Here is a 55,456-nt window from a genome sequence, read left to right on the forward strand (position 1 = left end):
TGGGGTTATATGGTCAAGTGAAGAAGCGCATACGGTGGATGCCTTGGCAGTCAGAGGCGATGAAAGACGTGGTAGCCTGCGAAAAGCTTCGGGGAGTCGGCAAACAGACTTTGATCCGGAGATGTCTGAATGGGGGAACCCAGCCATCATAAGATGGTTATCTTGTACTGAATACATAGGTGCAAGAGGCGAACCAGGGGAACTGAAACATCTAAGTACCCTGAGGAAAAGAAATCAACCGAGATTCCCTTAGTAGTGGCGAGCGAACGGGGACTAGCCCTTAAGTGGCTTTGAGATTAGCGGAACGCTCTGGAAAGTGCGGCCATAGTGGGTGATAGCCCTGTACGCGAAAATCTCTTAGTCATGAAATCGAGTAGGACGGAGCACGAGAAACTTTGTCTGAATATGGGGGGACCATCCTCCAAGGCTAAATACTACTGACTGACCGATAGTGAACTAGTACCGTGAGGGAAAGGCGAAAAGAACCCCGGAGAGGGGAGTGAAATAGATCCTGAAACCGTATGCGTACAAGCAGTGGGAGCAGACTTTGTTCTGTGACTGCGTACCTTTTGTATAATGGGTCAGCGACTTATTTTCAGTGGCGAGCTTAACCGAATAGGGGAGGCGTAGCGAAAGCGAGTCTTAATAGGGCGTCTAGTCGCTGGGAATAGACCCGAAACCGGGCGATCTATCCATGGGCAGGTTGAAGGTTGGGTAACACTAACTGGAGGACCGAACCGACTACCGTTGAAAAGTTAGCGGATGACCTGTGGATCGGAGTGAAAGGCTAATCAAGCTCGGAGATAGCTGGTTCTCCTCGAAAGCTATTTAGGTAGCGCCTCATGTATCACTGTAGGGGGTAGAGCACTGTTTCGGCTAGGGGGTCATCCCGACTTACCAAACCGATGCAAACTCCGAATACCTACAAGTGCCGAGCATGGGAGACACACGGCGGGTGCTAACGTCCGTCGTGAAAAGGGAAACAACCCAGACCGTCAGCTAAGGTCCCAAAGTTATGGTTAAGTGGGAAACGATGTGGGAAGGCTTAGACAGCTAGGAGGTTGGCTTAGAAGCAGCCACCCTTTAAAGAAAGCGTAATAGCTCACTAGTCGAGTCGGCCTGCGCGGAAGATGTAACGGGGCTCAAACCATACACCGAAGCTACGGGTATCATCTTCGGATGATGCGGTAGAGGAGCGTTCTGTAAGCCTGTGAAGGTGAGTTGAGAAGCTTGCTGGAGGTATCAGAAGTGCGAATGCTGACATGAGTAACGACAATGGGTGTGAAAAACACCCACGCCGAAAGACCAAGGTTTCCTGCGCAACGTTAATCGACGCAGGGTTAGTCGGTCCCTAAGGCGAGGCTGAAAAGCGTAGTCGATGGAAAACAGGTTAATATTCCTGTACTTCTGGTTATTGCGATGGAGGGACGGAGAAGGCTAGGCCAGCTTGGCGTTGGTTGTCCAAGTTTAAGGTGGTAGGCTGAGATCTTAGGTAAATCCGGGATCTTAAGGCCGAGAGCTGATGACGAGTGTTCTTTTAGAACACGAAGTGGTTGATGCCATGCTTCCAAGAAAAGCTTCTAAGCTTCAGGTAACCAGGAACCGTACCCCAAACCGACACAGGTGGTTGGGTAGAGAATACCAAGGCGCTTGAGAGAACTCGGGTGAAGGAACTAGGCAAAATGGCACCGTAACTTCGGGAGAAGGTGCGCCGGTGAGGGTGAAGGACTTGCTCCGTAAGCTCATGCCGGTCGAAGATACCAGGCCGCTGCGACTGTTTATTAAAAACACAGCACTCTGCAAACACGAAAGTGGACGTATAGGGTGTGACGCCTGCCCGGTGCCGGAAGGTTAATTGATGGGGTTAGCTAACGCGAAGCTCTTGATCGAAGCCCCGGTAAACGGCGGCCGTAACTATAACGGTCCTAAGGTAGCGAAATTCCTTGTCGGGTAAGTTCCGACCTGCACGAATGGCGTAACGATGGCGGCGCTGTCTCCACCCGAGACTCAGTGAAATTGAAATCGCTGTGAAGATGCAGTGTATCCGCGGCTAGACGGAAAGACCCCGTGAACCTTTACTATAGCTTTGCACTGGACTTTGAATTTGCTTGTGTAGGATAGGTGGGAGGCTTTGAAGCGTGGACGCCAGTTCGCGTGGAGCCAACCTTGAAATACCACCCTGGCAACTTTGAGGTTCTAACTCAGGTCCGTTATCCGGATCGAGGACAGTGTATGGTGGGTAGTTTGACTGGGGCGGTCTCCTCCTAAAGAGTAACGGAGGAGTACGAAGGTGCGCTCAGACCGGTCGGAAATCGGTCGTAGAGTATAAAGGCAAAAGCGCGCTTGACTGCGAGACAGACACGTCGAGCAGGTACGAAAGTAGGTCTTAGTGATCCGGTGGTTCTGTATGGAAGGGCCATCGCTCAACGGATAAAAGGTACTCCGGGGATAACAGGCTGATACCGCCCAAGAGTTCATATCGACGGCGGTGTTTGGCACCTCGATGTCGGCTCATCACATCCTGGGGCTGAAGCCGGTCCCAAGGGTATGGCTGTTCGCCATTTAAAGTGGTACGCGAGCTGGGTTTAGAACGTCGTGAGACAGTTCGGTCCCTATCTGCCGTGGACGTTTGAGATTTGAGAGGGGCTGCTCCTAGTACGAGAGGACCGGAGTGGACGAACCTCTGGTGTTCCGGTTGTCACGCCAGTGGCATTGCCGGGTAGCTATGTTCGGAATAGATAACCGCTGAAAGCATCTAAGCGGGAAACTAGCCTCAAGATGAGATCTCACTGGAACCTTGAGTTCCCTGAAGGGCCGTCGAAGACTACGACGTTGATAGGTTGGGTGTGTAAGCGCTGTGAGGCGTTGAGCTAACCAATACTAATTGCCCGTGAGGCTTGACCATATAACACCCAAGCAATTTGCTTGCTTCGAAGCTGAAAAGCGAAAGAGCACCAGATTGCGGTGTGTGAAGACGAAACGAACCGAAAGTTCGATGTTCACAAACACCGAAAGCTGTCACATACCCAATTTGCTGAAGCGAGGCCACCTGGTCACGACTCAGTACCCGAATTTCTTGACGACCATAGAGCGTTGGAACCACCTGATCCCATCCCGAACTCAGCAGTGAAACGATGCATCGCCGATGGTAGTGTGGGGTTTCCCCATGTGAGAGTAGGTCATCGTCAAGATTAAATTCCGAAACCCCAATTGCGAAAGCAGTTGGGGTTTTGTTTTGCCCGCAGGAAATGCATGTGCTTGATTTCTATGCAACGGCCCGGGGCATAGCTATTATTCGGGCCTCATTGTGAGGCGAGACCTGCATGTTGACGTTGTTGAACCTTCTGAAGGATGGGCGATTCCATTCTGGTCAGGATCTGGGGGCGGCCCTGGGGATTAGTCGAAGTGCAGTATGGAAACAGCTTCAGCATCTTGAGGCTGAGCTCGGGCTGTCCATCCATAAAGTTCGCGGGCGCGGGTATCAATTGGCGACGCCTCTGATGTTGCTTGATCCTCTCAAAATAGCGGAAATGGCGCCAGGCTGGCCGGTTGCAGTATTCGACTCCATTGACTCGACAAATGCCGAGGGATTGCGCGCGATCGGTCAGGGCCGATCGGCGCCTTTTCTCGTGCTTGCTGAACGGCAGGTGTCTGGGCGCGGACGGAGAGGGCGCAAATGGGTGAGTCCATTTGCTGACAACCTTTATTACAGTCTCGTGCTGCGCATAGATGGCGGAATGCGGCAGTTGGAAGGTTTGAGCCTTGTCGTGGGTCTAGCTGTCATGCACACCTTGCGAAAAGTCGGTGTCGCCGGGGCGGGATTGAAGTGGCCGAACGATGTTCTGGTCGGTAATAAGAAAATCGCCGGTATCTTGCTTGAGCTCGTCGGGGATCCCGCGGACGTCTGTCACGTGGTCTTGGGCATAGGTATCAACGTTAATATGCTGGCCGCTGAGGAAGTCGATCAGCAATGGACATCCGTGCGACTCGAGTGTGGTCAGGTCTGCGATCGCAACGCGTTAGCTGTTCAGTTGAGCGAGCAGTTGCAGGCATATATCCAGCGTCACCAGGATAGAGGCTTCTCGGCTCTACAAGCTGAGTGGCAGGGCGGTCATTTGTGGCAGGGGCGATCTGTTTCATTGATCGCCGGCACTAACCAGATCGATGGTGTTGTGCTCGGAATTGATAATCAAGGTGCGCTGCGATTGCAGGTGGATGGTGTGGAAAAACTCTTTAGTGGTGGTGAGCTCAGCTTGAGGTTGCGTGATGATTCTTGAGCTCGATTGCGGCAATAGCTTCATAAAGTGGCGTGTATTGGACGCCGCGGCTGCGTCTCTCTTTTCTGAGGGGGTGGTCGACTCCGACGCGGCGTTGATCGAAAGTCTGCGCTCACTTGGCAAAATATCTTTGCGTAAATGCCGTTTGGTCAGTGTCAGGACCGCTGAGGAAACCGAAGCGCTCATTAAGCTGCTTGAGCAAGCGTTCGGTGTTTCTGCGGTGTGCGCTCAGCCCGCTCGGGAAATGTCCGGAGTCAAAAACGGCTACGAAGACTATGAGCGGTTGGGGCTTGATCGGTGGCTTGCCATGCTTGGTGGGTATCACCTGGCGTCGGGTGCCTGCCTGGTGCTGGATTTTGGTACGGCAGTTACCGCCGATTTCATCTCGGCAGATGGAGAGCACTTGGGTGGCTTTATCTGTCCGGGCATGCCGTTGATGCGTAATCAGTTGCGAACCCATACACGGAAGATTCGTTATGGAGATGTTGCGGCGGAGCGTGCCTTGACGAGCCTGGCTCCTGGGCGAACCACGGTTGAGGCTGTAGAGCGGGGCTGTTCTTTGATGCTTAAAGGATTTGTACTCACTCAGTTAGATATCGCGCGTGAGTATTGGGGGGAGAGTTTTACAGTGTTTGTCACTGGCGGTGATGCTGACTTGGTTGCCAGTGTTGCTCCTGGTGCTCGTCTCGTCCCGGATTTGGTTTTCGTAGGGTTGGCGATGGCCTGTCCTTTGTCCTGAGGTTTGTATGCGTTGGTTGTTCCTGCTGCTCCTTGTTCTCAATGTGTTCTATTACGTCTGGCACCAGCAGGAAGCTCCTTTGCGTGCCAAGGATGTCACGCCTCTCAGTTTATATAAGGGGTCGCAGCAGGATATTCGGTTGCTAAGTGAGAGCGGCGGCGCCTCCCGCGAGAAATCCGAAACTGCCCAGGGCGAAGAAAAATGCCTTTATGTGGGTGGTTTTGCAGTTCAGGATCCGGCCTTGGCCCTTGAACGGCGCCTTGAGGAAATGAAGGTTCGCTCGCAACCCTTGCAGAAAAACGTCCCGGAGAGTGGTTATTGGCTCCGGATCGCGCCTGAGGGCGAGCGTTTGCTGGGTGATTTACAGCTGCAGAACCTTTCCAAGGAATTCAATGAGTTAAAACATAAAATAATGCTGTGCGAGGGGGTTGCACCTACTGAATAGTTTGCATAGAATGGCGCCCGCTCCACAGCGAAGACCTGAAAAGGTCGCAGCAGTAGAGTGATGTCAATGCAGCTAACCTCAGGTTTTTAAATGAGAAAATGCTTGACAGGGGTTTGGCATAGTATAGAATGCCGGCCTGATTAGGAGGGGTTCCCGAGCGGCCAAAGGGATCAGACTGTAAATCTGACGTCTACGACTTCGAAGGTTCGAATCCTTCTCCCTCCACCAGATTTAAGCGTGAGCTGCAAGCTCCGCGGGTATAGTTTAGTGGTAGAACCTCAGCCTTCCAAGCTGATGATGCGGGTTCGATTCCCGCTACCCGCTCCAAGTTTGCAGGTTGTGCAAAGTGTTTTGCTCTTGTAGCTCAGTTGGTAGAGCACACCCTTGGTAAGGGTGAGGTCAGCGGTTCAAATCCGCTCAAGAGCTCCATATAACAAGGCAGATATGAAAATATCTGCCTTTGTTTTAATGGCTAATGTAGTTTGCTCAATTCTTCTGTTAAGGGTGATATCGATGGCTAAGGAAAAATTTGATCGTTCCCTGCCGCACGTCAACGTTGGGACCATTGGTCACGTTGACCACGGTAAAACCACGCTGACTGCTGCTCTGACTCGCGTTTGCTCCGAAGTGTTCGGTTCGGCAATCGTTGATTTCGACAAGATCGACAGCGCCCCAGAAGAAAAAGCGCGCGGTATCACCATCAACACTGCGCACGTTGAGTACAACTCGAAGATCCGTCACTACGCTCACGTTGACTGCCCGGGTCACGCTGACTATGTGAAGAACATGATCACCGGTGCTGCTCAGATGGATGGCGCTATTCTGGTTTGCTCGGCTGCTGATGGTCCGATGCCACAAACCCGTGAGCACATCCTGCTGTCCCGTCAGGTAGGCGTTCCGTACATCGTGGTTTTCCTGAACAAGGCTGACCTGGTAGACGACGCTGAGCTGCTGGAACTGGTTGAGATGGAAGTTCGCGACCTGCTGTCCACCTACGACTTCCCGGGCGATGACACTCCAATCATCATCGGTTCGGCTCGTATGGCGCTGGAAGGCAAAGACGAAAACGAGATGGGCACCACTGCCGTCAAGAAACTGGTTGAAACTCTGGACAGCTACATCCCAGAACCAGTTCGCGTGACTGACAAGCCGTTCCTGATGCCAATCGAAGACGTATTCTCGATCTCTGGTCGCGGTACTGTTGTGACTGGTCGTATCGAGCGCGGTATCGTTCGCGTTCAGGATCCGCTGGAAATCGTTGGTCTGCGTGACACCACCGTGACTACTTGCACCGGTGTTGAAATGTTCCGCAAGCTGCTCGACGAAGGTCGTGCTGGCGAGAACTGCGGCGTTCTGCTGCGTGGCACCAAGCGTGACGACGTTGAGCGTGGTCAGGTTCTGGTTAAGCCGGGTTCGGTTAAGCCGCACACCAAGTTCACTGCAGAAGTATACGTTCTGAGCAAGGAAGAAGGCGGCCGTCATACTCCGTTCTTCAAAGGCTACCGTCCACAGTTCTACTTCCGTACGACTGACGTGACTGGTAACTGCGAGCTGCCAGAAGGCGTTGAAATGGTAATGCCAGGTGACAACATTCAGATGACTGTTACCCTGATCAAAACCATCGCGATGGAAGACGGTCTGCGTTTCGCTATCCGTGAAGGCGGTCGTACCGTCGGCGCTGGTGTCGTAGCCAAAATCATCGAGTAAATAGTTGTAATGTCTTTTTCGGGCCGGCATAATGGTCGGCCTGATTTTGTTTTAGGTCAGTAGCTCAATTGGCAGAGCGACGGTCTCCAAAACCGTAGGTTGGGGGTTCGATTCCCTCCTGACCTGCCAGATTCACTCAGTGTGTCTGGCTTTCTTTTCACAGGATCTTCATAGATGACTCCTAAGGCTGAAGCTCAAGGCTCTCGCTTCGATCTGCTCAAGTGGCTTGTAGTAGTTGCTTTGGTGGTTGTTGGCGTTGTTGGCAATCAGTATTACTCTGCTTCGCCGATCCTGTACCGCGTGCTGGCATTGCTTGCTCTCGCTGCTGTAGCTGCCTTTGTAGGCTTGCAGACAGCCAAGGGCAAGTCTTTCTTTGTACTGGTTAAGGAAGCTCGCACCGAGATTCGTAAAGTCGTATGGCCAACTCGCCAAGAAACCACGCAGACCACGTTGATCGTAGTGGCTGTTGTTCTGGTTATGGCGTTGCTGTTGTGGGGGCTTGATTCCCTGCTCGGCTGGCTTGTTTCCTTGATTGTCGGCTAAGGGTGTCCCGTGGCTAAGCGTTGGTACGTTGTGCATGCTTACTCGGGTTACGAGAAGCATGTCATGCGCTCTTTGGTAGAGCGTGTAAAGCTGGCTGGCATGGAAGATGGCTTCGGCGAAATTCTGGTTCCCACTGAAGAAGTGGTTGAGATGCGTAATGGCCAGAAACGCAAAAGCGAGCGCAAGTTCTTCCCAGGTTATGTGCTGGTTCAGATGGACATGAATGAGGGTACTTGGCACTTGGTCAAGGATACTCCTCGGGTGATGGGTTTCATCGGCGGTACCGCTGACAAGCCTGCACCAATCACCGATAAAGAGGCAGAAGCAATTCTGCGTCGTGTTGCTGATGGTAGCGACAAGCCTAAGCCGAAGACTCTCTTCGAGCCGGGCGAAACGGTGCGAGTCAACGACGGTCCATTCGCTGATTTCAATGGCGTTGTTGAAGAAGTTAACTACGAAAAGAGCCGGATCCAAGTGGCAGTGCTCATTTTCGGTCGCTCTACTCCGGTAGAGTTGGAGTTCAGTCAGGTCGAAAAGGTCTAACTGAAAAAGCATCCCAACCCCGCAGCCTTAGGCTGTGGGGTTTTGTCGTCACTGGGATAAACGCGCAAGTAACCGGGGAGCCTTTCGAGGCGTTTGAACCCGTAATTGGAGTGCCTCATGGCCAAGAAGATTACCGCTTACATCAAGCTGCAAGTGAAGGCCGCTCAGGCTAACCCAAGCCCACCTGTTGGTCCAGCTCTGGGTCAGCACGGCGTGAACATCATGGAATTCTGCAAGGCTTTCAACGCCCGTACTCAGGGTCTTGAAGCTGGTCTGCCGACTCCAGTGATCATCACTGTCTACAGCGACCGTAGCTTCACTTTCGAAACCAAGTCCACCCCTGCTTCGGTTCTGCTGAAGAAAGCGGCTGGTCTGACTAGCGGTTCCGCTCGTCCGAACACCGTCAAGGTTGGCACCGTTACCCGTGCTCAGCTGGAAGAAATCGCGAAAACCAAAAACGCGGATCTGACTGCAGCTGATATGGATGCGGCCGTGCGTACCATCGCCGGTTCCGCTCGTAGCATGGGCCTTAACGTGGAGGGTGTGTAATGGCTAAGCTGACCAAGCGCCAAAAGGCTATCGCCGGCAAAATCGAAGCAGGCAAAAGCTACAGCTTTGTAGATGCTGCTGCCCTGCTGGCTGAGCTGTCGACTGTCAAGTTCAGCGAGTCGTTCGACATTGCTGTAAACCTGGGTGTAGACCCGCGTAAATCCGACCAGGTTGTTCGTAGCGCTACTGTGCTGCCACACGGCACTGGCAAGACCGTTCGCGTTGCTGTGTTCACCCAAGGCCCAGCTGCTGAAGCCGCTCTGGCTGCCGGCGCTGATCGCGTAGGTATGGACGACCTGGCTGCCGAAATGAAAGGCGGCGACCTGAACTATGACGTAGTGATCGCATCCCCGGATGCAATGCGCGTTGTAGGTCAACTGGGTCAGATCCTCGGCCCACGTGGTCTGATGCCTAACCCTAAGGTTGGTACCGTAACTCCAGACGTAGCGACTGCTGTTAAAAACGCTAAAGCTGGTCAGGTTCGTTATCGCACCGACAAAAACGGCATTATCCACACCTCCGTTGGCAAGATGGGCTTCGACGCCGTCAAGCTGAAGGAAAACGTTGAAGCCCTGATCGCTGATCTGAAGCGTATCAAGCCAGCTTCCTCGAAAGGTATTTACGTTAAGCGCGTTACCCTGAGCACCACTATGGGCCCAGGTCTGGTTATCGACCAGAGCTCGCTGGACGCTTAAGAAAAAAGTTGGCGTGCTTTGCACGTCAATTGAAAGATTGGGGTCCCTGCCTGGCGGGGGCTATCCAAGACCGTAGGCGACGCAAGTCTTAATACACAAGCCTACGCAGATGGTGCTCCCGGTTCCTTACCGAATCAGACACCAAAACGACATTCGGTTTCGATCGAATGAAACGGTAACAAGCAGGAGTTAACCCGTGGCAATTTATCTCGAAGACAAGAAGGCCATCGTCGCTGAAGTCAACGAGGCTGCCAAAGTCGCTCTGTCCGCTGTCGTGGTTGATGCACGTGGCGTAACAGTAGGCGCAATGACCGGACTCCGTAAAGAGGCTCGTGAAGCTGGCGTTTACGTACGTGTTGTACGTAACACCCTGCTCAAGCGCGCTGTTGCTGACACTGAATACAGTGTTCTCAACGACGTGTTCACCGGCCCGACCTTGATCGCATTCTCCAACGAACACCCGGGCGCTGCTGCTCGTCTGTTCAAAGAGTTCGCTAAAGGTCAGGACAAGTTCGAGATCAAGGCAGCTGCGTTCGAGGGCAAGTTCCTCGCAGCTAATCAGATCGACGTACTGGCAAGCCTGCCGACCCGTGACGAAGCAATTTCCCAGCTGATGAGCGTGATTCAAGGCGCTACCAGCAAATTGGCTCGTACTCTGGCGGCACTTCGCGACCAGAAAGAAGCTGCTGCAGCCTAAGGCTGAGCGTTTCCTTTTATCGCGTATTTTTGTTTATTTCGATGGCCTCCAGGCTATCCCCCAATTCAGGAAATAAGTCATGTCTCTGACTAACGAACAAATCATCGACGCAATCGGCGAAAAATCGGTTCTGGAAATCGTTGAGCTGATCAAAGCAATGGAAGAGAAGTTCGGCGTATCCGCTGCCGCTGCTTCTGCTGGTCCAGCTGCTGCTGCCGCTGTTGTTGAAGAGCAAACCGAGTTCAACGTAATCCTGAAAGGCGCTGGCGAGAAGAAAGTCAACGTGATCAAGGCTGTACGTGAACTGACCGGTCTGGGTCTGAAAGAAGCCAAGGAGAAGGTTGACACCGCTCCTCAGGTTATCGCTGAAGGCGTTTCGAAAGAAGCTGCTGAAGACGCGAAGAAGAAGCTGGAAGAAGCAGGCGCTGAAGTCGAAGTTAAGTAACTTTCGACTTTGCACCTCCAGCCCGAGCGTCAAGCGACAGGCTGATGGCTGGTGGCTCTTGCCACCGGCCTTTTTCCGTTATTGGCAGCCGACTGGGTCGGTGCTGATAAAGGCGCTGTAACCACCCAATGCGGTGGCGCAAACCATGGGGTTTGCACGATTTTCTGGCTGCTCCCGTCGGGAGGGGCCAAACAAGCAGGTGACCAAGCTGGGGAACGCTGATGGCTTACTCATATACTGAGAAAAAACGTATCCGCAAGGACTTTAGCAAGTTGCCGGACGTCATGGATGTGCCTTACCTCCTGGCCATCCAGCTGGATTCGTATCGTGAATTCTTGCAAGCGGGAGCGACTAAAGATCAGTTCCGCGACGTGGGCCTGCATGCGGCCTTCAAATCCGTTTTCCCGATCATCAGCTACTCCGGCAATGCTGCGCTGGAGTACGTCGGTTATCGCCTGGGCGAACCGGCATTTGATGTCAAAGAATGCGTATTGCGCGGTGTAACTTTCGCCGTACCTTTGCGGGTAAAAGTGCGCCTGATCATTTTCGACAAAGAATCGTCGAACAAAGCGATCAAGGACATCAAAGAGCAAGAAGTCTACATGGGTGAAATCCCCCTGATGACTGAGAACGGTACCTTCGTAATCAACGGTACCGAGCGTGTAATCGTTTCCCAGCTGCACCGTTCCCCGGGCGTGTTCTTCGACCACGACCGCGGCAAAACGCATAGCTCCGGCAAACTGCTGTACTCCGCGCGCATCATTCCTTACCGCGGTTCGTGGCTGGACTTCGAGTTCGACCCGAAAGACTGCGTATTCGTGCGTATCGACCGTCGTCGCAAGCTGCCGGCATCGGTACTGCTGCGCGCGCTCGGCTATACCACTGAAGAAGTGCTGGACGCTTTCTACACCACCAACGTTTTCCACCTGAGCGGCGAAACCCTCAGCCTGGAACTGATTGCTTCGCGTCTGCGTGGTGAAATTGCGGTTCTGGACATTCAGGACGAGAAGGGCAAGGTCATTGTTGAAGCGGGCCGCCGTATTACCGCGCGCCACATCAACCAGATCGAAAAAGCCGGCATCAAGACCCTGGAAGTACCTCTGGACTACGTCCTGGGCCGTACGACCGCCAAGGTCATCGTGCACCCGGCTACCGGCGAAATCCTGGCAGAGTGCAACACCGAGCTGAACACCGAAGTCCTGGCAAAAATTGCCAAGTCCGGCGTTGTTCGCATCGAAACTCTGTACACCAACGACATCGACTGCGGTCCGTTCGTTTCTGACACGCTGAAGATCGACTCCACCAGCAACCAATTGGAAGCGCTGGTCGAGATCTATCGCATGATGCGTCCAGGCGAGCCGCCAACCAAAGACGCTGCCGAAACCCTGTTCAACAACCTGTTCTTCAGCCCTGAGCGCTATGACCTGTCTGCGGTCGGCCGGATGAAGTTCAACCGTCGTATCGGTCGTACCGAGATCGAAGGTTCGGGCGTGCTGTGCAAGGAAGACATCGTCGCGGTACTGAAGACTCTGGTCGACATCCGTAACGGTAAGGGCATCGTCGATGACATCGACCACCTGGGTAACCGTCGTGTTCGCTGCGTAGGCGAAATGGCCGAGAACCAGTTCCGCGTTGGCCTGGTACGTGTTGAGCGTGCGGTCAAAGAGCGTCTGTCGATGGCTGAAAGCGAAGGCCTGATGCCGCAAGACCTGATCAACGCCAAGCCAGTGGCTGCGGCGGTGAAAGAGTTCTTCGGTTCCAGCCAGCTCTCGCAGTTCATGGACCAGAACAACCCGCTGTCCGAGATCACCCACAAGCGTCGTGTCTCTGCACTCGGCCCTGGCGGTCTGACTCGTGAGCGCGCAGGCTTTGAAGTCCGTGACGTACACCCGACTCACTACGGTCGTGTATGCCCGATTGAAACGCCGGAAGGTCCGAACATCGGTCTGATCAACTCCCTGGCTGCGTACGCTCGCACCAACCAGTACGGCTTCCTGGAAAGCCCGTACCGTGTGGTGAAAGAGGGTGTCGTCACCGACGAGATCGTGTTCCTGTCCGCTATTGAAGAAGCCGATCACGTGATCGCGCAGGCTTCGGCGACCATGAACGACCAGAAAGTCCTGATCGACGAACTGGTAGCCGTACGTCACCTGAACGAATTCACCGTTAAGGCGCCTGAAGAAGTCACCTTGATGGACGTTTCGCCGAAGCAGGTAGTTTCGGTTGCAGCGTCGCTGATTCCGTTCCTCGAGCACGACGACGCCAACCGTGCGTTGATGGGTTCGAACATGCAGCGTCAAGCTGTACCAACCCTGCGCGCTGACAAGCCGCTGGTAGGTACTGGCATGGAGCGTAACGTAGCCCGTGACTCCGGCGTTTGCGTCGTGGCTCGTCGTGGCGGCGTGATCGATTCCGTCGACGCCAGCCGTATCGTGGTTCGTGTTGCTGATGACGAAGTTGAAACCGGCGAAGCTGGTGTCGACATCTACAACCTGACCAAATACACCCGCTCGAACCAGAACACCTGCATCAACCAGCGTCCGCTGGTGCGTAAGGGTGATCGCGTTCAGCGTAGCGACATCATGGCCGACGGCCCGTCCACCGACATGGGTGAACTGGCACTGGGTCAGAACATGCGCATCGCGTTCATGGCATGGAACGGCTTCAACTTCGAAGACTCCATCTGCCTGTCCGAGCGTGTTGTTCAAGAAGACCGTTTCACCACGATCCACATTCAGGAACTGACCTGTGTGGCCCGTGACACCAAGCTTGGGCCTGAAGAGATCACTGCGGACATCCCTAACGTGGGTGAAGCTGCACTGAACAAACTGGACGAAGCCGGTATCGTTTATGTTGGTGCTGAAGTTGGCGCAGGCGACATCCTGGTCGGTAAGGTCACTCCGAAAGGCGAGACCCAACTGACTCCGGAAGAAAAACTGCTGCGTGCAATCTTCGGTGAAAAAGCCAGCGACGTTAAAGACACTTCCCTGCGTGTACCTACTGGTACCAAAGGTACTGTCATCGACGTACAGGTCTTCACCCGCGACGGCGTTGAGCGTGATGCTCGTGCACTGTCGATCGAGAAGACTCAGCTCGACGAGATCCGCAAGGATCTGAACGAAGAGTTCCGTATCGTTGAAGGCGCGACCTTCGAACGTCTGCGTTCCGCTCTGGTAGGCCACAAGGCTGAAGGCGGCGCAGGTCTGAAGAAAGGTCAGGACATCACCGACGAAGTACTCGACGGTCTTGAGCATGGTCAGTGGTTCAAACTGCGCATGGCTGAAGATGCTCTGAACGAGCAGCTCGAGAAGGCTCAGGCCTATATCGTTGATCGCCGCCGTTTGCTGGACGACAAGTTCGAAGACAAGAAGCGCAAACTGCAGCAGGGCGATGACCTGGCTCCAGGCGTGCTGAAAATCGTCAAGGTTTACCTGGCAATCCGTCGTCGCATCCAACCGGGCGACAAGATGGCCGGTCGTCACGGTAACAAAGGTGTGGTCTCCGTGATCATGCCGGTTGAAGACATGCCGCACGATGCCAATGGCACCCCGGTCGACGTCGTCCTCAACCCACTGGGCGTACCTTCGCGTATGAACGTTGGTCAGATCCTTGAAACCCACCTGGGCCTCGCGGCCAAAGGTCTGGGCGAGAAGATCAACCGGATGATCGAAGAGCAGCGTAAAGTCGCTGAACTGCGTACCTTCCTCGACGAGATCTACAACCAGATCGGCGGTCGTAACGAAGATCTGGACAGCTTCTCCGATCAGGAAATCCTGGATCTGGCGAAGAACCTGCGTGGCGGCGTTCCAATGGCCACTCCAGTGTTCGACGGCGCCAAGGAAAGCGAAATCAAGGCCATGCTGAAACTGGCAGACTTGCCGGAAAGCGGCCAGATGCAGCTGACTGACGGCCGTACCGGCAACAAGTTCGAGCGTCCAGTTACCGTTGGCTACATGTACATGCTGAAGCTGAACCACTTGGTAGACGACAAGATGCACGCTCGTTCTACCGGTTCGTACAGCCTGGTTACCCAGCAGCCGCTGGGTGGTAAGGCGCAGTTCGGTGGTCAGCGTTTCGGGGAGATGGAGGTCTGGGCACTGGAAGCATACGGTGCTGCTTACACTCTGCAAGAAATGCTCACAGTGAAGTCGGACGATGTGAACGGCCGTACCAAGATGTACAAAAACATCGTGGATGGCGATCACCGTATGGAGCCGGGCATGCCCGAGTCCTTCAACGTGTTGATCAAGGAAATTCGTTCCCTCGGCATCGATATCGATCTGGAAACCGAATAACACGTGACGCGAATCGAGAGCGGGGCAGGATTGCCCGCTCTCTGCTCCGCCAGGAGGAAAGGCCTTGAAAGACCTACTGAATTTGCTGAAAAACCAGGGTCAAGTCGAAGAGTTCGACGCCATCCGTATCGGATTGGCCTCGCCTGAGATGATCCGTTCGTGGTCGTTCGGTGAAGTTAAAAAGCCGGAAACCATCAACTACCGTACGTTCAAACCTGAGCGTGACGGCCTGTTCTGCGCCAAGATCTTTGGCCCGGTAAAGGATTACGAGTGCCTGTGCGGTAAGTACAAGCGCTTGAAACACCGTGGTGTGATCTGCGAGAAGTGCGGCGTTGAAGTTGCACTGGCCAAGGTTCGTCGTGAGCGCATGGCGCACATCGAACTGGCTTCGCCGGTTGCCCACATCTGGTTCCTGAAATCGCTGCCGTCCCGTATCGGCCTGCTGATGGACATGACCCTGCGTGATATCGAACGCGTTCTCTACTTCGAGAGCTATGTCGTTATCGACCCGGGCATGACCACCCTTGAAAAAGGTCAGCTGCTGAACGACGAGCAGTACTTCGAAGCGCTGGAAGAGTTCGGTGACGACTTCGACGCCCGCATGGGTGCTGAAGCTGTCCGTGAACTGCTGCACGCTATCGACCTGGAACACGAGATTGGCCGTCTGCGTGAAGAAATTCCGCAAACCAACTCCGAAACCAAGATCAAGAAGCTGTCCAAGCGTCTGAAGTTGATGGAAGCCTTCCAGGGTTCCGGCAACCTGCCAGAGTGGATGGTGCTGACCGTTCTGCCGGTTCTGCCGCCAGATCTGCGTCCACTGGTACCACTGGATGGCGGTCGTTTCGCGACTTCCGACCTCAACGATCTGTATCGTCGAGTGATCAACCGTAACAACCGTTTGAAGCGCCTGCTGGATCTGTCCGCTCCGGACATCATCGTGCGCAACGAAAAGCGTATGTTGCAGGAAGCTGTCGATGCTCTGCTCGACAACGGTCGTCGTGGTCGTGCTATCACTGGTTCAAACAAGCGTCCTCTGAAATCCCTGGCTGACATGATCAAGGGTAAGCAAGGTCGTTTCCGTCAGAACTTGCTCGGTAAGCGTGTTGACTACTCCGGTCGTTCGGTAATTACCGTAGGCCCGACCCTGCGTCTGCACCAGTGCGGTCTGCCGAAGAAGATGGCTCTCGAGCTGTTCAAACCGTTCATTTTCGGCAAGCTCGAAATGCGTGGTCTCGCGACCACCATCAAAGCGGCCAAGAAAATGGTCGAGCGCGAACTGCCAGAGGTTTGGGACGTTCTCGCTGAAGTGATTCGCGAACACCCGGTTCTTCTCAACCGTGCACCGACCCTTCACCGTCTGGGTATCCAGGCGTTTGAACCGGTACTGATCGAAGGTAAGGCTATCCAGCTGCACCCTCTGGTCTGTGCCGCGTACAACGCCGACTTCGACGGCGACCAAATGGCCGTGCACGTACCGCTGACACTGGAAGCCCAGTTGGAAGCGCGTGCGTTGATGATGTCGACCAACAACATTCTGTCGCCAGCCAACGGTGAGCCAATCATCGTTCCGTCGCAGGACGTTGTATTGGGTCTGTACTACATGACTCGTGAAGCGATCAACGCCAAGGGCGAAGGTCGTGTATTCGCGGATCTGCAGGAAGTTGACCGTGTGTTCCGTGCCGGCGAAGCCGCACTGCACGCCAAAGTTAAAGTACGTATTAACGAAACCGTTAATGATCGTGACGGTGGCAGCGTCAAGAACACCCGTATCGTCGACACTACCGTTGGCCGTGCGCTGTTGTTCCAGGTTGTTCCGCCAGGTCTGTCGTACGACGTCGTCAACCTGCCAATGAAGAAAAAGGCGATCTCCAAGCTGATCAACCAGTGCTACCGCGTGGTTGGTTTGAAAGAGACCGTGATCTTCGCTGACCAGTTGATGTACACCGGTTTCGCTTACTCGACCATCTCCGGCGTTTCCATCGGTGTTAACGACTTCGTTATCCCGGACGAGAAAGCCCGCATCATCGGTGCAGCTACCGACGAAGTGAAAGAGATCGAGAGCCAGTACGCCTCCGGCCTGGTAACCCAGGGCGAGAAGTACAACAAAGTGATCGACCTTTGGTCGAAAGCGAACGACGAAGTTTCCAAGGCAATGATGGCCAACCTCTCGAAAGAGAAGGTTATCGACCGTCACGGCGTTGAAGTCGATCAAGAGTCTTTCAACTCGATGTACATGATGGCCGACTCGGGTGCGCGGGGTTCCGCAGCACAGATTCGTCAGCTGGCCGGTATGCGTGGTCTGATGGCCAAGCCGGACGGTTCCATCATTGAAACGCCGATTACTGCGAACTTCCGTGAAGGTTTGAGCGTACTTCAGTACTTCATCTCCACTCACGGTGCTCGTAAAGGTCTGGCGGATACCGCGTTGAAAACTGCGAACTCCGGTTACCTGACTCGTCGTCTGGTAGACGTGGCGCAGGATCTGGTTGTAACCGAGATCGATTGCGGCACCGAACACGGTCTGCTGATGACTCCGCACATTGAAGGCGGTGACGTTGTAGAGCCGTTGGGTGAGCGCGTATTGGGTCGTGTTATTGCCCGTGACGTATTCAAGCCTGGTACCGAAGAAGTCATCGTTCCTGCCGGCACGCTGGTAGACGAGAAGTGGGTCGAGTTCATCGAACTCAACAGCATCGACGAAGTGATCGTTCGCTCGCCGATCAGCTGCGAAACCCGCTACGGTATCTGCGCCAAGTGCTACGGCCGCGATCTGGCCCGTGGTCACCAGGTGAACATCGGTGAAGCGGTCGGCGTTATCGCTGCCCAGTCCATCGGTGAGCCGGGTACCCAGCTGACCATGCGTACGTTCCACATCGGTGGTGCGGCAAGCCGGACCTCTGCAGCTGACAGCGTTCAGGTGAAGAATGGCGGTACCGTCCGTCTGCACAACCTGAAACACGTTGAGCGAGTAGATGGTTGCCTGGTAGCTGTGTCCCGTTCCGGTGAGTTGGCAATTGCTGACGAATTCGGTCGCGAACGCGAGCGTTACAAGCTGCCGTACGGTGCTGTGATTTCGGTTAAAGAAGGTGACAAGGTCGACGCTGGCGCAATCGTGGCCAAGTGGGATCCGCACACTCACCCGATCGTTACCGAAATGAAAGGTACCGTGACCTACGTGGGCATGGAAGAAGGCATCACGATCAAGCGTCAGACTGACGAATTGACCGGTATGACCAACATTGAAGTACTCGACGCGAAAGATCGTCCAGCTGCCGGTAAAGACATCCGTCCTGCCGTTAAGATGGTCGATGACAACGGCAAGGATCTGTTGCTGCCAGGCACTGACGTTATCGCTCAGTACTTCCTGCCAGCCAACGCCCTGGTCGGTGTAGCGGATGGTGCGAAGATCGCGATCGGTGATGTTATCGCGCGTATCCCGCAAGAAACTTCGAAGACCCGTGACATCACCGGTGGTCTGCCGCGTGTTGCCGACTTGTTCGAAGCTCGTCGTCCGAAAGAAGCGTCGATTCTGGCTGAAGTCAGCGGCACCATCGCGTTCGGTAAAGAGACCAAAGGCAAGCGCCGCCTGGTCATTACCCCGAACGACGGTAGTGATCCGTATGAAGAGCTGATTCCGAAGTGGCGTCACCTCAACGTCTTCGAAGGCGAACAGGTAAACCGCGGCGAAGTTATCTCCGACGGTCCAAGCGATCCGCACGACATCCTGCGTCTGCTGGGTGTGAGTGCGCTGGCCAAGTACATCGTTAACGAGATCCAGGACGTTTACCGTCTGCAAGGCGTGAAGATCAACGATAAGCACATCGAGACCATCTTGCGTCAGATGCTGCGTAAAGTTGAGATCGCTGAATCCGGCGATTCGAGTTTCATCAAGGGCGACCAGATGGAACTGACTCACGTACTGGTAGAGAACGAGCGTCTGGGCGCGGAAGACAAGTTTGTCTCCAAGTTCACTCGCGTTCTGCTGGGTATCACCAAGGCGTCGTTGTCCACCGAATCGTTCATCTCGGCGGCTTCCTTCCAGGAAACCACTCGTGTACTGACCGAAGCGGCAGTCACCGGCAAGCGCGATTACCTGCGCGGCCTGAAAGAAAACGTAGTCGTGGGTCGTCTGATTCCGGCTGGTACTGGCCTGGCATATCACAGCGAGCGCAAGCGTCGTCGTGAAGCAGACAAGCCGTTGCGCGTAAGCGCCAGTGAAGTGGAAGCTGCACTGACCGAAGCGTTGAACTCGAGCGGTAACTGAGTTCTGCGATAAATGAGAGTAGGGCCCTGATCGCCCCGTTCGTCGAATCGAGACATTTTGTCGAGGTTCGAGGGGCGGGGAGGTCGGGGCCTTGCCTTGACTGGGGACAAGATCCTCTTTAGACTCTTGATCCCCTAAATTTGGCGGGAATTCGTTCCTGCCATTTTGCTTTTCTTGCAAGACAATAGCGTCGCAAGACAACAGTGGAGCTAGTAGATGGCAACTATCAACCAGCTGGTACGTCAGCCGCGTAAGCGTATCGTCGAGAAATCCGACGTACCTGCGCTGCAGAACTGCCCGCAACGTCGTGGCGTGTGCACCCGTGTGTACACCACCACGCCGAAAAAACCTAACTCGGCACTGCGTAAAGTATGCCGTGTGCGCCTGACCAACGGTTTCGAAGTTTCTTCGTACATCGGTGGTGAAGGTCACAACCTGCAAGAGCACAGCGTGGTACTGATCCGCGGCGGTCGTGTAAAAGACCTGCCAGGTGTTCGTTACCACACCGTTCGCGGTTCTTTGGATACTTCCGGCGTTAAAGGTCGTAACCAGGGTCGTTCGAAGTACGGTACCAAGCGTCCGAAGTAATCGGCCGTTTTGCAGATTTTCATTTTATTGAGTCGATAAGAGTAAGGTCGGGCACGCATCCATTGGATCTGTCCCGAGCTAACCTGAAGACCGCTTGAGGGCTTATCATGCCAAGACGTCGCGTAGCAGCAAAGCGTGAGATTCTGGACGATCCGAAATACGGAAGCCAGATCCTCGCCAAATTCATGAACCACGTTATGGAAAGCGGCAAGAAAGCCGTTGCCGAGCGTATCGTTTATGGTGCCCTGGAAACCGTTGCGACCCGTAAGGCTGGCACCGATCCCCTGGAACTCTTCGAAAAAGCACTCGACGCCATCGCTCCGCTGGTCGAAGTGAAGTCGCGCCGCGTTGGTGGTGCTACTTACCAGGTTCCGGTCGAGGTTCGTCCTTCCCGTCGTAACGCTCTGGCAATGCGCTGGTTGGTAGACTTCGCCCGTAAGCGTGGCGAGAAGTCTATGGCTCTGCGTTTGGCTGGCGAACTGCTGGATGCTGCTGAAGGTAAAGGTGCTGCTGTTAAGAAGCGTGAAGACGTGCACCGTATGGCTGAAGCCAACAAAGCTTTCTCGCACTACCGCTTCTAATTTTAGCTTCACTAATTTTGCGAGGGCTTTATGGCTCGTACTACTCCGATTAGTCGCTACCGTAACATCGGTATCGTCGCTCACGTGGATGCTGGTAAAACCACCACCACCGAGCGCGTCCTTTTTTACACCGGCAAAAGTCACAAAATGGGCGAGGTGCATGATGGCGCCGCGACCACAGACTGGATGGTGCAGGAGCAGGAGCGTGGTATTACCATTACTTCTGCTGCCATCACCGCCTTCTGGAAAGGTTCCGAGAAGCAGTACAAAGACGAGCACCGCTTCAACGTAATCGATACCCCGGGCCACGTAGACTTCACCATTGAAGTTGAACGTTCCCTGCGCGTACTCGACGGCGCTGTTGTTGTGTTCTGCGGTACTTCGGGTGTTGAGCCTCAGTCGGAAACCGTATGGCGTCAAGCCAACAAATACGGCGTTCCACGTCTTGTTTACGTAAACAAGATGGACCGTGCTGGTGCCAACTTCCTGCGCGTGATCGGTCAGATCAAGCAGCGTCTGGGTCACACTCCGGTGCCGATCCAGTTGGCTATCGGTTCCGAAGACAACTTCCAGGGTCAGATCGATCTGTTGACCATGGAAGCTGTTTACTGGAACGACGCTGACAAGGGCATGGTTCCTGTTCGCAAGCCTATTCCTGCAGAGCTGCAAGAATTGGCTGACGAGTGGCGCAACAACATGGTTGAGGCTGCTGCCGAAGCCAGCGAAGAGCTGATGAACAAGTACCTCGAAGGTGAAGAACTCACCAACGTGGAAATCAAGGCCGCTCTGCGTCAGCGTACTATCGCTGGTGAGATCGTCTTGGCTGTTTGCGGTTCCTCGTTCAAGAACAAGGGCGTTCCCCTGGTTCTCGATGCTGTGATCGACTACCTGCCGGCACCAGTGGATATTCCTGCCATCAAGGGTACTGACCCTGATGACGAGACTATCGAGCTGGAGCGTCATGCAGACGACGCAGAACCGTTCTCCGCTCTGGCATTTAAAATTGCCACTGACCCATTCGTGGGTACCTTGACCTTCGTCCGCGTTTACTCGGGCGTGTTGAACTCCGGCGACGGCGTGATCAACTCGGTTAAAGGCAAGAAAGAGCGCGTGGGTCGTATGGTGCAAATGCACGCAAACGCCCGTGAAGAGATCAAGGAAGTACGCGCTGGCGACATCGCGGCCCTGATCGGCATGAAGGACGTCACCACTGGTGAAACCCTCTGCAACGCTGACAAGCCAATCATCCTGGTTCGCATGGACTTCCCGGAGCCGGTTATTTCGGTTGCCGTAGAGCCTAAGACCAAGGATGACCAGGAAAAAATGGGTATCGCTCTGGGCAAACTTGCTCAGGAAGACCCGTCTTTCCGCGTTAAAACTGATGAAGAGACTGGTCAAACGATCATCTCCGGCATGGGCGAGCTGCACCTGGACATCCTGGTTGACCGGATGCGCCGTGAGTTCAACGTCGAAGCCAACATCGGCAAGCCTCAGGTTTCGTATCGTGAGCGCATCACGAAGAACTGTGAAATCGAAGGCAAGTTCGTTCGTCAATCCGGTGGTCGTGGTCAGTTCGGCCACTGCTGGATCCGTTTTGCTCCTGCTGACGAAGGTCAGGAAGGTCTGCAATTCGTGAACGAAGTTGTAGGTGGTGTGGTTCCTAAGGAATACATCCCGGCTATCCAGAAGGGTATCGAAGAGCAGATGAAGAACGGCGTTGTTGCCGGCTATCCGCTGATCGGCCTGAAGGCTACCGTGTTCGATGGTTCTTACCACGACGTCGACTCCAACGAGATGGCGTTTAAAGTGGCTGCCTCCATGGCGACCAAGCAACTGGCCCAGAAGGGCGGTGGTGAGTTGCTTGAGCCGATCATGGCTGTAGAGGTTGTTACGCCTGAAGACTATATGGGTGATGTGATGGGCGACCTTAACCGTCGTCGCGGCATGATCCAGGGTATGGAAGACACAGTGTCCGGCAAGGTTATCCGTGCCGAGGTTCCACTGGGTGAGATGTTCGGTTATGCGACCGACGTTCGTTCCATGTCCCAGGGTCGCGCAAGCTACTCTATGGAATTCAAAAAATACGATACGGCTCCGTCGCACATCGTCGAATCCGTAACCAAAAAACAAGGCTGATTCAGCCCCTTTAGGCTAGGAGTTAATTGTCGTGGCTAAAGAAAAATTTGATCGTTCCCTACCGCACGTCAACGTTGGCACCATCGGTCACGTTGACCACGGTAAAACCACTCTGACTGCTGCTCTGACTCGCGTTTGCTCCGAAGTTTTCGGTTCCGCAATCGTTGACTTCGACAAGATCGACAGCGCACCAGAAGAGAAAGCTCGCGGTATCACCATCAACACCGCACACGTTGAGTACAACTCGAAGATCCGTCACTACGCTCACGTTGACTGCCCAGGTCACGCTGACTATGTGAAGAACATGATCACCGGTGCTGCTCAAATGGACGGCGCTATTCTGGTTTGCTCGGCCGCTGATGGTCCGATGCCACAAACCCGTGAGCACATCCTGCTGTCCCGTCAGGTAGGCGTTCCGTACATCGTGGTTTTCCTGAACAAGGCTGACCTGGTAGACGACGCTGAGCTGCTGGAACTGGTTGAGATGGAAGTTCGCGACCTGCTGTCGACTTACGACTTCCCGGGCGATGACACTCCAATCATCATCGGTTCGGCTCGTATGGCGCTGGAAGGCAAAGACGACAACGAGATGGGCACCACTGCCGTCAAGAAACTGGTTGAGACTCTGGACAGCTACATCCCAGAACCAGTTCGTGTGACTGACAAGCCGTTCCTGATGCCAATCGAAGACGTATTCTCGATCTCCGGTCGCGGTACTGTTGTAACTGGTCGTATCGAGCGCGGTATCGTTCGCGTTCAAGATCCGCTGGAAATCGTTGGTCTGCGTGACACCACCGTGACTACTTGCACCGGTGTTGAAATGTTCCGCAAGCTGCTCGACGAAGGTCGTGCTGGCGAGAACTGCGGCGTTCTGCTGCGTGGCACCAAGCGTGACGACGTTGAGCGTGGTCAGGTTCTGGTTAAGCCGGGTTCGGTTAAGCCGCACACCACTTTCACCGCAGAAGTTTACGTTCTGAGCAAGGAAGAAGGCGGTCGTCACACTCCGTTCTTCAAAGGCTACCGTCCACAGTTCTACTTCCGTACTACTGACGTGACTGGTAACTGCGAGCTGCCAGAAGGCGTTGAAATGGTAATGCCAGGTGACAACATTCAGATGACTGTTACCCTGATCAAAACCATCGCAATGGAAGACGGTCTGCGTTTCGCTATCCGTGAAGGCGGTCGTACCGTCGGCGCTGGCGTCGTAGCCAAAATCATCGCGTAATTCTCTTTTATAGAGATTGCTTGATGCTTTGAAAAAGCCCCCGCTCAGCGGGGGCTTTTTTTATTGGGTTGACACCTATATGGGGCGTCTATAGAATTGCGCCTCCTTTTAACGGGCGTATTGCGCTCGGTGGGAATAGCAGCCGGAGTCTGAAATCCAATGCAAAATCAGCAAATCCGTATCAGGTTGAAGGCTTTCGACCATCGCCTGATCGACCAATCAACCCAGGAAATCGTGGAAACCGCGAAACGTACTGGTGCTCAAGTGCGTGGTCCAATTCCACTGCCTACCCGTAAAGAGCGGTTCACCGTTCTGGTTTCTCCGCACGTCAACAAAGACGCGCGCGACCAGTACGAAATCCGCACTCATAAGCGCGTTTTGGACATCGTCCAGCCAACGGATAAAACCGTTGATGCTCTTATGAAGCTTGATCTTGCGGCCGGTGTGGAAGTGCAGATCAGCCTCGGCTAAGACTCGGTCTTAGTCGTGTAACGCTCTGAAATGGGCGGCCATAGCGGGTGAAAGCCCCGTACACTCATGAGGTTTACAACATGACTATTGGTGTAGTCGGTCGTAAATGCGGTATGACCCGTATTTTCACCGAAGAAGGTGTCTCCATTCCGGTCACGGTCATTGAGATCGAACCGAATCGCGTCACCCAGTTCAAAACTGAAGAGACCGATGGCTATCGTGCAGTGCAAGTCACTGTCGGCGAGCGTCGTGCTTCGCGTGTAACAGCAGCTCAGGCTGGCCACTTCGCTAAGGCGAACGTTGCCGCTGGTCGCACCACCATGGAATTCCGTCTTGAAGAAGGCGAGTACCAGGCTGGCGATCTGATCAACGCTGAAATCTTCGCCGCTGGTCAACTGGTTGATGTAACCGGTCAGTCCAAGGGTAAAGGCTTCCAGGGTACGATCAAGCGTTGGAATTTCCGCGGGCAAGATAACACCCACGGTAACTCCGTATCCCACCGCGTCCCAGGCTCTATCGGCCAGTGCCAGACTCCTGGTCGTGTATTCAAGGGCAAAAAAATGTCCGGTCATATGGGCGCTGAGCGCGTGACCGTGCAGTCCCTGGAAGTAGTGCGCGTGGACGCTGAACGCAATCTGTTGTTGGTCAAGGGTGCTGTTCCTGGCGCTACTGGCGGCAACCTGGTTGTACGTCCAGCAGCCAAGGCTCGCGGTTAAGGGGAAGCTGACATGCAATTAAATGTAAATGACGCTCAAGCGATCGAAGTTTCCGAACTGACATTTGGCGGCGAATTCAACGAGACGCTGGTTCACCAAGCAGTCGTGGCCTACATGGCCGGCGGCCGTCAAGGTACCAAGCAGCAAAAGACCCGTTCCGACGTTCGTGGTGGCGGTAAGCGCCCATGGCGTCAGAAAGGTACTGGCCGTGCTCGTGCCGGTACTATCCGTAGCCCAATCTGGCGTGGCGGCGGTACCACTTTTGCAGCACGTCCACAGGATCACTCCCAGAAGCTGAACAAGAAGATGTATCGCGCAGCAATGCGTTCCATCCTTGCTGAGCTGGTGCGTACTGATCGTCTGGTCGTGGTTCAGGATTTCGCTGTTGAAACTCCGAAAACCAAAGATCTGCTGGGCAAGCTGAACAACATGAGCCTGACCGACGTTTTGATCGTGTCGGACGCTGTTGATCAGAACCTGTACCTGGCTGCTCGTAACCTGCCGCACGTAGATGTACGTGACGTTCAAGGTTCCGATCCAGTTAGTCTGATCGCATACGACAAGGTGTTGATCACCGTGTCGGCCGTGAAGAAATTCGAGGAGCTGCTGGGATGAACCAGGAACGCGTATTTAAAGTTCTGCTTGGCCCGCACGTTTCCGAGAAGGCTACGGTTCTGGCAGACAAGAAAGGCCAGTTCGTTTTCAAGGTTGCTACTGACGCAACCAAGCTGGAAATCAAGAAGGCCGTCGAAAGCCTGTTCAGCGTGAAAGTTGAGCGTGTTACTACCCTGAACGTTCTGGGTAAGAGCAAGCGCACAGCTCGCGGTCTGGGCAAGCGTAATGACTGGAAGAAGGCAGTTATCTCCCTTCAGCCAGGCCAAGATCTCGATTTCAGCAGCAGTGCTGAGTAAGGAAGGGGTGCATCATGGCAATCGTTAAATGCAAACCGACTTCCCCTGGCCGCCGTTTTGTGGTCAAGGTGGTCAACCAGGAGCTGCATAAAGGCGCTCCTCACGCACCGCTGCTCGAGAAAAAATCGAAGACTGGTGGTCGTAACAACAATGGCCGTATTACCACGCGTCACATCGGTGGTGGTCATAAGCAGCATTATCGTATGGTCGATTTCCGTCGCAACGACAAAGATGGCATCGTCGCCACTGTCGAGCGTATTGAATACGATCCAAACCGTACTGCTCACATCGCACTGCTCTGCTACGCAGACGGCGAGCGTCGCTACATCATCGCCCCTAAAGGCGTGAGTGCTGGCGACCAGCTGATCGCAGGCGCTCTGGCTCCAATCAAGCCAGGTAACGCTCTGCAACTGCGCAACATTCCAGTGGGTTCTACTGTACACGGCATCGAACTGAAGCCAGGTAAAGGCGCACAGATCGCTCGTTCCGCTGGTGCTTCGGCTCAGCTGATCGCTCGTGAAGGTGTGTACGTGACCCTGCGTCTGCGTTCCGGTGAAATGCGTAAAGTCCTGGCTGAATGCCGTGCGACCCTGGGCGAAGTCTCGAACTCCGAGCACAGCCTGCGTTCGCTGGGTAAAGCTGGTGCCAAACGCTGGCGTGGCGTTCGCCCAACCGTTCGTGGTGTTGCCATGAACCCGGTTGACCACCCACATGGTGGTGGTGAAGGTCGTACCTCTGGTGGTCGTCATCCGGTATCGCCATGGGGCTTCCCGACTAAGGGCGCGAAGACTCGTGGTAATAAGCGTACCGACAAAATGATCGTCCGTCGTCGCAAGTAAATAGAGGGATACGACAGTGCCACGTTCTCTGAAAAAAGGTCCTTTTATTGATCTTCACCTACTGAAGAAGATCGAAGTGGCGGCGGAAAAGAACGATCGCAAACCAATTAAGACTTGGTCGCGTCGTTCGATGATCCTGCCACAGATGGTCGGTTTGACCATCGCCGTACATAACGGTCGTCAGCACGTCCCAGTTCTCGTGAACGAAGACATGGTCGGCCATAAACTGGGCGAGTTCGCCGGTACCCGCACTTATCGTGGGCACGTGGCTGACAAGAAAGCCAAGCGTTAAGGGGTTAGGAAATGGAAGTAGCCGCTAAGTTGTCGGGCGCTCGAATCTCCGCCCAGAAAGCCCGCTTGGTCGCCGACCAGATCCGCGGGAAGAAGGTGGGCGAAGCGCTCAACTTGTTGGCTTTCAGCAGTAAGAAAGCCGCCGAGATCATGAAGAAAGTGCTGGAGTCGGCCGTAGCCAACGCCGAGCATAACGAAGGCGCAGACGTTGATGACCTGAAGGTCAGCACCGTTTTCGTCAACGAAGGGCGTTCGCTGAAGCGCATCATGCCACGTGCCAAAGGCCGTGCTGATCGCATCGTCAAGCGGTCTTGCCATATCACTGTCAAGGTTGCTGACAAGTAACGGAGTCGAAGAGATGGGTCAGAAAGTACATCCCATTGGCATTCGCCTGGGAATCGTCAAGGAGCACACCTCCGTCTGGTACGCAGACGGTCGGACTTATGCGGACTACTTGTTCGCAGATCTGAAAGTGCGTGAGTATCTCCAAGACAAACTAAAAAGCGCGTCCGTAAGCCGTATCGATATCCATCGTCCGGCCCAAACTGCACGTATCACCATCCACACCGCTCGTCCAGGTATCGTTATCGGGAAGAAGGGTGAAGATGTTGAGAAACTGCGTCAGGACCTGACCAAGCAAATGGGTGTGCCTGTGCACATCAATATCGAAGAGATCCGCAAGCCGGAACTCGACGGTATGCTGGTTGCGCAGAGCGTAGCTCAGCAGCTGGAGCGTCGTGTAATGTTCCGTCGCGCTATGAAGCGCGCAGTACAGAACGCCATGCGCATTGGTGCCAAAGGCATCAAAATCCAAGTGAGCGGTCGTCTCGGCGGTGCTGAAATCGCACGTACTGAATGGTATCGCGAAGGTCGTGTGCCATTGCACACCCTGCGTGCCGACATCGACTATGCCAACTACGAAGCTCACACCACTTATGGTGTGATCGGTGTAAAGGTTTGGATCTTCAAAGGCGAAGTAATTGGTGGTCGCCAAGAAGAGCTGAAACCACAAGCACCAGCGCCTCGTAAAAAAGCTGCTAAGTAAGGGGTACGCCAAATGTTGCAACCTAAGCGTACGAAGTTCCGCAAGCAGATGACAGGCCACAACCGTGGTCTGGCTCAGCGCGGTAGCAAAGTCAGCTTCGGCGAGTTCGCGCTGAAGTCTGTAGCTCGTGGTCGTCTCACCGCTCGTCAGATCGAGTCAGCGCGTCGTGCACTGACCCGTCACGTTAAACGTGGCGGCAAGATCTGGATCCGTGTATTCCCGGACAAGCCTATTTCCAAAAAGCCCCTCGAAGTTCGTATGGGTAAAGGTAAGGGTAGTGTGGAGTACTGGGTTGCCCAGATTCAGCCAGGCAAAGTCCTGTATGAAATCGAGGGTGTTTCTGAAGAGCTGGCGCGTGAGGCTTTTGCCCTGGCTGCTGCAAAGCTGCCGCTCGCCACCGCCTTTGTTAAACGGACGGTGATGTGATGAAAGCGAATGAACTTCGTGAAAAATCCGCACAGCAGCTGAATGAGCAACTGCTCGGCTTGCTGCGCGACCAGTTCAATCTGCGTATGCAGAAAGCAACTGGCCAGTTGGGGCAGTCGCATCTGCTCTCGCAAGTTAAGCGTGACATCGCTCGCGTGAAGACTGTGCTCAACCAGCAGGCAGGTAAGTAATCATGGCTGAAGCCGAAAAAACTGTCCGTACGCTGACTGGCCGTGTTGTCAGCGACAAGATGGACAAAACCATCACCGTACTGATCGAGCGTCGCGTTAAGCACCCGATCTACGGTAAATACGTTAAGCGTTCGACTAAGCTGCACGCGCACGACGAAACCAATCAGTGCCACATCGGCGACAAAGTCACTATTCGTGAAACTCGTCCTTTGGCCAAGACCAAGTCTTGGGCGCTGGTTGATGTTCTCGAACGCGCTGTGGAAGTCTAAGGACTAGGGGTCGGAGAAATTATATGATTCAGACTCAATCCATGCTCGATGTGGCCGATAACAGCGGCGCTCGCCGTGTTATGTGCATCAAGGTGCTGGGTGGCTCCCATCGTCGTTACGCTGGTATCGGTGACATCATCAAAGTTACCGTGAAGGAAGCAATTCCTCGCGGTAAAGTGAAAAAAGGCCAAGTGATGACTGCTGTTGTAGTCCGCACTCGTCACGGCGTACGTCGTGCTGATGGCTCCATTATCCGCTTTGATGGCAACGCTGCTGTTCTTCTGAACAACAAGCAAGAGCCGATCGGCACCCGTATCTTTGGGCCAGTGACCCGTGAACTTCGTACTGAGAAGTTCATGAAGATCGTCTCGCTCGCCCCAGAAGTGCTGTAAGGAGATCCGACATGCAAAAGATTCGTCGTGACGACGAGATCATCGTGATCGCCGGCAAAGACAAAGGTAAGCGCGGTAAGGTGCTTAAGGTTCTCGCTAATAACCGTCTGGTTATCAGCGGTCTGAACCTGGTTAAGCGTCATACCAAGCCTAACCCGATGTCGGGCGTGCAAGGCGGTATCGTCGAAAAAGAAGCTCCACTGGATGCTTCTAACGTCGCCATTTTCAACGGCGAAACCAACAAGGCTGACCGCGTTGGTTTCAAAGTAGAAGACGGCAAGAAAATTCGTGTCTTCAAGTCGACCCAAAAAGCGGTTGATGCTTGAACACTGCTAGGTAGAAGACCATGGCACGACTAAAAGAGATTTACTGGAAGGAAATCGCACCGAAGCTTAAGGAAGAACTTAAGCTTTCGAACGTGATGGAAGTTCCACGCGTTACAAAGATCACCCTGAACATGGGTCTGGGCGAAGCTGTTGGTGACAAGAAAGTCATCGAGCATGCTGTTGCTGACCTGGAAAAGATCACCGGCCAAAAAGTCGTTGTGACCTACGCTCGTAAATCCATCGCTGGCTTTAAAGTCCGTGAAGGATGGCCGATCGGCGTCAAAGTGACTCTGCGCCGTGAGCGTATGTACGAGTTCCTGGATCGTCTGCTGTCGATCTCCCTGCCTCGGGTTCGCGACTTCCGCGGCCTGAATGCCAAGTCCTTCGATGGTCGTGGTAACTACAGCATGGGCGTGAAAGAGCAGATCATTTTCCCGGAAATCGACTACGACAAGATCGATGCTCTCCGCGGTCTGGACATTACCCTGACCACCACTGCCAAGAACGATGATGAAGGCCGCGCTCTGCTGCGTGCTTTCAAATTCCCGTTCCGCAACTGATTGGAGTAGGAAAATGGCCAAGAAGAGCATGAAAAACCGTGAGCTGAAGCGTCAGCTCACTGTTGCCAAGTACGCCACCAAGCGTGCAGCGCTGAAAGCTATCATCGTTGATCTGAACGCAAGTCCAGAAGCACGTTGGGAAGCTACCGTAGCTCTGCAGAAGCAACCACGTGACGCAAGCGCTTCGCGCATGCGTAACCGTTGCCGCCTGACTGGTCGTCCGCACGGCGTTTACCGCAAGTTCGGCCTTGGCCGTAACAAGCTGCGTGAAGCTGCAATGCGTGGTGACGTACCAGGTCTGGTTAAAGCCAGCTGGTAATTGCTGTCAAAGTCTCGATGTTCAGGTTCACAAGAACCTGACCATCGGTGGCCTTGAATCTGAATCAAGCCCCTTTTGGGGCTTGATTCATTTCTGGGGTGTGTCTAGAATGACCGGCTCGCCTGAGCCCGTGTTTTTCATGCCCGGAAGTTCTCGGCGACAAGTAGTAGCCGCAAGGCTAATTTTTCTGTATTAGGAGCGTCTAGCCCATGAGTATGCAGGACCCGTTAGCGGACATGCTAACTCGAATCCGTAATGCCCAGATGGCTGAAAAGTCTGTCGTAAGCATGCCGTCTTCCACGTTGAAGGTGGCTGTAGCAAAAGTCCTGAAGGACGAAGGTTACATCGCGGATTTTCAGATCACCACCGACGCTAAGCCGTCGTTGTCCATCGAGCTGAAGTACTTCGAAGGCCGTCCGGTTATCGAAGAAGTGAAGCGCGTTAGTCGTCCAGGCCTGCGTCAGTACAAGTCCGTTGAAGATCTGCCGAAAGTTCGTGGCGGTCTTGGCGTGTCTATCGTCTCCACCAACAAAGGTGTGATGACGGATCGTGCTGCGCGCGCTGCCGGTGTCGGCGGCGAAGTTCTTTGCACTGTGTTCTAAGGGGGGATAAGCATGTCTCGCGTCGCTAAGAACCCCGTTAAGCTGCCAGCCGGTGTCGAAGTAAAATTCGCAGGCCAACAGCTTTCGGTGAAGGGTGCCAAGGGCACTCTCGAACTGAACATCCATTCGTCCGTTGAGATTGTTGAAGAAGCTGGTGAGCTGCGTTTCGCTGCTCGCAATGGCGATCAACAAACTCGCGCAATGGCCGGTACCACGCGTGCGTTGGTAAACAACATGGTCCAAGGCGTAAGCCAAGGCTTCGAGCGTAAGCTCCAGCTGGTCGGTGTTGGTTACAAAGCGCAAGCAAAAGGCACGGTTCTGAACCTTGCCCTTGGCTTCTCGCACCCAGTGGATTACGAACTGCCGGAAGGCATCACCGCTGAGACTCCTAGCCAGACCGATATCCTGATCAAGGGCATCGATAAGCAGCTGGTAGGTCAAGTGGCCGCTGAGATCCGCGACTTCCGTCCACCAGAGCCGTACAAAGGCAAAGGTGTGCGCTACGCGGACGAAGTCGTCCGTCGTAAAGAAGCCAAGAAGAAGTAGGGCATAGCAAATGACCGACAAAAAAGTTACTCGACTGCGTCGCGCTCGCAAAGCACGCCTGAAAATGCACGAACTAGAAGTCGTGCGTCTCTGCGTGTTCCGCTCGTCGCAGCACATCTACGCCCAGGTCATCTCGGCCGACGGCAACAAAGTCCTGGCATCTGCCTCGACTTTGGATAAAGAACTGCGTGATGGCGCCACTGGCAACATCGACGCGGCCACAAAGGTTGGCCAGCTGGTCGCTACGCGTGCTAAGGCCGCTGGCGTCTCGCAAGTGGCTTTCGACCGCTCTGGCTTCAAGTACCACGGCCGCGTTAAAGCGCTGGCTGATGCTGCTCGTGAAGCTGGGCTGGAGTTCTAAGTTATGTCAAATAACGACCAAAAGCGCGACGAAGGCTACATTGAGAAGCTGGTTCAAGTTAACCGCGTAGCCAAAACCGTTAAAGGCGGCCGTATCTTCACTTTCACCGCGTTGACCGTGGTTGGTGATGGTAAAGGGCGTGTTGGCTTCGGCCGTGGCAAGTCACGTGAAGTGCCTGCTGCGATCCAGAAGGCAATGGAAGCTGCTCGCCGCAACATGATCCAAGTTGACCTGAACGGCACCACTCTGCAGTACGCAATGAAGTCCGGTCACGGCGCTTCGAAGGTGTACATGCAGCCTGCTTCTGAAGGTACCGGTATCATCGCTGGCGGCGCTATGCGTGCTGTCCTCGAGGTTGCTGGCGTTCAGAACGTTCTGGCCAAGTGCTACGGCTCGACTAACCCGGTAAACGTGGTTCACGCCACTTTCAAAGGTTTGAAAGCTATGCAATCTCCTGAATCCATTGCCGCCAAGCGTGGCAAAAGCGTCAAGGAGATCTTCTGATCATGGCTACCGTTAAAGTAACGCTGATCAAAAGCATGACCGGCCGCATCCCTAACCACAAACTGTGCGTTAAGGGTCTGGGTCTGCGTCGCATCGGTCACACTGTAGAAGTCCAGGATACTCCCGAGAATCGCGGGATGATCAACAAGGCTTACTACATGCTGCGTGTCGAGGGTTAATCGATGAAACTCAATGATCTGAGTCCAGCGCCGGGTTCCCGTCGCGAAAAGCATCGTCCGGGCCGTGGTATCGGTAGCGGTTTGGGTAAGACTGGTGGCCGTGGCCACAAAGGTCAAACCTCCCGCTCCGGTGGCACTATTGCTCCAGGCTTTGAAGGCGGTCAACAGCCGCTGCATCGTCGTCTGCCGAAGTTCGGTTTCGTTTCCCTGAAGGCCATGGATCGCGCAGAAGTGCGTTTGTCCGAGCTGGCTAAAGTGGAAGGCGACATCGTTACCGTGCAGTCCCTGAAAGATGCCAACGTGATCAACGTCAACGTACAGCGTGTGAAAATCATGCTGTCCGGTGAAGTGACTCGCGCTGTCACTATCGGCAAGGGAATCGGCGCCACCAAAGGTGCGCGTTCGGCTATCGAAGCAGCTGGCGGCAAGTTCGAGGAATAAATGGCTAAGCAAGGTGCTCTCTCTGCGCTCGGCAAAGGCGGTATGTCTGAACTCTGGGCTCGTCTGCGTTTTCTGTTCCTGGCGATTATCGTCTACCGAATAGGCGCACACATCCCGGTTCCAGGTATTAACCCGGACCGACTCGCAGACCTGTTTCGACAGAATGAGGGGACCATTCTTAGCTTGTTCAACATGTTCTCCGGCGGCGCGCTGGAACGGATGAGCATCTTTGCACTGGGGATCATGCCGTACATTTCGGCATCGATCATCATGCAACTGATGACCGCCGTCAGCCCGCAGCTGGAGCAGTTGAAGAAGGAAGGTGAAGCTGGCCGTCGCAAGATCAGCCAGTACACCCGCTACGGCACCGTCGTCCTCGCTCTGGTTCAGGCTATTGGCATGTCCATAGGTCTGGCGGGGCAGGGCGTTGCGTTCACTGGTGACTTTGGCTTCCATTTCGTCGCGGTATCCACGTTTGTGGCTGGTGCGATGTTCATGATGTGGCTGGGTGAGCAGATTACTGAGCGCGGTGTAGGTAACGGTATCTCGATGTTGATTTTTTCGGGTATCGTCGCCGGTCTTCCGAGAGCAATCGGGCAGTCTTTCGAGTCTGCACGTCAGGGTGATATCAACATCTTCGCCCTGGTTGCCATCGGTTTGCTGGCAGTAGCGATTATCGGTTTCGTGGTGTTCATTGAGCGTGGTCAGCGTCGTATTGCTGTTCACTACGCCAAGCGTCAGCAGGGCCGCAAGGTTTTTGCTGCGCAGACAAGCCACTTGCCGCTGAAAGTGAACATGGCTGGTGTTATTCCAGCTATTTTCGCGAGCAGCATTTTGCTGTTCCCGGCTTCGTTGGGTGCCTGGTTTGGTCAGTCTGAAGGTATGGGCTGGTTGCAGGACATCTCGCAGTCGATCGCTCCTGGTCAGCCGTTGAATATTCTGCTGTTTAGTGCAGGGATTATTTTCTTCTGCTTCTTCTATACGGCGTTGATGTTCAATCCGAAAGACGTAGCGGAAAACCTGAAGAAGTCCGGTGCCTTTATTCCGGGCATCCGTCCAGGTGAGCAGTCTGCGCGCTACATTGATGGCGTTCTGACTCGCTTGACCATGTTCGGTGCTCTTTACATGACGGCCGTGTGCCTGCTTCCCCAGTTCCTGGTGGTCGCAGCAAACGTACCGTTCTACCTTGGCGGGACCTCGTTGCTGATCGTGGTCGTGGTTGTGATGGACTTCATGTCCCAAGTACAATCGCACCTCGTTTCGCACCAGTACGAATCCCTGATGAAGAAAGCCAACCTGAAGGGCTACGGCAGCGGCATGTTGCGCTGAGTACCCCATAAGGTTCGAGGAGTTGGTGATGAAAGTTCGTGCATCGGTGAAAAAGCTGTGCCGTAACTGCAAGATTATTCGCCGCGAAGGTGTTGTTCGAGTAATTTGCAGCGCGGAACCGCGTCACAAACAGCGCCAAGGCTGAGTGTGATCCGCTTGAAGCCCGGCAGCTAGTGCGCTGCCGGGTTGATTATTTGTTATTACAGCGATATTATCTCGCGCCCTATTTCTTGGCTTCCGGGGCGTAGGTAGCTGTCAATTGGAGTCCCACTGAATGGCCCGTATTGCAGGCGTTAACATTCCAGATAACAAGCACACTGTTATCTCGCTGACCTACATCTATGGTGTTGGTCGCACTACTGCGCAGAAAATTTGCGCAGTGACTGGGGTAAACCCAGCCGCAAAGATCAAAGATCTGAGCGATGAGCAGATTGAGCAATTGCGTGGCGAAGTGGCGAAGTTCACCACTGAAGGTGACCTGCGTCGCGAAATCAACATGAAAATCAAGCGTTTGATGGACCTCGGTTGCTACCGTGGTCTGCGTCATCGTCGTGGTCTTCCAGTACGCGGTCAGCGTACCAAGACTAACGCGCGTACCCGTAAAGGTCCGCGTAAGCCGATCCGCAAGTAATCGCCCACGCGAATCGACAGGAAATTAATCATGGCAAAACCTGCTGCTCGTCCTCGTAAAAAAGTTAAAAAGACAGTGGTTGATGGCATCGCCCACATCCATGCTTCTTTTAACAACACAATCGTGACCATCACCGACCGTCAAGGTAACGCGCTTTCTTGGGCTACCTCCGGTGGTTCGGGTTTCCGCGGTTCCCGCAAGTCCACCCCGTTTGCTGCTCAAGTAGCTGCTGAACGTGCTGGTCAAGCTGCGCTGGAATATGGCCTGAAAAACCTCGACGTTAACGTCAAAGGTCCAGGTCCAGGTCGTGAGTCTGCTGTCCGTGCATTGAACGGCTGTGGCTATAAGATCGCCAGCATCACCGACGTGACGCCAATCCCGCACAACGGGTGCCGTCCGCCGAAGAAGCGCCGCGTGTAATCCAGGAGATTGTAAAGAATGGCTCGTTACATTGGTCCAAAATGCAAACTCGCTCGTCGCGAAGGCACCGATCTCTTCCTGAAGAGCGGCGTGCGCGCGATCGAATCGAAGTGCAACATTGAAGCAGCACCTGGTATCCACGGCCAACGCCGCGGTCGCCAGTCCGATTACGGCACCCAACTGCGTGAAAAGCAGAAGGTCCGTCGTATCTACGGCGTTCTCGAGCGTCAATTCAGCGGCTACTACAAAGAAGCTGCTGGCAAGAAAGGTGCAACCGGTGAAAACCTGCTGCAACTGCTCGAATGCCGTCTGGACAACGTTGTATACCGTATGGGCTTTGGTTCGACTCGTGCCGAATCCCGTCAGCTGGTATCGCACAAGTCGATCAGCGTTAACGGTCAGACCGTAAACGTTCCGTCGTATCAGGTTCGTGCTGGTGACGTGGTTGCAGTTCGCGAAAAAGCAAAAAACCAACTTCGCATTGTCCAAGCTCTCGATCTGTGTGCCCAACGTGGCCGCGTAGAATGGGTAGAAGTAGACACTGAGAAGAAGTCGGGCGTTTTCAAGAACGTTCCTGCTCGCAGTGATCTGTCCGCCGACATCAACGAAAGCCTGATTGTCGAGCTCTACTCCAAGTAAGGGCTAGAAAATAGGTGCATCCATGCAGATTTCGGTAAATGAGTTCCTGACACCCCGCCATATTGATGTGCAGGTTGTCAGTCCAACCCGCGCCAAGATCACTCTCGAGCCTCTCGAGCGTGGTTTTGGCCACACCCTGGGCAACGCGCTGCGACGCATCCTGTTGTCCTCAATGCCCGGCTGCGCAGTAGTCGAGGCCGAGATTGACGGTGTACTCCATGAGTACAGCGCCATCGAAGGTGTACAGGAAGACGTAATTGAAATCCTGTTGAACCTTAAAGGTCTGGCTATCAAGCTGCACGGTCGTGACGAAGTTACGCTGACCTTGTCGAAGAAGGGTTCGGGGGTGGTTACCGCTGCCGATATTCAGCTGGATCATGATGTCGAGATCGTTAATCCCGATCACGTAATCGCTAACCTGGCGTCTAACGGCGCCCTGAACATGAAGCTCACCGTAGCTCGTGGTCGTGGTTATGAACCAGCAGACTCGCGTCAGAGCGATGAAGACGAAAGCCGCAGCATCGGTCGCTTGCAGCTTGACTCTTCGTTCAGCCCGGTTCGCCGTATCGCATACGTGGTGGAAAACGCCCGTGTCGAGCAGCGTACTAACCTGGACAAGCTGGTTATTGATCTGGAAACCAACGGTACTCTGGATCCTGAAGAGGCTATTCGCCGCGCTGCAACCATCCTGCAACAGCAGTTGGCTGCGTTCGTCGACCTCAAAGGTGACAGTGAGCCAGTGGTTGTCGAGCAGGAAGACGAGATCGATCCGATCCTGCTTCGCCCGGTTGACGATCTGGAACTGACTGTACGTTCGGCTAACTGCCTTAAGGCGGAAAACATCTACTACATCGGTGACCTGATTCAGCGTACCGAAGTAGAGCTGTTGAAGACTCCGAACCTGGGCAAGAAATCCTTGACTGAAATCAAGGACGTTCTGGCCTCCCGCGGTCTGTCCCTCGGCATGCGCCTCGACAACTGGCCGCCTGCAAGTCTTAAGAAGGACGACAAGGCGACTGCCTGATCGTCGTAATCACCGAACGTAGTGTTTGGTAAGGAATGAACCATGCGTCATCGTAAAAGTGGTCGTCACCTGAGCCGCACCAGCTCGCACCGCAAGGCCATGTTCCAAAACATGGCGGTGTCGCTGTTCGAGCACGAGCTGATCAAAACTACACTGCCGAAAGCCAAAGAACTGCGTCGCGTTGCTGAGCCGCTGATCACTCTGGCCAAGACAGACAGCCTGGCTAACCGCCGTCTGGCATTCGACCGTACTCGTTCGAAAGCCATCGTTGGTAAGCTCTTCAACGACCTGGGCAAGCGTTACGCTACCCGTGAGGGTGGCTACCTGCGCATCCTCAAGTGCGGTTTCCGCACTGGCGACAACGCGCCTATGGCGTACGTCGAGTTGGTTGATCGTGCTACTGCTGGCGAAGCTGTATCCGCCGAGTAAGACGTCAGTCTGAAACAAAGAACCGGGCCTAGTGCCCGGTTTTTTGTGTCTGCAAGAAAAATGCGCTGTTCGTACAAGCTTCTGACACAAGTCAGCTGTCACCATGAACTGGGAATCATAATTAGTAATTATCTATCGATGTGCACGAGTTAATGAATTTGTGGCTCTCACGTCGATGATCAATACTTCCCACCAAGCCGATTAGCCGGCAGTTCCAGGACTGACATAGGAAGAAGACCGTATGAGCCAGATCAAAACGCTTACGACCGCCAGTGGCGCACCTGTCGCTGATAACCAGAATTCTCGCTCCGCCGGCCCACGTGGCCCGCTGCTTCTCGACGATTTCCACCTGCTCGAGAAACTCGCACACTTCAACCGTGAAAATATTCCAGAGCGTCGCGTACACGCCAAAGGCTCGGGCGCTTACGGCACGTTCACTGTCACTCGTGATATCACCGAGTACACCAGCGCCAAACTGTTTGAATCTGTAGGCAAACAAACCCCGACGTTCCTGCGTTTCTCTACCGTGGGTGGCGAACGTGGTTCGGCCGACACCGAGCGAGATCCACGTGGCTTCGCGCTGAAGTTCTATACCGAGGAAGGCAACTGGGACATCGTTGGCAACAACACCCCGGTGTTCTTCATCCGTGATCCGCTGAAATTCCCGGACTTCATTCACACGCAAAAGCGTCTGCCGCAGAGCAACTTGAAAAGCGCGCAGATGATGTGGGACTTCTGGTCGCATTCGCCTGAGGCGCTGCACCAGGTGACCATTCTGTTCTCCGATCGCGGCATTCCTGACGGCTACCGTCACATGCACGGCTTCGGCAGTCACACGTACAGCCTCATCAGCGCGCAAGGCGAGCGTCACTGGGTGAAGTGGCACTACAAGACAAAACAAGGCATCAAGAATCTGGCACCTGCGGATGCTGCCCGTATTGCTGGCACAGATCCGGATTACGCTCAGCGCGATCTGTTCGAAGCGATCGAGCGTGGTGATTTCCCGAAATGGCGCGTGTGCATTCAGATCATGACCGAGGCGCAAGCGGCGGCGCATTACGAGAACCCGTTCGACGTGACCAAAACCTGGTCGCAGAAAGAATTCCCGCTGATCGAAGTGGGCGAGCTGGAACTGAATCGCAACCCGCAGAACTACTTCGCTGAAGTTGAACAAGCCGCGTTCGGCCCAAGCAATATGGTGCCAGGTGTCGGTCTGTCGCCGGATCGCATGCTGCAAGGTCGCGTCTTCGCTTACGCCGATGCGCATCGCTACCGCGTAGGCACCAATCACCAGCAACTGCCGGTGAACGCGCCACGCAGCCCGGTGAATACTTACCAGCGCGACGGTTCGATGGCGTTCGGCAGCAATGGCGGCGCAGCACCGAATTACGAGCCGAACAGCTACATCGAATCGCCGAAACAAGCTCCGCATTACGCCGAGCCTGCGCTGGCTCTGAACGGTGCGGCTGACCGTTACGATCACCGCGAAGACACCGATTACTACAGCCACGCCGGTGCGCTGTTCCGGTTGATGAGCGACGATCAAAGAGCACTGCTGGTCAGCAACATCGCCGGTGCACTGAGTGGTGTTTCTAGTGATGTCGTTGATCGCCAGTTGCAGCATTTCTACAAAGCCGATCCGGCGTATGGAGAAGCAATCGCAAAGCTGCTCAACGTACAGCTTAACGAAGTCTAAACGAGAAGCAGAACCGCCCTCATTTGGGCGGTTTTTGCGTTATTTAGGCTGCTTTTCTCAGAATATCTTCGCTTTTATTGCGCTAAACGGGTGACCTTCCGGTCATGTTGGTTCAAACTACAGACTTTCAAGTAGGGAGATGTAGGGCGATGCAAGGCCACCCAGACGTAATCGATTACCTCAACACGTTGCTGACCGGCGAACTGGCCGCGCGTGATCAATATTTCGTTCATTCGCGGATGTATGAGGACTGGGGGTTCACCAAGCTCTACGAGCGAATCAACCACGAAATGGAAGAAGAAGCGGGTCACGCTGATGCGTTGATGCGCCGCATTCTGATGCTCGAAGGCACACCGCGCATGCGTCCGGATGATCTGGATGTCGGCAGCACTGTGCCGGAGATGCTCGAAGCGGATCTGCGCCTTGAGTACAAAGTTCGTGCCGCGCTGTGCAAAGGCATCGAGCTGTGCGAGCAGCACAAAGACTACGTCAGCCGCGAGATCCTGCGTGTGCAGTTGAACGACACCGAAGAAGATCACACCTACTGGCTGGAAAAGCAGTTGGGCCTGATCAAACTGATCGGTCTCGAGAACTACCTGCAATCGCACACCTCCTGATCGCAGTAGGTACAAAAAAGCCCCTGTCACTGTTGAAGTGACAGGGGCTTTTTCATGCCCGGCGTTTAAGCCCGATCGCGGATCAGCAACGGTTTGAGGTAATGGCCAGTGTGAGACTGTTTCATCTCGGCCACTTGCTCCGGCGTACCCACGGCGATGATCTGCCCACCCTTGGAACCACCCTCTGGCCCGAGATCGACCAGCCAGTCGGCCGTCTTGATCACGTCGAGGTTGTGTTCGATCACCACCACAGTGTTGCCGTGATCGCGCAGGCGGTGCAGCACGTCGAGCAATTGCTGGATATCCGCGAAGTGCAGGCCTGTGGTCGGCTCGTCGAGGATGTACAGAGTTTTGCCGGTGTCACGCTTGGACAGCTCGCGGGACAGCTTGACGCGCTGCGCCTCACCACCAGACAACGTGGTCGCCGACTGCCCGAGCTTGATGTACGACAGGCCGACATCCATCAACGTTTGCAGCTTGCGCGCCAGCGCTGGCACCGCATCGAAGAACACCCGCGCTTCCTCGATGGTCATTTCGAGGGTTTCGTGGATGTTTTTGCCCTTGTATTTGATCTCAAGGGTTTCGCGGTTGTAGCGCTTGCTCTTGCACACGTCGCACGGCACATAGATGTCCGGCAAGAAGTGCATTTCAACCTTGATCAGACCGTCGCCCTGGCACGCCTCGCAGCGACCGCCCTTGACGTTGAACGAGAAACGCCCCGGGCCGTAACCACGGGAGCGCGACTCGGGCACGCCGGCAAACAGTTCGCGGATTGGCGTGAACAGTCCGGTGTACGTCGCCGGGTTGGAGCGCGGCGTACGACCGATCGGGCTTTGGTCGATGTCGACAACTTTATCGAGATGTTCCAGGCCCTTGATGCTGTCATGCGCGGCGGCTTCCAGCGTCGTCGCGCCGTTAAGTGCGGTGGCGCTCAGCGGAAACAGCGTGTTGTTGATCAGCGTCGATTTGCCCGAGCCGGACACGCCAGTCACGCAGGTCAGCAGGCCGATCGGGATTTCCAGATCGACATTGCGCAGGTTGTTACCGCGCGCGCCCTTGAGCGACAGGGTCAGCTTCTTGTTGCGTGGCGTACGTTTGGCCGGCACTTCAATCTTCACCCGGCCCGACAGGTACTTACCGGTCAGGGAATCCGGGTGCGCCATGACTTCGGCCGGCGTACCTTCGGCAACAATCTGCCCTCCGTGCACACCGGCGCCCGGGCCAATATCCACAACATAGTCGGCCAGACGAATCGCATCTTCGTCGTGCTCAACCACGATCACCGTGTTGCCGATGTCACGCAGATGTTTGAGCGTGCCGAGCAGGCGATCGTTGTCGCGTTGGTGCAAACCAATCGACGGTTCATCGAGGATGTACAAAACACCGACGAGGCCGGCACCGATCTGGCTGGCCAGACGGATACGCTGTGCTTCGCCGCCGGACAGGGTGTCGGCGCTGCGATCCAGCGACAGATAGTCCAGACCGACGTTAACGAGGAACTGCAGACGCTCGCGGATTTCCTTGAGAATCTTGTCAGCGATCTCGCCGCGACGCCCGGTCATCTTCAGTTCGCCGAAGTACACGCAGGCATCGCCGATCGGCAGATTGGTCACCGCTGGCAGTGTCTTCTCGCCGACCCACACATGGCGTGCTTCACGCCGTAGACGCGTGCCGCGGCAATCCGGGCAGGACTGGGTGCTGAGGAACTTGGCCAGCTCTTCGCGCACACTCGCCGATTCGGTCTCGCGGTAGCGACGTTCCAGATTCGGCACGATGCCTTCGAACGGGTGTGAACGTTTGACGATGTCGCCACGGTCGTTCAGATACTTGAAGTCGACGTTCTGCGAACCGCTGCCGTGCAGAATCTGTTTCTGCTGTTCGGCGGTCAGTTCGTTGAACGGTTTTTCCAGGCTGAACTTATAGTGCGACGCCAGCGAACCCAGCATCTGGAAGTAATAGACGTTGCGCCGGTCCCAGCCGCGTATCGCGCCTTCGGCCAAGGTCAGCTCGCCGTTGACCAGTCGCTTGATGTCGAAGAACTGCTTCACCCCCAGACCATCGCACGTCGGGCAGGCGCCGGCCGGGTTGTTGAAGGAGAACAGCTTCGGTTCCAGCTCGCTGATCGCGTGGCCGCAGATCGGGCAGGCGAAGCGTGCGGAGAAGATCATCTCTTCGCCTGGCTCGTCGTCCATCGGCGCAACCAGTGCGATGCCGTCTGCCAGTTTCAGCGCGGTTTCGAACGATTCGGCCAGACGCTGTTGCAGATCGGCGCGTACCTTGAAGCGGTCGACGATCACGTCAATCGAGTGCTTCTTCTGTTTATCCAGTTTCGGCAGCTCGTCGAGCTCGCAAATGCGCCCGTTGACGCGCGCGCGGACGAAACCTTGCGCACGCAGCTCTTCGAAAACTGAAAGGTGTTCGCCTTTGCGCTCGCGGATCACCGGCGCCAGCAGCATCAGCTTGCTGCCTTCGGGCTGCGCCAGCACCAGGTCGACCATCTGGCTGACGGTCTGCGCTTCCAGCGGAATATCGTGATCCGGGCAGCGCGGCGTACCCACGCGTGCATAGAGCAGGCGCAGGTAGTCGTAGATTTCGGTGATGGTGCCGACCGTGGATCGCGGGTTATGCGAGGTCGATTTCTGTTCGATGGAAATCGCCGGCGACAGGCCTTCAATGGTGTCGACGTCGGGTTTTTCCATCATCGACAGGAACTGGCGGGCATAGGCCGACAGCGATTCGACATAGCGGCGCTGACCTTCGGCGTACAGTGTGTCGAAAGCCAGGGACGACTTGCCGGATCCGGACAGGCCGGTGATGACGATCAGTTTGTCCCGTGGCAGGGTCAGGTCGATGTTCTTCAGGTTGTGGGTACGGGCCCCACGTATCAGGATCTTGTCCAAAGTGGCCTCGCTCGGCGGGCGTCGAAAGCGTAAGAGTATACGGGCAAATACTGGATGGATGCACACTATCAAGCGTAGCGTTGTTTGCCCTGAATGAAGAGTGTTTCATCTGTACGCGTCAAAGCGTCGCGATCTACCCCGTCTTTCGATGGGACTGGTAGAATCGCCGCCGGTTCACACGAGGTTTATCCATGCACGATCCCCACAGCGAACGCATGAGTGGCAGCGAGACCCGCGCAGCGAGCGGTCTGGCCCTGGTGTTCGCCTTCCGTATGCTTGGCATGTTCATGGTGTTGCCGGTACTGGCAACCTACGGCATGGATTTGGCGGGAGCGACCCCGGCCCTGATCGGGTTGGCCATCGGCGCTTACGGCCTGACCCAGGCGATTTTTCAGATCCCGTTCGGGGTCATTTCCGACCGCATTGGCCGCCGCCCGGTAATTTACCTCGGGCTGATCGTCTTCGCCCTCGGCAGCGTGCTGGCCTCTCAGGCCGATTCGATCTGGGGCGTGATCGCCGGGCGAATCCTGCAAGGCGCCGGGGCGATTTCCGCAGCGGTCATGGCGTTGCTTTCCGACCTGACTCGCGAGCAGCACCGTACCAAAGCGATGGCCATGATCGGCATGACGATTGGTCTGTCGTTCGCCGTGGCCATGGTCGTCGGGCCATTGCTGACCCGTGCGTTTGGCTTGTCCGGACTGTTTCTCGCCACCGGTGGCATGGCGCTGGTGGGCATCGTCATCGTCATGTTCATGGTGCCGAAATCGACCGGGCCGCTGACTCATCGCGAATCCGGTGTGGCGCGACAGGCGTTGATGCCGACGCTCAAACATCCTGATCTGCTGCGCCTCGATCTGGGCATCTTTGTGTTACATGCCATGTTGATGTCGAGCTTCGTCGCGCTGCCTCTGGCACTGGTCGAAAAAGCCGGTTTGCCCAAGGAACAGCACTGGTGGGTCTACCTCACCGCGTTGCTGGTTTCGTTCTTCGCCATGATCCCGTTCATCATCTATGGCGAGAAGAAACGCAAAATGAAACGAGTTTTGCTCGGCGCCGTGACGACGCTGATGCTGACTGAGCTATTCTTCTGGCAGTTCGGTGACAGCTTGCGGGCTCTGGTGATCGGCACGGTGGTGTTTTTCACCGCGTTCAATCTGCTGGAGGCTTCATTGCCGTCGCTGATCAGCAAGGTTTCACCGGCGGGCGGGAAGGGCACGGCCATGGGCGTGTATTCCACCAGTCAGTTCCTTGGTTCGGCACTTGGCGGGATACTCGGCGGCTGGTTGTTTCAGCATGGCGGTCTGTCGGTTGTGTTCCTTGGATGTGCCGGGCTGGCTGCACTTTGGCTGGCCTTTGCTGTTACCATGCGCGAACCTCCCTACGTGACGAGCCTGCGCTTGCCGTTGTCGCCCGAGGCGATCCGCGAAGCGGGTCTGGTCGAGCGCCTCAAGGCCCTCGTAGGGGTAACCGATGCAGTGATAGTTGCTGATGAAGCGGCTGTTTACATCAAACTGGACAAAGAATTAGTGGATCGCGACACCCTCGAACGCCTGGTGAACAACCCGGCCGGGGCTGCTTGCGACGCCTAGGAGAACGTTATGGCCCGTGGGGTTAACAAAGTCATATTGGTCGGCACTTGCGGCCAGGATCCCGAAGTTCGCTACCTGCCTAACGGTAACGCCGTGACCAACCTGAGTCTGGCAACCAGCGAACAGTGGACCGACAAGCAAACCGGTCAGAAGGTCGAAAAGACCGAGTGGCACCGTGTTTCGATGTTCGGCAAAGTCGCCGAAATCGCCGGCGAATACCTGCGCAAGGGTTCGCAGGTTTACATCGAAGGCAAGCTGCAGACCCGTGAGTGGGAAAAAGACGGTATCAAGCGTTACACCACCGAAATCGTGGTCGACATGCAAGGCACCATGCAACTGCTCGGCGGCCGTCCACAACAGGGCGACCAACAAGGCGGTGGCAACAACTATCAGCAGTCCGCTCCGGCACCACGCCAGCAGGCGCCGCGTCCGCAGCAGTCGGCTCCGCAACAGCGTTCGGCCCCGGCTCCTCAGCAGGCCGCACCGCAACCGGCTCCGGATTTCGACAGCTTTGATGACGATATCCCGTTCTGATTTGCCCGCTGAATCACCTTTGATTTAGCCTCGAAGCCCCCGCATTGCGGGGGTTTTGTCGTTCTGGACGGGCCAAAGATGTCGCCTCGTTCAACTCATGACCGATGAGTCGTTTGGTCTGATCACGGAAAGTTTCGCACTGAGTCTTGAAGGCTGCCGCCAGTCGCACCATGATCCGTACCTGCGACTGGATATTCAGGCGCCTTTTTGCAAAAGCAGGATCCCGGGGAGCTGGGCTGCGTCCATCACAAAAACAAGAGAAAACGATGAGCAGTAGCAAGAACAAGGAAATCGAGTATCTGCGCGGCGTGGCCATCCTGATGACGGTGTTGGCCCATAGTTCGTTGTTGTTGCCATTCCATAGCGACTTCATGCAGAAAGTATTCAATGTGTTTTCCCCGTGGTCAGGGGTGGATCTTTTTTTCTGTATTTCCGGTTACGTGGTCAGCAAAGCGTACCTCGATTATTTTGATAAAAATCGTGAGCAGGGCCGATTCGGCCTCGCGGCCACCTCGTTCTGGATCCGGCGGGCCTACCGCCTGCTGCCCACGGCGTGGCTGTGGGTATTGATTCCGCTGGCGTTCTCGATCTTCTTCAACCAGTCGAATGCATTCCAGTCGTGGTTCGATAATTTGCGCAGCTTCACGGCAGTCGCGACCTTTACCGGCAACTTGGCGAACCAGTACGGTGTGCTGCTGGGGCCGAACTCGGTGTACTGGAGCCTGGCGCTGGAGGAGCAGTTTTACTTTATCTTCCCGCTGTTTCTGCTGCTGATCACATCCACCCGTTGGCGAGTAATCGCCCTGCTCGCACTGATTGCCGTGCAGTTCCCGTTCAATCGTTATGCCTTCGGCGGGCCTACGGCGGCCATGCTCTTCTCGTTCCGTCTGGATGCGATGATGTGGGGCATTCTTCTGTGCCTGTTCACGCGCACCTCACTGTACAAAGACATTGAGCCAGTGGCGCTGGGCGCCAGCCTGATCAAGCGGTTCGGGTTGACGCTGTTCCTGCTGTACATGCTCGGGGCCATTGCCGGGCAACTGATCGCCATGCCCATCGCGGTGGGGCTGATCGCATTGAATGCATTGGTTCTGGTCTGGCTCTCCAGTTATCAAAAAGGCTATGTCTACTGCCCGGCGTTCTTGAGTGGAATTGCCCAATGGCTAGGCTCGCGTTCTTACGCTTTGTACGTGATACACATGTTCGCCTACCACTTGAGTACCGAAATCTGGAGTCGAGTGGCCAGCGACAGAGGTGTCGAACTGGGGCCTGAGTTCACCGTGGAAATGTTGCTCACCTCGTTTGCGATCATGTTGGTCTGCAGCGAGTTGAACTACCGTTTTGTCGAAACTCCGCTGCGTCGTCGCGGCGCGGAAATCGCACGGCGCAGAATGGCTGGTGTGAGCACGTCGGAAACCGCCAGGGACAAACTCCCGGCAGATCGTCCGGTACGCTCGACAGAGCTGTCTTGACCGAGGGCGAAAAAAAACCGTAGAGCTCACGCGCTACGGTTTTTTTATGGCTGAAAAGTGGCCTATGGCTCAGTCGAGAATCAGGTGCGGCAGGAAGCGGCTCGAGTCTTTGGTGATCAGGCTGTTGTCTTCGCGCACGCCAATGCCTGCGGCTTGATCGCCTATCACCCACGAACCAATCAGCGTGTAGCTGTCGCCAAACTTCGGCAGTGGCGCAAATTCCTGCAGGATAAACGGCGCATCGGTGTAGGGCCCGTCTTCTTTGACGATCAGACCTTCAGCCGTGTGCAACTCAATGTTCGCGCCTTCACGGGAAAAGTACGGCTTGCGCACCCAACCCTTGGGCACCGCACTGGCCGGGTTTGGATCAAGGTGCGCCGCGAGCAAGTTCGGATGACCCTTGTGCAGTTCCCACAATAAAGGGAGCGCGCCTTTGTTCGACAGAATCGCCTTCCACGCCGGTTCAAAAAACTGCGTATCGCACTCGGCAATCGCCGCGCCAAAAGGTTCGTGGAAGATGAACTCCCAGGCGTGCAGCTTGAACAGGTGCGGGATCCAGCGATCCTGCAGATCGACAAAGCGGCCCTCAGAAGTCAGGCCAATGTCTTCAATGTCGATGTGCCGCGATTCGATGCCGACTTTTTCTGCGATCAGCCGCAGGTAATCGGTGGTGCCCTTGTCTTCGATCGAGTCTTTCATCGAAGAGAAATAGAACGGCCGCGTCAGCTTCAGTTCGGCAAAAGCTTGATGCAGTTTGGTGTCGATGCTGTTGAACTGGTCGGCATTCGCCGGCAGCGTGCCGCGCTCGATGCATTGCTCCAGCCAGCCCCACTGAAACGCCGCTGCCTCGTACAGGCTGGTCGGCGTGTCGTAGTTGAGCTCCAGCAGTTTCGCCGGGCCGTTGCCGCTGTAGGAAAAGTCCATGCGCCCGTACAGATGCGGATGACCTTCGCGCCAGGAAGTGCGGATCATGTCGTAGTACGGCGCCGGGATGCTCAGCCGCCCCAGCAACTCTTCGCTGTTGACCACGCGGTCGACCAGATCCATGCACATCTCGTGCAGCTCGGTGGTCGGATCCTCGAGATCGTTTTCGATCTGCGCGAGCGTGAACCGGTAGTACGCGCTTTCGTCCCAGTAGGGCTCGTCGTCGATGGTGTGAAACATAAAGCCGAGGCTTTCGGCGGTCTGTTTCCAGTCCGGGCGCTCGGCGCAGAGGATTTTCTTCATCGTCAGCTGCTCGAGCGACCGGAACTGCTGCCCCAGCCACCCCAACCGCTGCGAGCACTCGACTGGCTACCGAAGCCGCCGCGCGAGGTCGACGAGGCAACGTTGACCGGTTTGCTTTTGCTGCTTTCGTAATCCGTTTGGCTGCGCGTCGCCGTTTCGGCTCGGCGGTATTGCGTCGAAGTGTTGTAGGGCTGGCGCGTGTCGCGATCGCGGTACACCGTGCGATTGACGTTGTTGCTCATCGCGTTGCCGATCAGCCAACCGGTCAGCCAGCCACTGCCGCCGCCACTGGAGGTGTGCGAAGTGTTTTGCACATTCTGCGCGGGATCACCTGCCGGCATTTGCGCGCCGGCGATGGCGTCGAGGTTCTGCGCCGGTTCACCGTTCTGCGGCACTTTGAAGCCGCCGAGTTTCGGCACGAAGCGGCCGTCGGAATTTTTCTGACACCAATCAGCGGCGAAGTCGGCGTCGCACTTGGCCTTGTCGTCGTACGCCGGGGCGATGCGCCGGTGTTCGGTCAGGGCGGCGACGTAAGCGTTGGAGCAGACATCGGCGGCCACTTCGGCATCGACACACTGTTCCACGCTCTGGAAGTTACGCGGCTGCTCGACCGCCGCCGCTTCACCGGAGATGGCCATGGCCACCGACGCGGCGAGGGACAACTGCACATATTTACTGCGTTTCATCGAAGGCTTCCTGCCGGTCAGTTGGACGGGGTCATGCATGCGGCGTTGAGCATGCCAACGCTGATGGCGACCGCTGCCACGTAAATGCCCGAAGCGATTTCACCGTTGGCAATGCGCTGCGAGGTGCCCTTGAGCACCAGGCCGGTGGCGAGGAATGCCAGCAGTTGCACAACAGCGGCAATCACCGCCCACAGGACGAAGTCGAGGACGTTGACCGAGAAGGCGATCACGTTGCTGGCCGGGATCGCGAAACCGATGATCGCACCGGACAGGGCGATGGCGGCGGCGACGTTGCCGGAGCGAATCAACTCGAACTCTTTGTGCGGGGTGATGCGGGTGTAGACGAATTGGAACAGCATGAACAGCAGCACGGCGCCGATCAGGTAGACGACGAAACCGACCAGCGCGGTTTTGTTCAGGGAAACGGCCAGCACTTCCAGCATGAAAAACTTCCTTTTTTAGATGGGGCTCAGATCAGTCGTGTACAGCGAGATACCCAACGAGGTGCTCAGGCTGACGGTGCCTTCTTCGTCCTGTTCGACGGAGAACAGCAGCAATTCGCGGCGATCGGTCAGGCCGGTTTCGCGTGCGTAGAGCATCGAGTGGTGTTCGATGGTGTAGGACTCGTCCGGGTTGATGACTTGTTCGGTCATCGGCACCAGTTCGGTCTGGCCCTGTTCGGTGCCCCATTCGCGGGTGTACTCGACGCCATCGTGGGTGTAAGTCGGCAGGCCGATCGCGCTACTTGGGCCGGCCAGGCGCTGCAGTTCGGCGTCACTGTTGACGGTCACGTAACTGAGGTAGTTGAACAGCGTGACCGATTCGATCTGGTCATCGCCGGTAACGTGGATCTGCAGCCAGAAATCCTCGTCGTTCATGTAATAGCGGTGCAGTTTGTTCGACTGGCCGAGATCGACCCAACCGGCGCTCCAGATCGCTTGATCGAAGGGCACGCGCACCGTGGTCGAACCGTCGAGCAACAGCGCCAGCGTCGTATCGAACCTGACAGCCTTGCCCTGGGCCATGCCGAGTGGGCCACTGGCAACGGTCGGTGTCGGCGCAGCGGTCTGCCAGTTGCTGGTGCCCAGCAAATCTTTAAACCATCCCATGGGTACGTTCCTTGAGGCGGGTGGAAGTGTTCGTCGGCGGAAAAAGCGTGGCTAGTGTACCGGGCCGGGATCCCATGTAGGAGCTGCCGAAGGCTGCGATCTTTTGATTTTATTTTTAAAGACAAGATCAAAAGATCGCAGCCTTCGGCAGCTCCTACACAGGGCAGGATGCGATGTTACTGAGCGGACTTCTGCTTCAGGCGCTCAAGAATCGCGTTGGCGCTGCCAGCATTCGGCGTGATGCCGGCTTCTTGCAGTTTGCGATCCAGGTCATTGCCGGTCGCGGCGTCTGCCAGTTCATCGGCAGCACTTAGCTCGGCAGCGCGTTGTTGCTGTTTGGCTTGCAGGCGGTTCAGCGTACCCACGGCGGTTTCCAGTTTGCCGTTGGCGCCGCCGCTGGCGATGGACGCACTGACCTGAGCCTTTTGCACGCTGTCGCGGGCCTTGGCCATGTCGACTTGCTGGCGCAGGCTCTTGATGCGGGCTTCGGCCTTGTTGATGTCTTTGCGCATGTTTTCGGCGTAGACACCAAACTCGTCGCTCTGCTTTTTCTCGGCATCGAGGTCGTTGGTCAGGGTCGAAATCGCTTCGGCCACTTCCAGCGCCAGATCTTCACGGCCAGCGTTCAACGCCGACACAGCCTTGGCTTCGAGATCCTTGATCTTGGCGTCGTACTCGCTCACGCGATCGGCGGCCAGTTTGTGCTTGGCCATGATGGTGACCAGCTCGCGACGTGCGTTCGACAGGGCGGTGTCGGCATCGCGGATTTCCTGATCGAGGATGCGCAGGGCCTGTTGGTCGACGATCGATTCGCCGACTTCATTGGCGCCGCCGCGCAGCGCGGTGAACAACTTGCTCCAGATGGACTGAGTCATTGGATTTTCCCTGTTGATTACTTGAAGAAGTGTTCGAAGGCTTCGCTCGCGCGCTGCACGTTGTCGACCAGGGTTTTCACCTCGGTGACGACGTTGGTCAGGCTCGAGTCGGCGCTGAGGGCGCCAAACATGTTGTAAACGGTCTGCCCGTTGGGCATCGACTCGATACCGATCGACGACAGCGGGAACATTTCCCGGCTGCGCAACACGGCGTCATTGAAGGCGTGCACGTCGGTGATCGAATCGATATCGACCAGCACGGTGTCAACGATGATCTGCTGACCGGCGACGGCGATGTGAATCGGCAGACCGCCGAATTCGTTCATTTCCAGCTTGATGCTGGGCTCGGAGCTCTGGATCAGCGACAGCGTGATCTCGTGCGAAGCCACCTCGTCCAGGGCCTTGAGGGCGTTGAAGAGGCTATCGATATTCCAGTTGTTGCCTGCGCTCATGTAATTCTCCGACATGAAAGAGCCAGCCAGAATCGGTTGGCGTAGCTGTTGCTCCATTTGCTTGAGCAAGCTTCGGTTTTCGGGAAGCACCCAAGTTTCGTGTTTCACATAACCGGCAGCGGCCAGGCCCGCACGCATCTGCTTCATATAAAAGCTCGACGGTTTTTTTGCGGACGCCTTCGCGCGCTCTCCCTTGGGACTATCAGATTTCGCGGTGGGGGAACGGCTTTTCATGGCTATGACTCGGTTATGAACATCTCACGCGTGAGCCACACTACAACCAATCCAAAATGCCAGCAATGACTCACGCGTGAGTTTTTTATGACAGACGAAAAAAGGCCCGCAACGTGGCGGGCCCTCTTTTTATAGACTGTGTGCAAAGTGTTGCTTAGCGATCAGCCGACAGAAATTCGTCCGTCGAGATCACATTGGCGTAGGCAAAGCCCAGTGCTGACATGAACGCGGCGTGTACATGGGCGGCAGGCACGGTCAGGCCATTGAATTCCAGATCGCGGCTGGCGCAGGCGTCGTGAATCACCGTCACGGTGTAGCCAAGATCCGCTGCTGCCCGAGTGATGCCATCGACGCACATGTGGCTCATGCTGCCGACCACCACCAGCTCCTTGATGCCTTGCTCATCGAGGATCGATTGCAGTTCAGTCTCGCGAAACGAATTGACGAAGTGTTTGAGCACGACCGGCTCGTCGGCGCGGTTGAGCACTTTCGGGTGCAGCTTGGCGCCGTCTGAGCCCGGGGTGAAAAACGGCGCATCCGGCGAAGTGAATTCGTGGCGGATGTGCACCACTGAATCGCCCGCTTCGCGGAACGCTGCAATCAGTCGCACGGCGTTGTCGGCGGCGGCATCCGCGCCGACCAGCGGCCACTTGCCTTGGGGGAAGTAGTCGTTCTGGATATCGACTACGATGAGTGCTTGCTTGGCCATGGGTGTGTCCTCGAAGTGCTTGTTGGTGTGGTGCAAGTATTGGCGCTGGCCGATGATTCGAGGATTGGCCGCACCGACAATAGACAGGGGAAAACTGACAATGGGCGTTGAAAAAGCCGCCATCGCTGAACTCGGCGTGCTGATTTATCCCGGCGCGCAGATGGCAGCGGTGCATGGCTTGACCGATCTGTTCGGCGTGGCCAACCGCATTGCCGCTGAGCATCAGACCGCGCAATTGCCGGTGCTGCGGGTCAGTCATTGGCAGGTCGACGGTGATCAGCCGCCCGTGCGGGTTTACGACAGTCATCCGAGCGACGAAAGCGATTTGCTGGCGGTGCTGATTCCGCCGTCAATTGGCGGCTTCAGTTCGGCAAACATGCCAGCCAGCCTTGCGCAGTGGTTGCGCGATCAACATGCCCGTGGCGCGACACTCGGCGGAGTCTGCGTGGGTTCGCTGATGTTGGCGGAAAGCGGTTTGCTCGATGGCCGTAGCGCCACCACCCACTGGACGTCGGCCAAGGCGTTCGCCGAGCAATACCCGAAGATCAAATTGAAAGCCGATACGCCCATCGTCGATGACGGCGACCTGATTACCACCGCTGGATTGATGGCCTGGTCGGAGCTTGGCTTGCGCCTGGTCGACAGGCTGCTCGGGCCGAGCATCGCCACCGGTACCGCGCGTTTTCTGGTGATCGAACACAGCGACAGTGCCAGTGAGTGCGGGAGCAATTTTGCGCCGATTCTCAGTCATGGCGATGCGGCGATTCTCAAGGTTCAGCATTGGCTGCAAAGCACCGGCGCGACGGATGTTTCGCTGACCGCGATGGCGGAGAGGGCGGGGCTGGAAGAGCGTACGTTTCTGCGGCGCTTTCGCGCGGCGAGCGGGTTGAAGCCGACCGAGTATTGTCAGCATCTGCGGGTGGGCAAGGCGCGCGAGATGCTCGAATTCACCAATGGCACGATCGATCACATTGCGTGGACAGTGGGGTATCAGGATCCGGGAGCGTTTCGGGCGATCTTCAGGAAGATCACCGGGCTGGCGCCGAGTGATTATCGGGCGCGGTTTGGTGTGACCCCGAACTTGAAGGCGACAAATTCCTAATGTGGGAGCGAGCCTGCTCGCGAAAGCGGTGGATCTGCGAAATTGATGTGGACTGACACTACGTCTTCGCGAGCAGGCTCGCTCCCACAATGAACCCCACAGAGCTATGGATCGTGCAATTTGCCGGGGTTTTGTCGGCGGTCGTGCAGATTGAAACAGGCGTGGTGCCAGCACAATTCCGCCAAGTTTTTGATTAAACGAGAGTTTCCGTAGAGCAGCCGTTGGCCTGATCTCTGCACCCTTCATCGCTACAGTCATCGAACCGAGGGAAGGGGGACGCATGACCCCGATCACCCGCAGGAAAATCGTCGTCGCCCACTCGGTGCGTGCCGGCGCGCCGCAGCACGAAGTGCAAACCAACAAAGCGCTGGCCCGCTGGCTGGCGCAAATTCTCGGGTTCAAATTCGGTGGCAGTTACGACCCGGAAAAACATCGCGGTCGTGACCTTTATCTATTGCCGACGCAAACCATCGTCGGCGCCACCCACGCTCACGAGCTCGGCATCAAAGCCCCGGAAGATTTGTGGGGCGGATTTGTCGAGCACGACTTCATTTGCACCAAAGCCATCAGCCACGGTTTGCGCAGCCACTTGGCTCATGCGCCTGAGGGCTGGTCGACGCTGTTTTCCGAACGGGTGCGCAACGTGGTGCTCGACGGCCTCAGCGTGTTTTCCCTGGAAGATGCGCGACCCGCCGCCGAGCATTTGCTGTACAGCGGGCCGATCCGTTTGAAGCCGGTTCATGCCTGCGCCGGTCGCGGCCAGGAAGTGATCAAGAGCCTCGACGCCTTCGATGAAATCCTCGCCCGGCCCGATATCGCAAAACAGTTCAGCGAAGGCGTGGTACTGGAACAGGACTTGAGCGACGTCGTCACCCACAGCGTCGGCCAGACGTTCATCGGCGACAAAGTGCTGAGCTACTGCGGCGATCAATACTTGACCAAAGATGCCCACGGCGAAGACGTGTATGGTGGTTCGAACCTGCTGGTGGTGCAGGGCGGCTATGCTGATCTGCTGGCGCTGGATCTGGCGGACGATGTCCGGCTGGCCATCGAACAGGCGCAGATTTTCGACAGCGCCGCCGATGAAGCTTATCCGCGCTTCTACGCCTCGCGGCGCAATTACGACATCGCCCAAGGGTTGGACAGCAACGGCAAAACCCGCAGCGGCGTGCTCGAACAATCCTGGCGCATGGGCGGTGCCAGCAGTGCTGAAGTTGCCGCGCTGCAAAGCTTCGTCAACGACCCGGGGATGCGCGCGATTCGTGTGTCCTCGGTGGAAACTTACATCGATCAGCCGCTGCCGGCAGACGCCATCGAGGTGTATCGCGGCCCGGCGGAAAACAGTGAATTTCTCCTCAAATACGTAACGGTCAAATCTTATGACGGCTAGAAGCGAAAGCATTCAAATCGACATTGATGATGAACAGATGAGCGGGACGTTTCTCAGTCCCAAATCGAAAGTCCCGGGGGTGTTGTTTGTTCACGGATGGGGCGGCAGTCAGGAGCGAGATCTTGAACGGGCCAAAGGTATCGCAGGGCTGGGTTGCGTGTGCCTGACCTTCGACTTGCGCGGGCATACCGGCGGCACCGGGATTCCGCTGACCCGCGTCACCCGTGAAGACAATCTGCGAGATCTGCTTGCGGCGTATGACCGCTTGCTCGCGCATCCTGCGCTCGATACCTCGGCGATTGCCGTGGTCGGCACCAGTTATGGCGGTTATCTGGCTGCAATCCTGACGTCGCTGCGCCCGGTGCGCTGGCTGGCGCTGCGGGTGCCGGCGTTGTATCGCGACGAGCAATGGCACACGCCGAAGCGGGAATTGGATAAAGCGGATTTGCGTGACTACCGAAGCACGCTGGTGCGCGCTGACAGTAACCGTGCGCTGCATGCGTGCTCGCAGTTCACCGGGGATGTGTTGCTGGTGGAATCAGAAACCGACGACTACGTGCCCCACGCGGCGATCATGAGTTACCGCGCGGCGTGTCAGCAGACGCATTCGCTGACGCACCGGATTATCGATGGCGCCGATCACGCGCTGAGCGAGCCGGTTTCGCAGCAGGCGTACACCTCGATATTGGTGGACTGGATTACCGAGATGGTCGTCGGCGAACGGTTGAGCATTATTCAGTCTTGAAGATCAAAAGATCGCAGCCTGCGGCAGCTCCTACAGGGAGAATGCATTCCAACTGTAGGAGCTGCCGAAGGCTGCGATCTCTTGATCTTAATGCCTAGGTTTTTTCTCTATCCGCAACGCCTTGGCTTTGGCCTCAACCACCAAATACATCACCACCGTAATCAACAACGGCAACAGAAAATAAATCGCCCGATACGCCAGCAACCCCGCCACCAGACTCCCTCGCGAAGCCTCGTGCTGCAGCAGCGCAACAAACACCGCCTCCAACACCCCAAGCCCCGCCGGAATATGCGTGATCACCCCGGCAATCGCGCTGATCAACAGCACACCCAGCACCAACGGATAATCCAATTTGCTCGGCAATAACGTGAAAATCACCGCCGCCATCAGCGACCAGTTCAAGGCGCCCAACAACAACTGCAACACCGCCATGCGCAGCGATGGCAGGTTGATTTCCACGCCACGAATCGACCACTCGCGGCGCTTGGAAAACTGACACGCCGCGAGGTAACCGGCGCTGACCAGCAGC

General features: G+C 55.7%; 61 protein-coding genes, 4 tRNA genes and 2 rRNA genes (1 of these 67 only partly in view). 58 read left to right on the top strand and 9 right to left on the bottom strand.

Features of this window, described 5'->3' with window-relative positions; translation table 11 throughout:
* Positions 1 to 11 precede the first annotated feature (11 nt).
* From ACP3TY_RS00020 to bfr, 52 genes are all read left to right on the top strand, one after another.
* Positions 12 to 2,905 (top strand): 23S ribosomal RNA (locus tag ACP3TY_RS00020).
* Positions 2,906 to 3,075: 170 nt separating this feature from the next.
* A 5S ribosomal RNA gene (gene rrf, locus ACP3TY_RS00025) occupies positions 3,076 to 3,191 on the top strand.
* Positions 3,192 to 3,323: 132 nt separating this feature from the next.
* Entirely contained in the window at positions 3,324 to 4,277 is a 954-nt protein-coding gene (gene birA / locus ACP3TY_RS00030) for a bifunctional biotin--[acetyl-CoA-carboxylase] ligase/biotin operon repressor BirA (protein ID WP_426619027.1), read from the top strand.
* Complete coding sequence (locus ACP3TY_RS00035) at positions 4,267 to 5,016, top strand: pantothenate kinase (RefSeq protein WP_159814928.1); 750 nt, start codon at positions 4,267 to 4,269, stop codon at positions 5,014 to 5,016. Before birA ends, ACP3TY_RS00035 begins: the two co-directional genes overlap by 11 nt.
* A 7-nt stretch (positions 5,017 to 5,023) precedes the next feature.
* Positions 5,024 to 5,461 carry a hypothetical protein gene (locus ACP3TY_RS00040; protein ID WP_426619028.1) on the top strand — a complete coding sequence of 146 codons (438 nt, stop codon included), beginning with the start codon at positions 5,024 to 5,026 and terminating at the stop codon, positions 5,459 to 5,461.
* A gap of 143 nt (positions 5,462 to 5,604) precedes the next feature.
* Positions 5,605 to 5,689, top strand: a tRNA-Tyr gene (locus ACP3TY_RS00045).
* Between the two features lie 25 nt (positions 5,690 to 5,714).
* Positions 5,715 to 5,788: transfer RNA gene (locus ACP3TY_RS00050), tRNA-Gly, on the top strand.
* Between the two features lie 26 nt (positions 5,789 to 5,814).
* Positions 5,815 to 5,890: transfer RNA gene (locus ACP3TY_RS00055), tRNA-Thr, on the top strand.
* 84 nt (positions 5,891 to 5,974) lie between these two features.
* Positions 5,975 to 7,168 (top strand): elongation factor Tu, encoded by a 1,194-nt coding sequence (gene tuf, locus ACP3TY_RS00060; RefSeq protein ID WP_426619029.1) that lies wholly within the window; start codon positions 5,975 to 5,977, stop codon positions 7,166 to 7,168.
* Positions 7,169 to 7,221: 53 nt separating this feature from the next.
* Positions 7,222 to 7,297 (top strand) — tRNA-Trp (locus ACP3TY_RS00065).
* 45 nt (positions 7,298 to 7,342) lie between these two features.
* Complete coding sequence (gene secE / locus ACP3TY_RS00070; RefSeq protein WP_008081915.1) at positions 7,343 to 7,711, top strand: preprotein translocase subunit SecE; 369 nt, start codon at positions 7,343 to 7,345, stop codon at positions 7,709 to 7,711.
* A gap of 9 nt (positions 7,712 to 7,720) precedes the next feature.
* Positions 7,721 to 8,254, top strand: a complete 534-nt coding sequence (gene nusG, locus ACP3TY_RS00075) for a transcription termination/antitermination protein NusG (protein ID WP_007916492.1) — start codon at positions 7,721 to 7,723, stop codon at positions 8,252 to 8,254.
* 117 nt (positions 8,255 to 8,371) lie between these two features.
* The gene (gene rplK, locus ACP3TY_RS00080; RefSeq protein ID WP_003228756.1) at positions 8,372 to 8,803 is read left to right on the top strand and encodes a 50S ribosomal protein L11; all 432 of its coding nucleotides are present in this window, start codon (positions 8,372 to 8,374) and stop codon (positions 8,801 to 8,803) included.
* On the top strand, positions 8,803 to 9,498 hold the full coding sequence (gene rplA, locus ACP3TY_RS00085; protein WP_053124322.1) for a 50S ribosomal protein L1: 696 nt from the start codon (positions 8,803 to 8,805) through the stop codon (positions 9,496 to 9,498). Before rplK ends, rplA begins: the two co-directional genes overlap by 1 nt.
* Positions 9,499 to 9,694: 196 nt before the next feature.
* Positions 9,695 to 10,195, top strand: a complete 501-nt coding sequence (gene rplJ, locus ACP3TY_RS00090; protein WP_053124320.1) for a 50S ribosomal protein L10 — start codon at positions 9,695 to 9,697, stop codon at positions 10,193 to 10,195.
* A 79-nt stretch (positions 10,196 to 10,274) separates the two neighbouring features.
* The gene (gene rplL / locus ACP3TY_RS00095) at positions 10,275 to 10,640 is read left to right on the top strand and encodes a 50S ribosomal protein L7/L12 (RefSeq protein ID WP_053124318.1); all 366 of its coding nucleotides are present in this window, start codon (positions 10,275 to 10,277) and stop codon (positions 10,638 to 10,640) included.
* 221 nt (positions 10,641 to 10,861) lie between these two features.
* Entirely contained in the window at positions 10,862 to 14,935 is a 4,074-nt protein-coding gene (gene rpoB, locus ACP3TY_RS00100) for a DNA-directed RNA polymerase subunit beta (RefSeq protein WP_008081909.1), read from the top strand.
* 64 nt (positions 14,936 to 14,999) lie between these two features.
* A complete protein-coding gene (gene rpoC, locus ACP3TY_RS00105; protein ID WP_053124316.1) occupies positions 15,000 to 19,199 on the top strand; it encodes a DNA-directed RNA polymerase subunit beta' in 4,200 nt (1,399 codons plus the stop codon).
* 216 nt (positions 19,200 to 19,415) lie between these two features.
* Positions 19,416 to 19,787 (top strand): 30S ribosomal protein S12, encoded by a 372-nt coding sequence (gene rpsL / locus ACP3TY_RS00110; protein WP_003186084.1) that lies wholly within the window; start codon positions 19,416 to 19,418, stop codon positions 19,785 to 19,787.
* Positions 19,788 to 19,894: 107 nt separating this feature from the next.
* Positions 19,895 to 20,368 carry a 30S ribosomal protein S7 gene (gene rpsG / locus ACP3TY_RS00115; RefSeq protein ID WP_007916467.1) on the top strand — a complete coding sequence of 158 codons (474 nt, stop codon included), beginning with the start codon at positions 19,895 to 19,897 and terminating at the stop codon, positions 20,366 to 20,368.
* 30 nt (positions 20,369 to 20,398) lie between these two features.
* Positions 20,399 to 22,504 (top strand): elongation factor G, encoded by a 2,106-nt coding sequence (fusA, locus tag ACP3TY_RS00120; protein WP_053124314.1) that lies wholly within the window; start codon positions 20,399 to 20,401, stop codon positions 22,502 to 22,504.
* Between the two features lie 31 nt (positions 22,505 to 22,535).
* Complete coding sequence (tuf, locus tag ACP3TY_RS00125) at positions 22,536 to 23,729, top strand: elongation factor Tu (RefSeq protein ID WP_007918472.1); 1,194 nt, start codon at positions 22,536 to 22,538, stop codon at positions 23,727 to 23,729.
* Between the two features lie 159 nt (positions 23,730 to 23,888).
* Positions 23,889 to 24,200, top strand: coding sequence for a 30S ribosomal protein S10 (gene rpsJ, locus ACP3TY_RS00130; protein ID WP_003186070.1), 312 nt, complete (start codon positions 23,889 to 23,891; stop codon positions 24,198 to 24,200).
* 80 nt (positions 24,201 to 24,280) lie between these two features.
* Positions 24,281 to 24,916: a 50S ribosomal protein L3 gene (gene rplC / locus ACP3TY_RS00135; RefSeq protein WP_003228738.1), complete on the top strand. Its 636-nt coding sequence runs from the start codon at positions 24,281 to 24,283 to the stop codon at positions 24,914 to 24,916.
* 12 nt (positions 24,917 to 24,928) lie between these two features.
* Positions 24,929 to 25,531, top strand: coding sequence for a 50S ribosomal protein L4 (rplD, locus tag ACP3TY_RS00140; RefSeq protein ID WP_007918468.1), 603 nt, complete (start codon positions 24,929 to 24,931; stop codon positions 25,529 to 25,531).
* Positions 25,528 to 25,827 (top strand): 50S ribosomal protein L23, encoded by a 300-nt coding sequence (gene rplW, locus ACP3TY_RS00145; RefSeq protein ID WP_002555488.1) that lies wholly within the window; start codon positions 25,528 to 25,530, stop codon positions 25,825 to 25,827. The genes rplD and rplW overlap by 4 nt, the downstream gene beginning before the upstream one ends.
* 14 nt (positions 25,828 to 25,841) lie before the next feature.
* Positions 25,842 to 26,666 (top strand): 50S ribosomal protein L2, encoded by an 825-nt coding sequence (gene rplB, locus ACP3TY_RS00150; protein WP_003228734.1) that lies wholly within the window; start codon positions 25,842 to 25,844, stop codon positions 26,664 to 26,666.
* A 16-nt stretch (positions 26,667 to 26,682) separates the two neighbouring features.
* Positions 26,683 to 26,958 carry a 30S ribosomal protein S19 gene (gene rpsS / locus ACP3TY_RS00155; RefSeq protein WP_003228731.1) on the top strand — a complete coding sequence of 92 codons (276 nt, stop codon included), beginning with the start codon at positions 26,683 to 26,685 and terminating at the stop codon, positions 26,956 to 26,958.
* Between the two features lie 11 nt (positions 26,959 to 26,969).
* The gene (gene rplV, locus ACP3TY_RS00160; RefSeq protein ID WP_003103908.1) at positions 26,970 to 27,302 is read left to right on the top strand and encodes a 50S ribosomal protein L22; all 333 of its coding nucleotides are present in this window, start codon (positions 26,970 to 26,972) and stop codon (positions 27,300 to 27,302) included.
* A gap of 13 nt (positions 27,303 to 27,315) precedes the next feature.
* Positions 27,316 to 28,002, top strand: coding sequence for a 30S ribosomal protein S3 (rpsC, locus tag ACP3TY_RS00165; protein ID WP_003176422.1), 687 nt, complete (start codon positions 27,316 to 27,318; stop codon positions 28,000 to 28,002).
* Between the two features lie 12 nt (positions 28,003 to 28,014).
* Positions 28,015 to 28,428, top strand: coding sequence for a 50S ribosomal protein L16 (gene rplP, locus ACP3TY_RS00170; RefSeq protein ID WP_007896757.1), 414 nt, complete (start codon positions 28,015 to 28,017; stop codon positions 28,426 to 28,428).
* Positions 28,428 to 28,619, top strand: a complete 192-nt coding sequence (rpmC, locus tag ACP3TY_RS00175; RefSeq protein WP_002555481.1) for a 50S ribosomal protein L29 — start codon at positions 28,428 to 28,430, stop codon at positions 28,617 to 28,619. The genes rplP and rpmC overlap by 1 nt, the downstream gene beginning before the upstream one ends.
* Before the next feature lie 2 nt (positions 28,620 to 28,621).
* Positions 28,622 to 28,888: a 30S ribosomal protein S17 gene (gene rpsQ / locus ACP3TY_RS00180; protein ID WP_003176419.1), complete on the top strand. Its 267-nt coding sequence runs from the start codon at positions 28,622 to 28,624 to the stop codon at positions 28,886 to 28,888.
* A 23-nt stretch (positions 28,889 to 28,911) separates the two neighbouring features.
* On the top strand, positions 28,912 to 29,280 hold the full coding sequence (gene rplN / locus ACP3TY_RS00185; protein WP_002555479.1) for a 50S ribosomal protein L14: 369 nt from the start codon (positions 28,912 to 28,914) through the stop codon (positions 29,278 to 29,280).
* A gap of 11 nt (positions 29,281 to 29,291) precedes the next feature.
* A complete protein-coding gene (gene rplX / locus ACP3TY_RS00190) occupies positions 29,292 to 29,606 on the top strand; it encodes a 50S ribosomal protein L24 (RefSeq protein WP_008081905.1) in 315 nt (104 codons plus the stop codon).
* A 20-nt stretch (positions 29,607 to 29,626) separates the two neighbouring features.
* A complete protein-coding gene (gene rplE / locus ACP3TY_RS00195) occupies positions 29,627 to 30,166 on the top strand; it encodes a 50S ribosomal protein L5 (protein WP_003176415.1) in 540 nt (179 codons plus the stop codon).
* A 13-nt stretch (positions 30,167 to 30,179) separates the two neighbouring features.
* Positions 30,180 to 30,485: a 30S ribosomal protein S14 gene (gene rpsN, locus ACP3TY_RS00200; RefSeq protein ID WP_003228726.1), complete on the top strand. Its 306-nt coding sequence runs from the start codon at positions 30,180 to 30,182 to the stop codon at positions 30,483 to 30,485.
* A gap of 209 nt (positions 30,486 to 30,694) precedes the next feature.
* Positions 30,695 to 31,087: a 30S ribosomal protein S8 gene (gene rpsH / locus ACP3TY_RS00205; protein WP_007918458.1), complete on the top strand. Its 393-nt coding sequence runs from the start codon at positions 30,695 to 30,697 to the stop codon at positions 31,085 to 31,087.
* Positions 31,088 to 31,099: 12 nt separating this feature from the next.
* Positions 31,100 to 31,633: a 50S ribosomal protein L6 gene (gene rplF, locus ACP3TY_RS00210; protein WP_003176412.1), complete on the top strand. Its 534-nt coding sequence runs from the start codon at positions 31,100 to 31,102 to the stop codon at positions 31,631 to 31,633.
* Between the two features lie 10 nt (positions 31,634 to 31,643).
* Positions 31,644 to 31,994 (top strand): 50S ribosomal protein L18, encoded by a 351-nt coding sequence (gene rplR / locus ACP3TY_RS00215; protein ID WP_003186037.1) that lies wholly within the window; start codon positions 31,644 to 31,646, stop codon positions 31,992 to 31,994.
* 3 nt (positions 31,995 to 31,997) lie between these two features.
* Positions 31,998 to 32,498: a 30S ribosomal protein S5 gene (rpsE, locus tag ACP3TY_RS00220; protein ID WP_007943782.1), complete on the top strand. Its 501-nt coding sequence runs from the start codon at positions 31,998 to 32,000 to the stop codon at positions 32,496 to 32,498.
* A gap of 2 nt (positions 32,499 to 32,500) precedes the next feature.
* Positions 32,501 to 32,677, top strand: a complete 177-nt coding sequence (gene rpmD / locus ACP3TY_RS00225; RefSeq protein WP_003176408.1) for a 50S ribosomal protein L30 — start codon at positions 32,501 to 32,503, stop codon at positions 32,675 to 32,677.
* A 3-nt stretch (positions 32,678 to 32,680) separates the two neighbouring features.
* Positions 32,681 to 33,118, top strand: coding sequence for a 50S ribosomal protein L15 (gene rplO / locus ACP3TY_RS00230; RefSeq protein WP_042561340.1), 438 nt, complete (start codon positions 32,681 to 32,683; stop codon positions 33,116 to 33,118).
* Positions 33,119 to 34,447 carry a preprotein translocase subunit SecY gene (secY, locus tag ACP3TY_RS00235; RefSeq protein ID WP_003228718.1) on the top strand — a complete coding sequence of 443 codons (1,329 nt, stop codon included), beginning with the start codon at positions 33,119 to 33,121 and terminating at the stop codon, positions 34,445 to 34,447.
* Positions 34,448 to 34,475: 28 nt separating this feature from the next.
* Entirely contained in the window at positions 34,476 to 34,592 is a 117-nt protein-coding gene (gene rpmJ / locus ACP3TY_RS00240) for a 50S ribosomal protein L36 (RefSeq protein ID WP_002555468.1), read from the top strand.
* A 129-nt stretch (positions 34,593 to 34,721) separates the two neighbouring features.
* Positions 34,722 to 35,078 carry a 30S ribosomal protein S13 gene (rpsM, locus tag ACP3TY_RS00245; protein WP_003186020.1) on the top strand — a complete coding sequence of 119 codons (357 nt, stop codon included), beginning with the start codon at positions 34,722 to 34,724 and terminating at the stop codon, positions 35,076 to 35,078.
* Between the two features lie 30 nt (positions 35,079 to 35,108).
* Entirely contained in the window at positions 35,109 to 35,498 is a 390-nt protein-coding gene (rpsK, locus tag ACP3TY_RS00250; protein WP_002555466.1) for a 30S ribosomal protein S11, read from the top strand.
* A gap of 18 nt (positions 35,499 to 35,516) precedes the next feature.
* Positions 35,517 to 36,137, top strand: coding sequence for a 30S ribosomal protein S4 (gene rpsD / locus ACP3TY_RS00255; protein WP_003176404.1), 621 nt, complete (start codon positions 35,517 to 35,519; stop codon positions 36,135 to 36,137).
* 22 nt (positions 36,138 to 36,159) lie between these two features.
* A complete protein-coding gene (locus tag ACP3TY_RS00260; protein ID WP_003186012.1) occupies positions 36,160 to 37,161 on the top strand; it encodes a DNA-directed RNA polymerase subunit alpha in 1,002 nt (333 codons plus the stop codon).
* Positions 37,162 to 37,203: 42 nt separating this feature from the next.
* Complete coding sequence (gene rplQ, locus ACP3TY_RS00265; RefSeq protein WP_007918448.1) at positions 37,204 to 37,590, top strand: 50S ribosomal protein L17; 387 nt, start codon at positions 37,204 to 37,206, stop codon at positions 37,588 to 37,590.
* A 241-nt stretch (positions 37,591 to 37,831) separates the two neighbouring features.
* Complete coding sequence (locus ACP3TY_RS00270; RefSeq protein ID WP_159814926.1) at positions 37,832 to 39,286, top strand: catalase; 1,455 nt, start codon at positions 37,832 to 37,834, stop codon at positions 39,284 to 39,286.
* Between the two features lie 149 nt (positions 39,287 to 39,435).
* A complete protein-coding gene (bfr, locus tag ACP3TY_RS00275) occupies positions 39,436 to 39,903 on the top strand; it encodes a bacterioferritin (protein WP_053124309.1) in 468 nt (155 codons plus the stop codon).
* Positions 39,904 to 39,968: 65 nt separating this feature from the next.
* On the opposite strand, the gene uvrA is transcribed toward bfr, so the two are convergent.
* On the bottom strand, positions 39,969 to 42,803 hold the full coding sequence (gene uvrA, locus ACP3TY_RS00280; protein ID WP_008081903.1) for an excinuclease ABC subunit UvrA: 2,835 nt from the start codon (positions 42,801 to 42,803) through the stop codon (positions 39,969 to 39,971).
* A gap of 191 nt (positions 42,804 to 42,994) precedes the next feature.
* Between uvrA and ACP3TY_RS00285 the strand changes: the two genes are divergently transcribed.
* The 3 genes from ACP3TY_RS00285 (at position 42,995) to ACP3TY_RS00295 (ending at position 46,398) form a co-directional block, all read left to right on the top strand.
* Positions 42,995 to 44,392, top strand: a complete 1,398-nt coding sequence (locus ACP3TY_RS00285; RefSeq protein ID WP_053124304.1) for an MFS transporter — start codon at positions 42,995 to 42,997, stop codon at positions 44,390 to 44,392.
* Between the two features lie 9 nt (positions 44,393 to 44,401).
* Positions 44,402 to 44,926: a single-stranded DNA-binding protein gene (locus ACP3TY_RS00290; RefSeq protein ID WP_008081898.1), complete on the top strand. Its 525-nt coding sequence runs from the start codon at positions 44,402 to 44,404 to the stop codon at positions 44,924 to 44,926.
* 170 nt (positions 44,927 to 45,096) lie between these two features.
* Positions 45,097 to 46,398, top strand: a complete 1,302-nt coding sequence (locus ACP3TY_RS00295) for an acyltransferase family protein (RefSeq protein WP_246542010.1) — start codon at positions 45,097 to 45,099, stop codon at positions 46,396 to 46,398.
* A gap of 69 nt (positions 46,399 to 46,467) precedes the next feature.
* Here ACP3TY_RS00295 and ACP3TY_RS00300 read toward each other — a convergent pair whose 3' ends face one another.
* From ACP3TY_RS00300 to ACP3TY_RS00330, 7 genes are all read right to left on the bottom strand, one after another.
* Positions 46,468 to 47,625, bottom strand: a complete 1,158-nt coding sequence (locus ACP3TY_RS00300; RefSeq protein ID WP_426619030.1) for a glutathionylspermidine synthase family protein — start codon at positions 47,623 to 47,625, stop codon at positions 46,468 to 46,470.
* 2 nt (positions 47,626 to 47,627) lie between these two features.
* On the bottom strand, positions 47,628 to 48,311 hold the full coding sequence (locus ACP3TY_RS00305; RefSeq protein ID WP_426619031.1) for a DUF1190 domain-containing protein: 684 nt from the start codon (positions 48,309 to 48,311) through the stop codon (positions 47,628 to 47,630).
* A 17-nt stretch (positions 48,312 to 48,328) separates the two neighbouring features.
* Positions 48,329 to 48,754, bottom strand: coding sequence for a DUF350 domain-containing protein (locus tag ACP3TY_RS00310; RefSeq protein ID WP_053124298.1), 426 nt, complete (start codon positions 48,752 to 48,754; stop codon positions 48,329 to 48,331).
* 15 nt (positions 48,755 to 48,769) lie between these two features.
* Positions 48,770 to 49,420 (bottom strand): DUF2491 family protein, encoded by a 651-nt coding sequence (locus tag ACP3TY_RS00315; protein WP_400649309.1) that lies wholly within the window; start codon positions 49,418 to 49,420, stop codon positions 48,770 to 48,772.
* A 176-nt stretch (positions 49,421 to 49,596) separates the two neighbouring features.
* Positions 49,597 to 50,295: a PspA/IM30 family protein gene (locus ACP3TY_RS00320; RefSeq protein ID WP_053124296.1), complete on the bottom strand. Its 699-nt coding sequence runs from the start codon at positions 50,293 to 50,295 to the stop codon at positions 49,597 to 49,599.
* A gap of 17 nt (positions 50,296 to 50,312) precedes the next feature.
* Positions 50,313 to 50,894, bottom strand: coding sequence for a YjfI family protein (locus ACP3TY_RS00325; protein ID WP_246542012.1), 582 nt, complete (start codon positions 50,892 to 50,894; stop codon positions 50,313 to 50,315).
* 241 nt (positions 50,895 to 51,135) lie between these two features.
* Positions 51,136 to 51,690, bottom strand: a complete 555-nt coding sequence (locus ACP3TY_RS00330) for a cysteine hydrolase family protein (protein WP_053124293.1) — start codon at positions 51,688 to 51,690, stop codon at positions 51,136 to 51,138.
* A gap of 100 nt (positions 51,691 to 51,790) precedes the next feature.
* Here ACP3TY_RS00330 and ACP3TY_RS00335 point away from each other — a divergent pair, with 100 nt between their 5' ends.
* The 3 genes from ACP3TY_RS00335 (at position 51,791) to ACP3TY_RS00345 (ending at position 54,927) form a co-directional block, all read left to right on the top strand.
* Positions 51,791 to 52,792, top strand: coding sequence for a GlxA family transcriptional regulator (locus ACP3TY_RS00335; protein ID WP_426619032.1), 1,002 nt, complete (start codon positions 51,791 to 51,793; stop codon positions 52,790 to 52,792).
* Between the two features lie 280 nt (positions 52,793 to 53,072).
* Positions 53,073 to 54,182: a DUF3182 family protein gene (locus ACP3TY_RS00340; RefSeq protein ID WP_426619033.1), complete on the top strand. Its 1,110-nt coding sequence runs from the start codon at positions 53,073 to 53,075 to the stop codon at positions 54,180 to 54,182.
* On the top strand, positions 54,172 to 54,927 hold the full coding sequence (locus ACP3TY_RS00345) for an alpha/beta hydrolase family protein (protein WP_008081888.1): 756 nt from the start codon (positions 54,172 to 54,174) through the stop codon (positions 54,925 to 54,927). Before ACP3TY_RS00340 ends, ACP3TY_RS00345 begins: the two co-directional genes overlap by 11 nt.
* Positions 54,928 to 55,014: 87 nt before the next feature.
* On the opposite strand, the gene ACP3TY_RS00350 is transcribed toward ACP3TY_RS00345, so the two are convergent.
* Positions 55,015 to 55,456, bottom strand: partial view of a lysylphosphatidylglycerol synthase domain-containing protein gene (locus tag ACP3TY_RS00350; RefSeq protein WP_426619034.1) — the 3' portion only. It continues 548 nt past the right edge of the window; 442 of the gene's 990 nt are visible here — the last part of the coding sequence; its start codon lies off the right edge, out of view; the stop codon is at positions 55,015 to 55,017.

It is taken from the genome of Pseudomonas rustica, assembly GCF_049959085.1.
Classification (GTDB): domain Bacteria; phylum Pseudomonadota; class Gammaproteobacteria; order Pseudomonadales; family Pseudomonadaceae; genus Aquipseudomonas; species Aquipseudomonas rustica.

Coding starts and splice junctions, on each gene's coding strand:
- birA (WP_426619027.1), top strand. CDS start 3,324: ATGTTGACGTTGTTGAACCTTCTGAAGGATGGGCGATTCCATTCTGGT.
- ACP3TY_RS00035 (WP_159814928.1), top strand. CDS start 4,267: ATGATTCTTGAGCTCGATTGCGGCAATAGCTTCATAAAGTGGCGTGTA.
- ACP3TY_RS00040 (WP_426619028.1), top strand. CDS start 5,024: ATGCGTTGGTTGTTCCTGCTGCTCCTTGTTCTCAATGTGTTCTATTAC.
- tuf (WP_426619029.1), top strand. CDS start 5,975: ATGGCTAAGGAAAAATTTGATCGTTCCCTGCCGCACGTCAACGTTGGG.
- secE (WP_008081915.1), top strand. CDS start 7,343: ATGACTCCTAAGGCTGAAGCTCAAGGCTCTCGCTTCGATCTGCTCAAG.
- rplK (WP_003228756.1), top strand. CDS start 8,372: ATGGCCAAGAAGATTACCGCTTACATCAAGCTGCAAGTGAAGGCCGCT.
- rplA (WP_053124322.1), top strand. CDS start 8,803: ATGGCTAAGCTGACCAAGCGCCAAAAGGCTATCGCCGGCAAAATCGAA.
- rplL (WP_053124318.1), top strand. CDS start 10,275: ATGTCTCTGACTAACGAACAAATCATCGACGCAATCGGCGAAAAATCG.
- rpoB (WP_008081909.1), top strand. CDS start 10,862: ATGGCTTACTCATATACTGAGAAAAAACGTATCCGCAAGGACTTTAGC.
- rpsL (WP_003186084.1), top strand. CDS start 19,416: ATGGCAACTATCAACCAGCTGGTACGTCAGCCGCGTAAGCGTATCGTC.
- rpsG (WP_007916467.1), top strand. CDS start 19,895: ATGCCAAGACGTCGCGTAGCAGCAAAGCGTGAGATTCTGGACGATCCG.
- fusA (WP_053124314.1), top strand. CDS start 20,399: ATGGCTCGTACTACTCCGATTAGTCGCTACCGTAACATCGGTATCGTC.
- rpsJ (WP_003186070.1), top strand. CDS start 23,889: ATGCAAAATCAGCAAATCCGTATCAGGTTGAAGGCTTTCGACCATCGC.
- rplC (WP_003228738.1), top strand. CDS start 24,281: ATGACTATTGGTGTAGTCGGTCGTAAATGCGGTATGACCCGTATTTTC.
- rplD (WP_007918468.1), top strand. CDS start 24,929: ATGCAATTAAATGTAAATGACGCTCAAGCGATCGAAGTTTCCGAACTG.
- rplW (WP_002555488.1), top strand. CDS start 25,528: ATGAACCAGGAACGCGTATTTAAAGTTCTGCTTGGCCCGCACGTTTCC.
- rplB (WP_003228734.1), top strand. CDS start 25,842: ATGGCAATCGTTAAATGCAAACCGACTTCCCCTGGCCGCCGTTTTGTG.
- rplV (WP_003103908.1), top strand. CDS start 26,970: ATGGAAGTAGCCGCTAAGTTGTCGGGCGCTCGAATCTCCGCCCAGAAA.
- rpsC (WP_003176422.1), top strand. CDS start 27,316: ATGGGTCAGAAAGTACATCCCATTGGCATTCGCCTGGGAATCGTCAAG.
- rplP (WP_007896757.1), top strand. CDS start 28,015: ATGTTGCAACCTAAGCGTACGAAGTTCCGCAAGCAGATGACAGGCCAC.
- rpmC (WP_002555481.1), top strand. CDS start 28,428: ATGAAAGCGAATGAACTTCGTGAAAAATCCGCACAGCAGCTGAATGAG.
- rpsQ (WP_003176419.1), top strand. CDS start 28,622: ATGGCTGAAGCCGAAAAAACTGTCCGTACGCTGACTGGCCGTGTTGTC.
- rplN (WP_002555479.1), top strand. CDS start 28,912: ATGATTCAGACTCAATCCATGCTCGATGTGGCCGATAACAGCGGCGCT.
- rplX (WP_008081905.1), top strand. CDS start 29,292: ATGCAAAAGATTCGTCGTGACGACGAGATCATCGTGATCGCCGGCAAA.
- rplE (WP_003176415.1), top strand. CDS start 29,627: ATGGCACGACTAAAAGAGATTTACTGGAAGGAAATCGCACCGAAGCTT.
- rpsN (WP_003228726.1), top strand. CDS start 30,180: ATGGCCAAGAAGAGCATGAAAAACCGTGAGCTGAAGCGTCAGCTCACT.
- rpsH (WP_007918458.1), top strand. CDS start 30,695: ATGAGTATGCAGGACCCGTTAGCGGACATGCTAACTCGAATCCGTAAT.
- rplF (WP_003176412.1), top strand. CDS start 31,100: ATGTCTCGCGTCGCTAAGAACCCCGTTAAGCTGCCAGCCGGTGTCGAA.
- rplR (WP_003186037.1), top strand. CDS start 31,644: ATGACCGACAAAAAAGTTACTCGACTGCGTCGCGCTCGCAAAGCACGC.
- rpsE (WP_007943782.1), top strand. CDS start 31,998: ATGTCAAATAACGACCAAAAGCGCGACGAAGGCTACATTGAGAAGCTG.
- rpmD (WP_003176408.1), top strand. CDS start 32,501: ATGGCTACCGTTAAAGTAACGCTGATCAAAAGCATGACCGGCCGCATC.
- rplO (WP_042561340.1), top strand. CDS start 32,681: ATGAAACTCAATGATCTGAGTCCAGCGCCGGGTTCCCGTCGCGAAAAG.
- secY (WP_003228718.1), top strand. CDS start 33,119: ATGGCTAAGCAAGGTGCTCTCTCTGCGCTCGGCAAAGGCGGTATGTCT.
- rpmJ (WP_002555468.1), top strand. CDS start 34,476: ATGAAAGTTCGTGCATCGGTGAAAAAGCTGTGCCGTAACTGCAAGATT.
- rpsM (WP_003186020.1), top strand. CDS start 34,722: ATGGCCCGTATTGCAGGCGTTAACATTCCAGATAACAAGCACACTGTT.
- rpsK (WP_002555466.1), top strand. CDS start 35,109: ATGGCAAAACCTGCTGCTCGTCCTCGTAAAAAAGTTAAAAAGACAGTG.
- rpsD (WP_003176404.1), top strand. CDS start 35,517: ATGGCTCGTTACATTGGTCCAAAATGCAAACTCGCTCGTCGCGAAGGC.
- ACP3TY_RS00260 (WP_003186012.1), top strand. CDS start 36,160: ATGCAGATTTCGGTAAATGAGTTCCTGACACCCCGCCATATTGATGTG.
- rplQ (WP_007918448.1), top strand. CDS start 37,204: ATGCGTCATCGTAAAAGTGGTCGTCACCTGAGCCGCACCAGCTCGCAC.
- ACP3TY_RS00270 (WP_159814926.1), top strand. CDS start 37,832: ATGAGCCAGATCAAAACGCTTACGACCGCCAGTGGCGCACCTGTCGCT.
- bfr (WP_053124309.1), top strand. CDS start 39,436: ATGCAAGGCCACCCAGACGTAATCGATTACCTCAACACGTTGCTGACC.
- ACP3TY_RS00285 (WP_053124304.1), top strand. CDS start 42,995: ATGCACGATCCCCACAGCGAACGCATGAGTGGCAGCGAGACCCGCGCA.
- ACP3TY_RS00290 (WP_008081898.1), top strand. CDS start 44,402: ATGGCCCGTGGGGTTAACAAAGTCATATTGGTCGGCACTTGCGGCCAG.
- ACP3TY_RS00295 (WP_246542010.1), top strand. CDS start 45,097: ATGATCCGTACCTGCGACTGGATATTCAGGCGCCTTTTTGCAAAAGCA.
- ACP3TY_RS00300 (WP_426619030.1), bottom strand. CDS start 47,625: ATGAAGAAAATCCTCTGCGCCGAGCGCCCGGACTGGAAACAGACCGCC.
- ACP3TY_RS00305 (WP_426619031.1), bottom strand. CDS start 48,311: ATGAAACGCAGTAAATATGTGCAGTTGTCCCTCGCCGCGTCGGTGGCC.
- ACP3TY_RS00310 (WP_053124298.1), bottom strand. CDS start 48,754: ATGCTGGAAGTGCTGGCCGTTTCCCTGAACAAAACCGCGCTGGTCGGT.
- ACP3TY_RS00315 (WP_400649309.1), bottom strand. CDS start 49,420: ATGGGATGGTTTAAAGATTTGCTGGGCACCAGCAACTGGCAGACCGCT.
- ACP3TY_RS00320 (WP_053124296.1), bottom strand. CDS start 50,295: ATGACTCAGTCCATCTGGAGCAAGTTGTTCACCGCGCTGCGCGGCGGC.
- ACP3TY_RS00325 (WP_246542012.1), bottom strand. CDS start 50,894: ATGAAGCAGATGCGTGCGGGCCTGGCCGCTGCCGGTTATGTGAAACAC.
- ACP3TY_RS00330 (WP_053124293.1), bottom strand. CDS start 51,690: ATGGCCAAGCAAGCACTCATCGTAGTCGATATCCAGAACGACTACTTC.
- ACP3TY_RS00335 (WP_426619032.1), top strand. CDS start 51,791: ATGGGCGTTGAAAAAGCCGCCATCGCTGAACTCGGCGTGCTGATTTAT.
- ACP3TY_RS00340 (WP_426619033.1), top strand. CDS start 53,073: ATGACCCCGATCACCCGCAGGAAAATCGTCGTCGCCCACTCGGTGCGT.
- ACP3TY_RS00345 (WP_008081888.1), top strand. CDS start 54,172: ATGACGGCTAGAAGCGAAAGCATTCAAATCGACATTGATGATGAACAG.